This window comes from Nonomuraea sp. NPDC059194 (genome assembly GCF_042754765.1).
In the GTDB taxonomy this organism is placed as follows: domain Bacteria; phylum Actinomycetota; class Actinomycetes; order Streptosporangiales; family Streptosporangiaceae; genus Nonomuraea.
Window position 1 is genome coordinate 1 of the sequence record NZ_JBHZBH010000018.1, and the last position, 56,406, is coordinate 56,406.

General features: G+C 70.9%; 50 protein-coding genes (1 of these 50 only partly in view). 30 read left to right on the forward strand and 20 right to left on the reverse strand.

Going from position 1 to position 56,406, the window contains the following annotated elements; translation table 11 throughout:
• Positions 1–280 (reverse strand): excisionase family DNA-binding protein (locus ACFXJ8_RS21970; RefSeq protein WP_379645780.1); only part of this gene is annotated, 280 nt, incomplete at its 3' end.
• A gap of 600 nt (positions 281–880) precedes the next feature.
• Here ACFXJ8_RS21970 and ACFXJ8_RS21975 point away from each other — a divergent pair.
• Entirely contained in the window at positions 881–2,092 is a 1,212-nt protein-coding gene (locus ACFXJ8_RS21975) for a hypothetical protein (protein WP_379645781.1), read from the forward strand.
• Here the strand turns inward: ACFXJ8_RS21975 and ACFXJ8_RS21980 are convergent.
• From ACFXJ8_RS21980 to ACFXJ8_RS21990, 3 genes are read right to left on the reverse strand one after another with little or no spacing between them, the layout of a single operon-like run.
• The gene (locus tag ACFXJ8_RS21980; RefSeq protein WP_379645782.1) at positions 1,989–2,639 is read right to left on the reverse strand and encodes a hypothetical protein; all 651 of its coding nucleotides are present in this window, start codon (positions 2,637–2,639) and stop codon (positions 1,989–1,991) included. The two genes, ACFXJ8_RS21975 and ACFXJ8_RS21980, sit on opposite strands and share 104 nt — an antisense overlap.
• Positions 2,636–3,205, reverse strand: a complete 570-nt coding sequence (locus tag ACFXJ8_RS21985) for a hypothetical protein (protein WP_379645783.1) — start codon at positions 3,203–3,205, stop codon at positions 2,636–2,638. The genes ACFXJ8_RS21980 and ACFXJ8_RS21985 overlap by 4 nt, the downstream gene beginning before the upstream one ends.
• Positions 3,202–3,888 carry a hypothetical protein gene (locus ACFXJ8_RS21990; RefSeq protein WP_379645784.1) on the reverse strand — a complete coding sequence of 229 codons (687 nt, stop codon included), beginning with the start codon at positions 3,886–3,888 and terminating at the stop codon, positions 3,202–3,204. Before ACFXJ8_RS21990 ends, ACFXJ8_RS21985 begins: the two co-directional genes overlap by 4 nt.
• Positions 3,889–4,130: 242 nt before the next feature.
• On the opposite strand from ACFXJ8_RS21990, the gene ACFXJ8_RS21995 reads away from it, so the two are divergent.
• The gene (locus tag ACFXJ8_RS21995; protein WP_379645785.1) at positions 4,131–4,352 is read left to right on the forward strand and encodes a hypothetical protein; all 222 of its coding nucleotides are present in this window, start codon (positions 4,131–4,133) and stop codon (positions 4,350–4,352) included.
• Positions 4,353–4,382: 30 nt separating this feature from the next.
• Here ACFXJ8_RS21995 and ACFXJ8_RS22000 read toward each other — a convergent pair whose 3' ends face one another.
• Positions 4,383–4,613 (reverse strand): hypothetical protein, encoded by a 231-nt coding sequence (locus ACFXJ8_RS22000; protein ID WP_379645786.1) that lies wholly within the window; start codon positions 4,611–4,613, stop codon positions 4,383–4,385.
• Positions 4,600–4,839 carry a DUF6400 family protein gene (locus ACFXJ8_RS22005; RefSeq protein ID WP_379645787.1) on the reverse strand — a complete coding sequence of 80 codons (240 nt, stop codon included), beginning with the start codon at positions 4,837–4,839 and terminating at the stop codon, positions 4,600–4,602. The genes ACFXJ8_RS22000 and ACFXJ8_RS22005 overlap by 14 nt, the downstream gene beginning before the upstream one ends.
• Before the next feature lie 227 nt (positions 4,840–5,066).
• Here ACFXJ8_RS22005 and ACFXJ8_RS22010 point away from each other — a divergent pair, with 227 nt between their 5' ends.
• The gene (locus ACFXJ8_RS22010; protein WP_379645788.1) at positions 5,067–7,196 is read left to right on the forward strand and encodes a SpoIIE family protein phosphatase; all 2,130 of its coding nucleotides are present in this window, start codon (positions 5,067–5,069) and stop codon (positions 7,194–7,196) included.
• Between the two features lie 7 nt (positions 7,197–7,203).
• Here the strand turns inward: ACFXJ8_RS22010 and ACFXJ8_RS22015 are convergent, their stop codons facing one another.
• Positions 7,204–9,105, reverse strand: a complete 1,902-nt coding sequence (locus tag ACFXJ8_RS22015) for an N-6 DNA methylase (RefSeq protein ID WP_379645789.1) — start codon at positions 9,103–9,105, stop codon at positions 7,204–7,206.
• Between the two features lie 266 nt (positions 9,106–9,371).
• Between ACFXJ8_RS22015 and ACFXJ8_RS22020 the strand changes: the two genes are divergently transcribed.
• From ACFXJ8_RS22020 to ACFXJ8_RS22040, 5 genes are all read left to right on the forward strand, one after another.
• Complete coding sequence (locus ACFXJ8_RS22020) at positions 9,372–11,747, forward strand: AAA family ATPase (RefSeq protein WP_379645790.1); 2,376 nt, start codon at positions 9,372–9,374, stop codon at positions 11,745–11,747.
• A 1-nt stretch (position 11,748) separates the two neighbouring features.
• Positions 11,749–12,132, forward strand: coding sequence for a hypothetical protein (locus ACFXJ8_RS22025; protein WP_379645791.1), 384 nt, complete (start codon positions 11,749–11,751; stop codon positions 12,130–12,132).
• Positions 12,129–16,829: an AAA domain-containing protein gene (locus tag ACFXJ8_RS22030; protein ID WP_379645792.1), complete on the forward strand. Its 4,701-nt coding sequence runs from the start codon at positions 12,129–12,131 to the stop codon at positions 16,827–16,829. Before ACFXJ8_RS22025 ends, ACFXJ8_RS22030 begins: the two co-directional genes overlap by 4 nt.
• Complete coding sequence (locus ACFXJ8_RS22035; RefSeq protein WP_379645793.1) at positions 16,826–17,389, forward strand: hypothetical protein; 564 nt, start codon at positions 16,826–16,828, stop codon at positions 17,387–17,389. The genes ACFXJ8_RS22030 and ACFXJ8_RS22035 overlap by 4 nt, the downstream gene beginning before the upstream one ends.
• Positions 17,390–17,724: 335 nt before the next feature.
• A complete protein-coding gene (locus tag ACFXJ8_RS22040; protein ID WP_379645794.1) occupies positions 17,725–18,162 on the forward strand; it encodes a DUF6294 family protein in 438 nt (145 codons plus the stop codon).
• Between the two features lie 87 nt (positions 18,163–18,249).
• Here the strand turns inward: ACFXJ8_RS22040 and ACFXJ8_RS22045 are convergent, their stop codons facing one another.
• Complete coding sequence (locus ACFXJ8_RS22045) at positions 18,250–18,666, reverse strand: PPOX class F420-dependent oxidoreductase (protein ID WP_379645795.1); 417 nt, start codon at positions 18,664–18,666, stop codon at positions 18,250–18,252.
• 269 nt (positions 18,667–18,935) lie between these two features.
• Here ACFXJ8_RS22045 and ACFXJ8_RS22050 point away from each other — a divergent pair, with 269 nt between their 5' ends.
• Positions 18,936–19,691, forward strand: a complete 756-nt coding sequence (locus tag ACFXJ8_RS22050) for an ankyrin repeat domain-containing protein (RefSeq protein WP_379645796.1) — start codon at positions 18,936–18,938, stop codon at positions 19,689–19,691.
• Positions 19,692–19,901: 210 nt separating this feature from the next.
• On the opposite strand, the gene ACFXJ8_RS22055 is transcribed toward ACFXJ8_RS22050, so the two are convergent.
• Positions 19,902–20,312 (reverse strand): hypothetical protein, encoded by a 411-nt coding sequence (locus tag ACFXJ8_RS22055; RefSeq protein ID WP_379645797.1) that lies wholly within the window; start codon positions 20,310–20,312, stop codon positions 19,902–19,904.
• Positions 20,313–20,392: 80 nt separating this feature from the next.
• Positions 20,393–20,998, reverse strand: a complete 606-nt coding sequence (locus ACFXJ8_RS22060) for a TIGR03086 family metal-binding protein (RefSeq protein WP_379645798.1) — start codon at positions 20,996–20,998, stop codon at positions 20,393–20,395.
• A gap of 101 nt (positions 20,999–21,099) precedes the next feature.
• Between ACFXJ8_RS22060 and ACFXJ8_RS22065 the strand changes: the two genes are divergently transcribed.
• Positions 21,100–21,318: a hypothetical protein gene (locus ACFXJ8_RS22065; protein ID WP_379645799.1), complete on the forward strand. Its 219-nt coding sequence runs from the start codon at positions 21,100–21,102 to the stop codon at positions 21,316–21,318.
• Positions 21,319–21,390: 72 nt separating this feature from the next.
• On the opposite strand, the gene ACFXJ8_RS22070 is transcribed toward ACFXJ8_RS22065, so the two are convergent.
• Positions 21,391–22,569: an MFS transporter gene (locus ACFXJ8_RS22070; RefSeq protein ID WP_379645800.1), complete on the reverse strand. Its 1,179-nt coding sequence runs from the start codon at positions 22,567–22,569 to the stop codon at positions 21,391–21,393.
• A 73-nt stretch (positions 22,570–22,642) separates the two neighbouring features.
• On the opposite strand from ACFXJ8_RS22070, the gene ACFXJ8_RS22075 reads away from it, so the two are divergent.
• From ACFXJ8_RS22075 to ACFXJ8_RS22110, 8 genes are all read left to right on the forward strand, one after another.
• On the forward strand, positions 22,643–23,728 hold the full coding sequence (locus ACFXJ8_RS22075) for an ROK family transcriptional regulator (protein WP_379645801.1): 1,086 nt from the start codon (positions 22,643–22,645) through the stop codon (positions 23,726–23,728).
• Between the two features lie 634 nt (positions 23,729–24,362).
• Positions 24,363–25,511 carry a hypothetical protein gene (locus tag ACFXJ8_RS22080; RefSeq protein WP_379645802.1) on the forward strand — a complete coding sequence of 383 codons (1,149 nt, stop codon included), beginning with the start codon at positions 24,363–24,365 and terminating at the stop codon, positions 25,509–25,511.
• Between the two features lie 25 nt (positions 25,512–25,536).
• Positions 25,537–27,681 carry a hypothetical protein gene (locus ACFXJ8_RS22085; protein WP_379645803.1) on the forward strand — a complete coding sequence of 715 codons (2,145 nt, stop codon included), beginning with the start codon at positions 25,537–25,539 and terminating at the stop codon, positions 27,679–27,681.
• Positions 27,678–29,225 carry a hypothetical protein gene (locus tag ACFXJ8_RS22090; RefSeq protein ID WP_379645804.1) on the forward strand — a complete coding sequence of 516 codons (1,548 nt, stop codon included), beginning with the start codon at positions 27,678–27,680 and terminating at the stop codon, positions 29,223–29,225. The genes ACFXJ8_RS22085 and ACFXJ8_RS22090 overlap by 4 nt, the downstream gene beginning before the upstream one ends.
• Positions 29,226–29,246: 21 nt before the next feature.
• Positions 29,247–30,236, forward strand: coding sequence for an AAA family ATPase (locus ACFXJ8_RS22095; RefSeq protein ID WP_379645805.1), 990 nt, complete (start codon positions 29,247–29,249; stop codon positions 30,234–30,236).
• An 8-nt stretch (positions 30,237–30,244) separates the two neighbouring features.
• Positions 30,245–30,943 (forward strand): hypothetical protein, encoded by a 699-nt coding sequence (locus tag ACFXJ8_RS22100; RefSeq protein WP_379645806.1) that lies wholly within the window; start codon positions 30,245–30,247, stop codon positions 30,941–30,943.
• 47 nt (positions 30,944–30,990) lie between these two features.
• Positions 30,991–32,412, forward strand: coding sequence for a hypothetical protein (locus ACFXJ8_RS22105; protein ID WP_379645807.1), 1,422 nt, complete (start codon positions 30,991–30,993; stop codon positions 32,410–32,412).
• A gap of 8 nt (positions 32,413–32,420) precedes the next feature.
• Entirely contained in the window at positions 32,421–33,149 is a 729-nt protein-coding gene (locus ACFXJ8_RS22110; RefSeq protein WP_379645808.1) for a glycoside hydrolase family 16 protein, read from the forward strand.
• A gap of 63 nt (positions 33,150–33,212) precedes the next feature.
• Here the strand turns inward: ACFXJ8_RS22110 and ACFXJ8_RS22115 are convergent, their stop codons facing one another.
• Positions 33,213–35,603: an ATP-binding cassette domain-containing protein gene (locus ACFXJ8_RS22115; RefSeq protein WP_379645809.1), complete on the reverse strand. Its 2,391-nt coding sequence runs from the start codon at positions 35,601–35,603 to the stop codon at positions 33,213–33,215.
• Positions 35,604–35,932: 329 nt separating this feature from the next.
• On the opposite strand from ACFXJ8_RS22115, the gene ACFXJ8_RS22120 reads away from it, so the two are divergent.
• The 4 genes from ACFXJ8_RS22120 (at position 35,933) to ACFXJ8_RS22135 (ending at position 40,655) form a co-directional block, all read left to right on the forward strand.
• Positions 35,933–37,516, forward strand: coding sequence for a hypothetical protein (locus tag ACFXJ8_RS22120; RefSeq protein ID WP_379645810.1), 1,584 nt, complete (start codon positions 35,933–35,935; stop codon positions 37,514–37,516).
• Between the two features lie 11 nt (positions 37,517–37,527).
• Positions 37,528–39,336, forward strand: a complete 1,809-nt coding sequence (locus ACFXJ8_RS22125) for a PQQ-binding-like beta-propeller repeat protein (RefSeq protein WP_379645811.1) — start codon at positions 37,528–37,530, stop codon at positions 39,334–39,336.
• Between the two features lie 16 nt (positions 39,337–39,352).
• The gene (locus tag ACFXJ8_RS22130) at positions 39,353–39,835 is read left to right on the forward strand and encodes a metallophosphoesterase family protein (RefSeq protein WP_379645812.1); all 483 of its coding nucleotides are present in this window, start codon (positions 39,353–39,355) and stop codon (positions 39,833–39,835) included.
• 61 nt (positions 39,836–39,896) lie between these two features.
• Positions 39,897–40,655 (forward strand): IclR family transcriptional regulator, encoded by a 759-nt coding sequence (locus ACFXJ8_RS22135; RefSeq protein ID WP_379645813.1) that lies wholly within the window; start codon positions 39,897–39,899, stop codon positions 40,653–40,655.
• 33 nt (positions 40,656–40,688) lie between these two features.
• On the opposite strand, the gene ACFXJ8_RS22140 is transcribed toward ACFXJ8_RS22135, so the two are convergent.
• Genes ACFXJ8_RS22140 through ACFXJ8_RS22155 form a run of 4 tightly spaced genes read right to left on the reverse strand, consistent with a single transcriptional unit; the run spans position 40,689 to position 45,017 of the window.
• Positions 40,689–41,507, reverse strand: coding sequence for a carbohydrate ABC transporter permease (locus ACFXJ8_RS22140; RefSeq protein WP_379645814.1), 819 nt, complete (start codon positions 41,505–41,507; stop codon positions 40,689–40,691).
• The gene (locus ACFXJ8_RS22145; protein ID WP_379645815.1) at positions 41,504–42,430 is read right to left on the reverse strand and encodes a carbohydrate ABC transporter permease; all 927 of its coding nucleotides are present in this window, start codon (positions 42,428–42,430) and stop codon (positions 41,504–41,506) included. The genes ACFXJ8_RS22140 and ACFXJ8_RS22145 overlap by 4 nt, the downstream gene beginning before the upstream one ends.
• A complete protein-coding gene (locus ACFXJ8_RS22150; protein WP_379645816.1) occupies positions 42,427–43,731 on the reverse strand; it encodes an ABC transporter substrate-binding protein in 1,305 nt (434 codons plus the stop codon). The genes ACFXJ8_RS22145 and ACFXJ8_RS22150 overlap by 4 nt, the downstream gene beginning before the upstream one ends.
• Positions 43,728–45,017 (reverse strand): alpha-glucosidase/alpha-galactosidase, encoded by a 1,290-nt coding sequence (locus ACFXJ8_RS22155; RefSeq protein WP_379645817.1) that lies wholly within the window; start codon positions 45,015–45,017, stop codon positions 43,728–43,730. Before ACFXJ8_RS22155 ends, ACFXJ8_RS22150 begins: the two co-directional genes overlap by 4 nt.
• Positions 45,018–45,250: 233 nt before the next feature.
• Between ACFXJ8_RS22155 and ACFXJ8_RS22160 the strand changes: the two genes are divergently transcribed.
• Positions 45,251–46,255, forward strand: a complete 1,005-nt coding sequence (locus tag ACFXJ8_RS22160; RefSeq protein ID WP_379645818.1) for an endo alpha-1,4 polygalactosaminidase — start codon at positions 45,251–45,253, stop codon at positions 46,253–46,255.
• A 174-nt stretch (positions 46,256–46,429) separates the two neighbouring features.
• Here ACFXJ8_RS22160 and ACFXJ8_RS22165 read toward each other — a convergent pair whose 3' ends face one another.
• Together ACFXJ8_RS22165 and ACFXJ8_RS22170 are read right to left on the reverse strand one after the other, a co-directional pair.
• On the reverse strand, positions 46,430–47,365 hold the full coding sequence (locus ACFXJ8_RS22165; RefSeq protein ID WP_379645819.1) for an alcohol dehydrogenase catalytic domain-containing protein: 936 nt from the start codon (positions 47,363–47,365) through the stop codon (positions 46,430–46,432).
• On the reverse strand, positions 47,362–48,198 hold the full coding sequence (locus ACFXJ8_RS22170) for a fumarylacetoacetate hydrolase family protein (protein ID WP_379645820.1): 837 nt from the start codon (positions 48,196–48,198) through the stop codon (positions 47,362–47,364). Before ACFXJ8_RS22170 ends, ACFXJ8_RS22165 begins: the two co-directional genes overlap by 4 nt.
• 180 nt (positions 48,199–48,378) lie before the next feature.
• On the opposite strand from ACFXJ8_RS22170, the gene ACFXJ8_RS22175 reads away from it, so the two are divergent.
• Entirely contained in the window at positions 48,379–49,461 is a 1,083-nt protein-coding gene (locus tag ACFXJ8_RS22175; RefSeq protein WP_379645821.1) for an alanine racemase, read from the forward strand.
• A 13-nt stretch (positions 49,462–49,474) separates the two neighbouring features.
• Positions 49,475–50,239 (forward strand): SDR family NAD(P)-dependent oxidoreductase, encoded by a 765-nt coding sequence (locus ACFXJ8_RS22180; protein WP_379645822.1) that lies wholly within the window; start codon positions 49,475–49,477, stop codon positions 50,237–50,239.
• Here ACFXJ8_RS22180 and ACFXJ8_RS22185 read toward each other — a convergent pair whose 3' ends face one another.
• Positions 50,240–51,034, reverse strand: a complete 795-nt coding sequence (locus tag ACFXJ8_RS22185) for a phytanoyl-CoA dioxygenase family protein (protein ID WP_379645943.1) — start codon at positions 51,032–51,034, stop codon at positions 50,240–50,242.
• 61 nt (positions 51,035–51,095) lie between these two features.
• Between ACFXJ8_RS22185 and ACFXJ8_RS22190 the strand changes: the two genes are divergently transcribed.
• The 3 genes from ACFXJ8_RS22190 to ACFXJ8_RS22200 all read left to right on the forward strand — a co-directional run bounded on the left by ACFXJ8_RS22190 (position 51,096) and on the right by ACFXJ8_RS22200 (position 53,833).
• Positions 51,096–52,001, forward strand: coding sequence for a helix-turn-helix domain-containing protein (locus ACFXJ8_RS22190; RefSeq protein ID WP_379645823.1), 906 nt, complete (start codon positions 51,096–51,098; stop codon positions 51,999–52,001).
• 100 nt (positions 52,002–52,101) lie between these two features.
• A complete protein-coding gene (locus ACFXJ8_RS22195) occupies positions 52,102–53,004 on the forward strand; it encodes an SDR family oxidoreductase (protein ID WP_379645824.1) in 903 nt (300 codons plus the stop codon).
• Positions 53,005–53,035: 31 nt separating this feature from the next.
• The gene (locus ACFXJ8_RS22200; RefSeq protein ID WP_379645825.1) at positions 53,036–53,833 is read left to right on the forward strand and encodes an N-acetylmuramoyl-L-alanine amidase; all 798 of its coding nucleotides are present in this window, start codon (positions 53,036–53,038) and stop codon (positions 53,831–53,833) included.
• Between the two features lie 14 nt (positions 53,834–53,847).
• Here the strand turns inward: ACFXJ8_RS22200 and ACFXJ8_RS22205 are convergent, their stop codons facing one another.
• Positions 53,848–54,270: a MerR family transcriptional regulator gene (locus ACFXJ8_RS22205; RefSeq protein ID WP_379645826.1), complete on the reverse strand. Its 423-nt coding sequence runs from the start codon at positions 54,268–54,270 to the stop codon at positions 53,848–53,850.
• A 28-nt stretch (positions 54,271–54,298) separates the two neighbouring features.
• Between ACFXJ8_RS22205 and ACFXJ8_RS22210 the strand changes: the two genes are divergently transcribed.
• Complete coding sequence (locus tag ACFXJ8_RS22210; RefSeq protein WP_379645827.1) at positions 54,299–55,240, forward strand: NAD(P)/FAD-dependent oxidoreductase; 942 nt, start codon at positions 54,299–54,301, stop codon at positions 55,238–55,240.
• Positions 55,241–55,245: 5 nt separating this feature from the next.
• On the forward strand, positions 55,246–56,406 hold the 5' portion of the coding sequence (locus ACFXJ8_RS22215; RefSeq protein ID WP_379645828.1) for a DHA2 family efflux MFS transporter permease subunit. 285 nt of this gene lie beyond the right edge of the window; only the first 1,161 of its 1,446 coding nucleotides appear in the window; it begins with the start codon at positions 55,246–55,248; its stop codon lies off the right edge, out of view.

The window sequence follows — 56,406 nt, forward strand, 5'->3', positions numbered from 1 at the left end:
CGACCTCGCCCGTGGACGTGGCCAGCAATTCCTCCTCCTGCGCATCCAGCGACGATTCCTGCCCGGACGAGCCCGAGACGCGCACATACAGAACCTCCCGCCGGGGGCGGAAGGTCGCCGAGTCGCTGCCGCGCTTCATGTTCTCCACATCGACTGAGGAGAACCGGCGCTCACGGCCGACCCAGGAGAACGGAATCTTGCCGTCGATAGCCCACTGGCGAAGCGTCATCGGATGGATGCCCAGGCGCTTGGCGGCCTTGGAGATCCGCAGCAACTCCACACACCAACTATACATGCATAACACTAGGGATGACTAAGGAAGTCAATGAGCCTGGTGGTCACCGCGCCCTGATCCTCATGGGCGTGAGCCTGTGGCAGGGCGCTCGCGGTGATCGTGGCGGGCAACCTGTTCTGGGGGCCGGTCGGCCTGCTCGCCGTCTCGGGCCCGGCCTCGGGCACGCCGAGCGAGGTGAACCGGCGGCGTCAACTGGGCGGGCGCCCTGGCGCTCACGACGGGCACCGCCGCGGCCGCCCTCTGCGTGAACACGCTGTACACGGGCCCGATCGCGCAGGCCCTCGGCGGGATGGACCTCGCGCTGCCGGTCGGCATCGTCACCGCGTCGGCCGGCTACACGCTCCTGACCCGTCGCTCCCGCGACGGCCACTCCCTCGGTACGGCGGTGCCCGCATCTCGACGTCCCCGACGTACGATCGACGGCGCCTGCTCACGGCACGCATCCTCGGACGCCCGGCCCGGAACGGCCCCGGCGACCTCGCCGGCCTGCTCACCGCCCACCGCGACGACGGGCCAAAGTGTGTCGGCCGCTCCGCGCCGTGGCCGCCGTGCACAGCGACCGTCACCTCGGTACGATCCGTCGGGATGAAAGCGTTATTCTCCCCGTTCCTGCTGCCACGGGACGCTCTTGCCCTGGCTGCGCGTTTCTTCTTCCCGCTCGCGTTGTTCTACACGCTGGGCCGGATCGCGCACGACCTGATCCTGGTGGCCGCCGTCTATGTCGGCGATGTGGAAGCTCCGCGCAAGTTCTTGGGCTTCGCCGTCATGAGCATGGCGGTGCTCGCGACGCTGGCCGCCTATGTCGCGATGCTGCGCACGTTGCGGATCTCCCCTGCGCGGACTACCGCGCCCGACGGGCAGTCAGGCCGCCTGGCAACCCTCATCGGTCACACGCTGCTGCCGTTCCTGGCTCTCTACGGCGCCTGGGGCTTGTTCGCCGACGACGTCCGCCAGTACAGCATCTTGGCGCAGGAGCTGTTCGGCGTGCAGGAGATCGACAACCTGACCTTCGATCCGCTTCTGACGACCTCCCTGATGGCCGCCGGCGCGTTCGCGATCCGGGTAGTGATCGAGAAGGCATACCAACGGCACCTGAAGGCTTGGCTCGGCCTGCTCGCGATTGGCATGGAGTCGATGTGGATGTTCTTCGCGGTGATCAGCATCGAGCACTTCATCGGCGAACGGGTGGACTGGCTGACTTCCAGAGCCGCTTGGGCCGGCGCGAGCGACGCGGTCGGGACGGTGCTCGGTCCGGTCGGGGACGCTGTCGCCGTGGTCGTGCCGGACGTAGGCGACGCCCTGGTGCTCCCGCTGGTGTGGGTGACGATCGCGGCCGTGGTCTACGGGCGGGACATGGGCCAGGGGGAGGCGCTCATCCAGGGCACCCGCGTGCAGGCGAGGGCGGGCCGCATCCGCGCGGCCGCGCCGGACCCGGTGCGCAGAGCGGCGGAGTTCGTCTCGCGCGACGTCCGGGACAAGTACACGCCGATGCTGAACGGATTGCGCATGCTCCTGAGCGCCGGCCCGGTCTTCTTTCTGGTCTTCTGCCTGTGTTACCTGCTGCTGGGCGTCGGCAGAGACTGGGCTTTCATCGGCGTGACGAACCTGGTCGGCCCACACGAAAGCAACTGGTGGACGTTGTGGCACGGGCCGATCAGATTCGGGGTGACCGCGGTCTACGAGGTGCTGCGGATCAGTCTGCTCGCGGCGGCTCTGCAGATGGTGCTGCGGGGGGCGTCAGCCGTAGGAAGTCCACATCCCGCTGATCAAGGCGCACTTCGACGCGCAGCGAGCTGAGCGCGTCGGCGGGAACGGCGAAGGAGGCCTGCCACCTCACCTCGGTGCCGGGGCGCACCAGGATCGGCTTGTAGGTCTTGTCGTCGATCTCGGTGCAGAGGGTGGAGACGCCTTTCACGCCTTTCACCTTGGTGCTCGAGGTCCACAGCCGGTCTCTCGGATCGCGCACGGCCGCCGCGCAGCCCTTGGCCAGGGCCTTGCTGGCCTGCTCGTCGGGCGGTTCGACGCCGATGACGGCCGTGACGCCCTTGGTGCCTTTCGGCAGGTCCTGGTCGGCGGCGGGCGTCATGCTGATCAGGCGCCAGGTGGAGCCCGCGAAGGTGGCCGAGGCGCCGGCTGCCACCTCAATCGGCTCACCTCCCGCGCGCAGCGCGTATTGCTCCAGCTTCGGCAGCACCTGGATCGCCACCACTACGGCCACCGCGGCGGCGAGGGCGGGGCCGTACCACAGCTGCCGCGCGCGCCTGCGGGCACCCGCCGGTCTGGTCACGGGATCTGGCTGGGCGGGCTCGTTCGTCTCATGCTGTCCCTGGACGAGCTCACTCACGTGCCCTCCTTGGCGATCGTGATCGTCTGAGCGGTGATTCCAGTGAGCCCGAGCTCGATCTCCGCGGCCGGGCCCAGCGCGCCGTTGAGCCGGTGGAAACTGGCATATCTGGCGCCGGTGATCCACAGCACGGCGCCCTTGACGGCTTCCGGGGGCAGTTCGAAGGCGATCCAGCCGGCCGCGGGGATGCCCGCCTCCAGGTTGACCGAGTCGAATCCCTGGAAACGATCGGTGGCGGCATACAGGCTGCCATTGGCGGCACGCAGCGTGACATCGCCGAGCCTGACCTGTTGGTTCGTCGCTGTGGCGGTCAGTTCGACCACGACCCAGACGCCCTTGGTGCTCTTGCGCTCGACGATGTCGAGGAAGCCCTTCAGCCGCAGCTCACGAGCGGCGTCCACCTGGTCGACGCGGATGGAGTACGGCAGCGTGCGCACCTCCTGCCCTACCGTCCCGGTGGAGGCTATGGGCCGGTACATGCGGTCGCCGTTCGGTTGCAGCCGCTGGACGGCGCCGATGGCGACGAGCAGGAGGGCCGCGGCCGCGATCGTGAGCGCCCTTCTCATGCTCGCTCCAGCGGGGTCTCGAGGATCGCCATCGGGTTCTCGTCGTCGGTGTACCAGAGCGAGGTGCCCGAGTAGTAGCCCAGCAGAGACCAGCTCGGCTTGTAGTCCTCATCATGGATGGCGACGGTCAGCCGCTTGGGGACCGCGGCGCCCTCCGGCACCGTCCAGGCTAAGCGCACGTTCTCCGGCAGGCCGGGATTGAGCAGGGTGCCGCGGTTGTCGCCGTCCCGGAGGATCAGCCGCTCCTTGAGATCCATCACCATGTCGACGGCCTTGCCGTCGACCCGCACGCGCAGATCCTTGGCCATGAGTTCGGTGACATCGGCGGGCATCGCGCTGACATTGGTGACGACCAGATCGAGCACCACGTATCTCCCCTTCTGGGGAGCGCCGAAGGGCGACGGATTCGGATCCTCGGTGGTGTAGACGGCTTTGCGCGGGACCAACTGGAAGCGGTTGCCCTTCACCTTCTGGCCGACGGCGATCTGAGGGGGCGTGTTCTTCCTGGATTCCTCGAGCCCGCCGAGCGGCCAGGCAATGGCCACGGGCAGGAGGATCGCCGCCCCGATGGCGGCGAACCAGACCCGCGCGCGCCCGCGTGGAGCTGTTTCTTCGATGGAGGACGACACCCGGGCGATCGTAGCGGAGTAATAGCGGGTAAAGCCGACCAGTTTCGACGGCACCGAGCTTCGCGTAACTCGCGCAGGGACAGCCAGATCCTTCGGGCAGCACTCGCGTGGTCCTCGGCCAGGTCGACCTCCGGCGCGCCGGCCAGCCACCCGAGAATCGCTTTGGCTCACGCAGCGGAAAGGTTGAACGAGCCGGGGCACCCCCAGGCCCCTGTGACGCTGCGTCATGTGTTGTACTCAGATGACCCCCGCCTTCGGTGAGATCCGTTCCGCATGGGTTGGAGGCAGGTATGTCCATGAGTCGTGGACCGATGTGTCAGGTCGTCCCCCACTATGACGGGCTGATCATCACCGGGTGGGAGCCGGAGCGATACGTGCCCGCCGCCGCGGCCACGACGCTGACCCGGGGGCTCGTCCAGGCCTCGGTGATGGTGATCTGCGAGGTCCACGACTGGTGCGGCCGGGTGCCCGTCGACTCCGACTACCGGCCGCCCGGATACGAACCCTGGCCGCTGTAGCTTCGCGGCGTCCGGCCGGGCGGGCGCGGGTCAGGCAGGGGCGTTCCCGCCCGCGCCGAAGCGGGTCGCGTGATCCCAGATGTGGGTGCAACCGGGACACTGGAGGTGCAGCCGGTTTCCGGAGACGCCGAGCAGGTAGCGCCAGTGCGCCCCGCAGTTACGGCCGCCACCGCACTCTCCGCAGCCCTTGTCGTCGAAGCAGCCGGGGCACGACACCCAGGCTCTGCGGCCCAGATCGGCGTGGGGATCAATCGGCAGCACGGCTCGACTCCCTTCGCGGGAGGACCTGGGCGGCCACGAGCATGTCGTAGATCTCCTGCTGCCGCTCGTCGAGGCCGGAGTAGAGGAGGTCGTAGGCCTCCTGCTCCCCTCTCATCACCTCCAGGGGATCCCAGCCCGCTCCGAGGGCCGCCATGACCGCGGCCCGGCGGCGAGTCTCATCCAGGGTGAGGTCGATCTCGAAAACGCTGCTGCTGTCCTGGCTCATGGGGGCGTCTTTCCGGTGGGACGGCGACCGCGACATCGGTCGATGAAACCACCTCCCGGGGAAGGAGGCTTGGCGTCCTATATACCTTATGTCCGATTTTATGGCTAATTCATGGTGCTTAGTGGGGCAGGGGGAGAAACACTCATGGCAGCGGGTACGCGGGGCCAAAGCTCCAGGTCAGTCGGGGTAACGTCCCATATGTAGGAGCCTGAGATGAGGTGGTGGCTTTGGCGGGACGGTTCCCACACTCCGACGCTGCCGACGCCTCAGACGAGGGACGAGACGGCAGGGACGACTGGGACGCGCTGGCCAAGAGCCTGACCGAGCTGCTGGAGGAGATCGGCGCCCACACCGGCGCGGTCTACCGCCTGGACCCCGAGGGCCAGGTGCTGGAACTGGTCGTGATGGAGGGGCTGCCGAGAGAGTTCGCCCAGCCGTGGGAGCGGGTGAGCCTGACCGCCTCGGTCCCGGTCGCCGATGCGGTGCGGGACCGGCGGCTGGTGTGGGTGGGCGACGAAGAGGACATGGTGCGCCGCTACCCGGCGATCGCCCTCGCCCTGCCGTACGAGTTCTCGCTGGCCGCGCTCCCGCTGTCCGACCACGGCGCGATGTTCATCGTCTGGTCGGGCACCTATCCGCCGCCTCCGGTCGAGACCCGCGACCGCCTCGTGGCGGCCGCTGCCGTACTGGCGGACAAGCTGGAGGCGGTCGCTCCCACGGGATGGCAGGACGGGCGCGGACGCCCCGCGGCGCCGCGCGCCGATCCGGCGGCGGTGCTCGGGGAGATGGTGGCGCGCCTGCCCGAGGGGATGTGCACGCTGGACATCCGCGGCCGCCTCACCTACATCAGCCCGAGGGGAGCCGCGCTGCTCGGCGAGTCGCCGATGCGGCTGATCGGCGCCCAGCCCTGGACCGTGTTGCCGTGGCTGGACGACCCGTTGTACGAGGACCGCTACCGCAGAGCGATGATCAGCCAGCAGCCGACCTCGTTCGTGGCGCTGTGCCCGCCGGAGCGGTGGCTGGCCTTCGACCTGTATCCCTCGATCACCGGCATCACCGTGCGCATCAGCCCCGCTCCGGTGGAGTCGAAGGCGGCCGCGCCCTCGACGGTGCCGATCGACGTGGCGCTGCCCACCAGGGCGGGGGCCATCTACCACGTCCTCCATCTGGCGAGCACGCTGACGCAGGCCGCCAGCGTACAGGATGTGGTGGATCTGGTCGCCGACCAGATCATGCCCGCGTTCGGCGCCCAGGCCGTGGCGCTGATGACGGCCGAGGAGGGGCGCCTGCGCGTCGCCGGTCATCGGGGCTTCCCGCCCCACATCATCGAGCAGTACGGCCAGCTGTCGCTGACCGCGCCGACGCCGAGCATCCGCGCGATGGTCACCGGCGTGCCGAACTTCTTCGAGTCGCACGAGGAGCTGTACCAGATCTACCCGTCGGCCGTCGCGCCGGACGACGGCATGGCCGCCTGGGCGCTGCTGCCGCTGATCGCCTCCGGCCGTCCCGTCGGCACCTGCGTGCTCGCCTTCTGCGAACCCCACCGCTTCAGCGTCGAGGAGCGGGCCGTCCTCACCTCGTTGGGCGGCCTGATCGCGCAGGCGATGGAACGCGCGCGGCTGTACGACGCCAAGGCGGAACTCGCTCGCGGCCTGCAGCAGGGCCTGCTCCCCCACGCTCTTCCCCGCCTGCCGGGACTGGCCGCCGCGGCGCGCTACCTGCCCGGCACCGAAGGCATGGACATCGGGGGCGACTTCTACGACCTCATCCGCCTGCGTGACGACACCGCCGCGGCCATCATCGGCGACGTCCAAGGGCACAATGTCACCGCCGCCGCCCTCATGGGGCAGATCCGCACCGCCGTACGCGCCTATGCCGCGGCCGGCGCCGATCCCGGCGAGGTGCTGACGCGCACCAACCAGATGCTGACCGACCTCGATCCGGATCTGTTCGCCAGCTGTGTCTACGTCCATCTCGACCTCGGACGCCGGGTGGCGCGCCTTGCCAGGGCCGGTCACCCCGAGCCGCTCCTGCGGCATCCCGACGGCCGCGTCGAGATCGTCCATGTCCCAGGGGGGATCCTGCTGGGCATCGATCCCGAGGCGGACTTCCCGTGCACGCAGATCCCGCTGGAGGTCGGCGGCCTCCTGGCGCTCTACACCGACGGTCTGATCGAGGTGCCGGGGACCGACCTCGACGACGGCCTGACCGCTCTTGGCGCCAGGCTGGCGCACGCCGCCGACGAGCACCTGGACGAGCTGGCCGAACGCCTGATCAGGAACGCCCAGGGCGCCAACCGCCGCAGCGACGACGTCGCCCTGCTCCTGCTGCGCCTGACAGCCGAGCCGCCCGCGTAGGGGGCGCTCACGCCTCGGGGGTCAGGCTGCCGTTGCCGATCCCGGCGAACCCTTCCCTGACCAGGGCCGAACCCAGCACGGCCACCTGGCCGACCGCCGTCTCCAGCGCCTCGAGCTGCTGGAACGTCGCACCCAGCCTGCGCTGCTCCGCCATGGGCAGCCTGGGGATCTCCACCCGCCTGATGTCGGAACGCGAGGTCCCCGTGCCCGCCTGCAGTCCGGCCACCCTGAGGAAGCCGGCCAGGCAGCGCGGGTCGAGCCGCGAAGGGTCGGCGCGGAACACGTGCAGGCCACTGCCCAGTACGGCACCGCCCTCCTTGACGACTTGGGCGACGAACGCACGTCCACCGGCGGGAACCACCACGTCGTCAGGTTCGAGAAGGACCATCTCCATGCCCATGGACGTGCGCCCGCTGGGACCCCTGCCCGCGAGCACGTCCTCGACGGTGAGCATGGGCAGCCTGCCTTCGGCCGCCTGGTGCCGGGGGGCCTGGTAGAGAGTGACGGCGCCCGCCCTGATCTGCTCGGCGATCGTGGCCATGGGCAGCTCGCCGGTGGGTGCGGCGACGATTCGCAGCGCCTCCAGGGCCGCGCGGGCCGCGGACACGGCGGCCGCGAGGGCGTCGAGGCCGGCGGAGAAGCCCTCGGCGTCGGCGCGGCCGCTCGCGAGATGGCGAGCGGGAGTGAGGTCGACCTCTTCGTCCAGCAGGTCGATCAGCGGGACCGCTCCCTCTGACTCCGGCGAGAAGCCCCGCCACAGGGCCAGGACGGTCTCCTTGATCCGCTCCGCTGCCTCGGCCATGAGGACGTGGGTGGGGATCGGGTCGTCGGGCATCGGCTTGCGCAGGATCCACAGGTGTGGTGTGCCGAGCGCCTGGGGGGCGGTGCCGGTGGGAAGAGCCACGACGGCGCGCAGTGTGCCCGTGCGCAGGAGCTGCGCACGGATGCGGCGGCCCGAGCGGCGGTCGGCCGCGGCCGACGGCATCAGGACGACCATGTGGCCGCCGGGTTTGAGATGGAACAGGCCATGCTGTACCCATGGCAGCTCCGGCTCGCCGCGCGGCGGCAGGCCGTACTGCCAGCGCATGTCCCCGGCCAGCTCCTCGTATCCCCATGAGCGCTCGCCGAAGGGCGGGTTGCACAGGACGGCGTCGGCCTGCAGGGAGCCGAAGGCGTCGGCGCGCAGGGAGTCGCCGACTCTGATCACGGCCTCGTGACCGTGCAGCAGCAGCCTGGCGGCCGCGATTCTGGCCGCGTTCTCGTCGCGGTCCTGGCCGTAGAGCATGGCCGCCCCCGGGGCGGCCGCCAGCAGCAACGCGCCGAGACCGCAGGTCGGGTCGAAGACGGTCTCGCTCTCGGGGCCGGCCAGCGCGGCCAGCAGCTCTGCGGCCTCCGCGGACATCGCGGCCACGCGCCGTGTGTGCGCGTCGAGGTAACGGTCGCAGAGGAAGTCGAAGATGGCCGCGGCCCCCCGTTCGGCGGCCAGTTCGGCGATCCCCGCCAGCAGCGTGGTCGGGAACGTCATGGTCTCGCCTTCGGGCATCCCCTCGGGGGTGAAGTCGGCGGAGGAGACCTCCGCCGATCGGGCGAGCTTCTTCCACGCGGCCGGATTCCTGTCCAGGAGCAGCAGGAACGCCCCCACATGTCCGACGACCGCCGACAGGTGGAGGTCCTCCACCCCGGCCCGCAACTGCTGCCAGATCCGCTCGTCGAGCGGTACCTCGGCCAGCTTTCCCTGACGGCGTAGCCAGTCCTCCACCTCGGCCAGCGAGAACAGGGGACTGCTCGACGTGCCGCCGACGGGAGCGGGGAAGTCCTCGAATCTGCGGCGCCAGTTGCTGACGGCGGCCCGCCCCACCCCCGCGAGTCGGGCGATGTCGGCCGCTGCGACGGTGGCGCTGTCGTTCATGAGTACCCCAAGTTACCGAGGACCGCCGCGTAGTCGGAGCGATCCAGCGGATCCATGGCCACCTGCCTGTGATCGACGTCAGAGACGGACAGTATATGTGTGAATGGAGTTTACGGAAGAGCTCTTCGGTGATCTTCCTAAAGTGGCTCAAATGGGGTCAATATGGCGGCAAACGGAAGTGTTCTTGTGTATCCGATACACGTATGCTCTACTGTCACACCCAGAGCAAGCGCTTCGATGACTTCCCCCACCATCAGGAGACCGCTGTGTCCACTTCCCCGACGCATGCAACGCTCCACGACCAGATTCGCGCCAGGCTCGCGGCCTCCGACCTCAACGCCGAGGCCGGACAGCTGATCCTGGCCGCCCTCGGCGAGCCACCCCGCCCACTCTCATCCGCGCCGAGCGGCATCTACCTGGGGGCGATAGGTGTCAGCGGGTTCCGTGGCATCGGCCGCTCGGCCCGTCTGCCGCTCACCCCGGCCAACGGGCTGACCATCGTCACCGGCCGCAACGGCTCGGGAAAGTCGAGTTTCGCCGAGGCCGTCGAGATGGCCCTGACCGGTGAGAACTCCCGTTGGAAGGACAAGTCCCAGATCTGGACGAGCAGCTTCGCCAACCTTCACACCGGCACCCCACCGGAGATCGAGGTCGAGCTGGCGATCTCCGGTGACGGCGGGCCGAGCCTGGTCCACCGCTGCTGGACGGGGCCGAAGGTGACCGACTCCGCCGCCACCGTCACCCGCCCCGGTCATGGGCCCGCCCCGCTGTCCGAGTTGGGCCTCGACCAAGCCCTAGCCGACTACCGCCCCTTTCTGCCCTACGCCGAGCTGGGCGACGCGCTGGACAAGCCGTCCGAGATCTACGACAAGATCTCCACCGTCCTGGGCCTCGGCCTACTCGCAGACGCCTGCAAGCGGCTGCGAGAACAGGTCCTGGCCTGGGAGAAGACCGCCAAGACCGCCAGGCAGGCGCTACCCGTGCTGCTCGTCCAGGTGAGGGCAAGTGGCGATCCGCGGGCCAGGGCCGTGCTCGACGAACTCGGCAAGCGCGACCCAGACCTGAGTGTCATCGAAGCACTCGTCTCGGGTGACCGGCGCGGTGAGGACGAGTCGCTGCGCTCCTCGCGTCGCCTCGCGGAGCTGACGGGCCCCGACATCGAGGCCGTACGGCAGGCAGCCGAGCGGTTGCAGGCGGCGAGAGGTGATGCCGAGCGGGTGGCCGGGACCGCGGCCGAGGACGCCAGAGGCCGGGCGGACCTGCTGGAGCTGGCGCTCGCCCAGCACCGGCGGCATCCCGACGATCCGGCCTGCCCCGTGTGCGAGGCGCCAGAGCGGCTGGACGACGCGTGGGCGGCACGGGCCGCGCGGGAGATCGCCCGGCTGCGCGCGGAGGCCACGGCGGCCGAGTCCGCACGCCGGGAGTTGCACCTGGCCACGGAGAGCGCCGCTCGGCTGGTCACCGACCCTCCTGCCTGGGTCCCCGCTCCGCTGGCCGAGGTGTGGCGAGCATGGGCGGCCTGCCGATCACTGGAGGATCCGAGCCGGTTCGTCGTGTCCGCGACTCGCCTGGCGGAAGCCTGCCGCCGGGCGAAGGAGGATGCCGTCAAGCGCCTGGCCGACCAGGACAGTCAGTGGTACGACGTCGTCTCCGCCGTGGCCGTCTGGTGCAGGGACGCCCGTGAGTCCATGGCGGCGACGGCTCGGCTGGTCCCGGCGAAGAAGGCCGACGAGTGGCTGCGCGCCGTCCACGACGGCCTGCGTGCCGAGCGCATGGAGGCTCAAGGGCAGGACGCCAGGGGTTACTGGCAGATCATGCGCCAGCAGAGCAACGTCATGCTCGGCCGGATCCGGCTGACCGGCCGAGGCGGAGCGCGCAAGGCCGAACTGGACGTCACCGTGGACGACGTCCCCGGTGCGGCGCTGGGCGTGATGAGCCAGGGCGAGCTCCACGCGCTGGCGCTGTCACTGTTCCTGCCGAGGGCGATGATGCCGGACAGCCCCTTCCGCTTCCTGGTCATCGACGATCCGGTCCAGTCGATGGACCCTGCCAAGGTCGACGGCCTGGCCGAACTGCTGGACGTGGTCGCCCAGCACCGGCAGGTGGTGGTGTTCACGCACGACAGCCGGCTCCCTGAGGCCGTCCGGCGGATGCGCCTGCCTGCCACCATCCTGGAGATCGTCCGCAAGGAGCGCTCCGAGCTCGATGTCGTGGCCTCCGACGACCCGATCGACCGCGCCCTGAAGGACGCCCGAGCCATTGCCGCGCACCCGCGCCTGCCCGCCGAGGTGGGCCAGGCCGTGCTGCCGGGTCTGTGCAGGATCGCGCTGGACGCCGCGTTCGCCGAGGTGGCCAGGCGGCGACTGCTGACCGAAGGGCTCGGCCACGACGAGGTCGAGAAGCGTATCGCCGAGGCTCGCCCTACCGGCCAGATCGCCGCGCTCGCCCTCGGCGTGACCGCCCAGCGGGAGGTGACGGGCTGGCTGAACCAGCACATCGGCGCCTGGGCCGGGGACGTGTTCATCGCCTGCAACAAGGGCAGCCACGATCCCGAGCAGTTCCACGTCCGCTTCCGTGGCGACGGCAAGGACCCGATCGAGTACGTCACCAAGCTGACCCGGCGACTGCGGCAGGTGCACTGACATGGGCTCCTGCACTCGCCTCCTGGACGACGCCGACCGGCTGCTGCGGACCATGGGACAGGGCCTGTGGCCCCGGGCCACGGCCTTCCTCCTCCGGATGGCGTTGGAGGCGGCTCTGGCGGACTTCTGGGAGCGGACACAGCCCGGCGTACGCGATTGCGACATGAACGCGCAGTTGTTGTGCCTGACGGTCTACCGCGACCAGAACACGGTACGGCTTGCCGTCCGCGCCTGGTCGGCTCTCAGCGCGGCCTGCCGCTACCACGGTTACGAACTCAGTCCCACCGCGGGTGAGCTCCGCGCTCTGCACAGCGAGGTCGGCATGCTCGCCACCCGTCTCACCTGTCCGACCCACCGTGCGAGCAAGAAGGAGCACTCCACGTGAGCGCGCGAACGTCACGAGCCCGCGACCCCCTGCTGGTCGACTCCACCACCCGGCTGGTGGAGTTCCTTCGCGACCTGGCCACCGCCCGCCGCGTCCCCGTGCGGGACCTGCGCAACCATGGTCAGGTCCTGTGGTTGGCAGACCTGCCGGAGGCGGTCGAGCCGCACCGCGGCGCGAACCTCGGCGAGGTCCTGCTGTCGGTGGAGCATGTCCGGAGCGCGCCGCCCCCGGTGCCGCCGGCCGTACTGGACGGCTGGCTGCGGCCGCACGAGCTGACAGACCCCGAACTGGACGCGCCGAAGCTCTCCGAGACCGGTCCTGGCATCGTCGAGGAGCTCGACCAGGACGACCGGCCTTCGTCCCGTTCCGAAACCCAGGACGACCGACCGGACGTCGTCGAGGCCTACGGCACGTGGCTGCCGCGCTGGCAGGGCTGGGCGGGCCAGGAGCGGGATCGGGTACGGCAGCAGCGCTGGCACCGAGATCTCTACTCGATCGCCAACAGGCTCGGCCAGATCGACGACGAGTGGGAGCTCTGCCTGGCGACCGGTCTGCTCTCCTGGACCGCTCCAGACGGCACCCGCGTGCGCAACCATCTGCTCGCGACCCGTCTCCATCTCCAGGTCGACAAGGACACCGAGCGAGTAGACGTCCTGCTGGGCGAGACGGCGCCCTCGCTCGAGGACCGCGAACTGCTGGCCGACCTGTCCGGCTTCACTCCGCAGCGCACCGACCGCCTGCGCCAGCGGGTCAGGGAAGGCGACGGCGCCGGACTCCAGAGCTCCGTGAGCGACGTGCTGGAGTCGTGGTGCGACCGAGGGCTGGAACCCGAGGCCAGGTTTCGACCGAGCTGGGACCCCGGCGACAATCCAGCCAAGGTCGCCGAGGTACGGCTGGCGCCCGCGTTGGTCCTGCGCAGGCGGGACCGCGGCTCCCTGATCGCCTACTACGACCGGATGATCGCCACGCTGACCGGCCCGGATGCCGAGACCCCGCTCGGCCTGGCGCAGCTGGTCGCTCCGCTCGAGCCGGCCGAGCGCATGGCCTTCCTGCGGGAACGCGGTGTGACATCGGGAGCCGACCTCGGGCGTGACCCGTTGTTCCCGTTGCCCGCCAACCCCGAGCAGCGGACCATCATGACACGTCTGCGTTCGGACAACGGCGTCGTCGTGCAGGGTCCACCGGGGACGGGCAAGACGCACAGCATCGCCAACCTGCTGTCGGCTCTGCTCGCCCAGGGCCAGCGGGTGCTCGTCACCAGCCAGAAGGCGCAGGCCCTGCGGGTGCTGCGGGACAAGCTTCCCTCCGAGATCGCCGGATTGTGCGTCTCGATGACCGACCTGGGCCGGGGCGGTTCCGCGGAACTGGAGGGCGGGGTGAAGGCGCTGTCGACCCGGTTCTCGTCCTTCGACCCGGCCAGGCAGGCCAAGGGCATCGCCGAGAAGCGGCACCAGCTCGACGCGGCCCGCCGTAGGACGGCGGAGCTGACCGAGCGCGTCCGCGCGCTGCGCGAGTCGGAGACCTACAGCCACCCCCCGATAGCGCACGGATACGCGGGCACTCTGCCGGAGATCGTCCGGCGGCTGACGCACGAGGGCGTCGAGTGCTCGTGGATGCCCACGCCGCTGCCGTCCTCGGCTTCCCAGGAGCCGCCCATCTCGGTCGGCGAGGCCGCGGAGCTCATCACCCTGCTCGCGCAGGAGACGCCGCAGCGCAAGGCCAGGCCGGGCCAGCGCATCCCCGACGTGTCCGCACTACCGGGCGCACAGCCGCTCAAGGGGTTGATCGCCGCCGAGGTGGCCGCTCAGGGCCTCGCCCAGCAGGCCAAGACGGAGGTCTCCGCTCGACTCGAGCATCTTTCGCCGCCGCTGCTCGCCCAACTGGAGACCACAGCTGCCGATGTGATGCTCCGTCTCCAGCAACTCGGGATGCCGGAGCAGGCCGAGGCGTGGGATACGACCGACTGGACCTGCCGCGCGCTCACCGACGGGCTGAACGGCCGGGAGTCCTTCCTGTGGGACCAGGTGGCCGCCCTGACCGGCCAGTTCACGGCCGTCCGCGACGCGGTCCGGCACGTGGGCTTCAGAAAGATCGACCACCCGGCCTTGGACGCGCCGGGAGCGCTCGGCACCTATCTCCACGCCATGCGCGCGCTGCGTGACCATCTGCTCGCCGGAAACCAGCTCAAGCGGGGGCTGTTTCGTTCCGCGGTGCAGAAGCAGGCCCAATCATGGCTCGACGACACCCTGGTGGACGGGATCACGCCCACCAGCGCCGAGCTCGTTTCCCTGGTCGTGGCCGAGCTCGAAGGGCGCGTCGCGGCCGAGCAGCTGCTGCGCGGGTGGGAGCAGGTCGGCGTGCGGTTCCCACGAGACCTTTCGCTCCAGCTCACGGTGGCCAAGCTGGACGACGCCTTCGGTCGGCTCGACCAGGTGCGGCAGATCCTGCGCTCCGTCGCCGAGACGGCCCGGTCGCTCACCGGGGTGGGCGTACACGTCGGGTTGCGCACACCCGTCGAGTGGTCGGCCTACGTGACGGCACTGCGTGCCGTACGGCTCCAGTTCGAGGCCGAGCAGGCCGCCGCGCAGCTCAACGAACTCCACACAGCCCTCCAGCACGAGGCGCGGCGCGGCACTCCGGCGCCGGAACTGCTCGAGGCGGCCCAGGCCGTGGCCGTTCGGGACGGCGTCACCTACCAGCTGTGCCTCACCGCGCTGGTCACCGCGCAACGGGAGCAGGAGCAGCAGCGTCGCTGCGACGAACTCGCGGAGATGGTCCGCACGGCCCACCCCGCGCTGCTCGACCTGCTGGCCGAGGCCGGATCGTGGTCGCCCCACTTCGCCACCTGGGACCGGGCTTGGGCGTGGGCCAAGGCCCGGACCTTCTTTCTCGAGCAGCGCCGGCCGGGTCTGGAGCAGAAGCTGGAGGGCGAGCTGGAAGCCGCGACAGCGCGGGAGGCGCGGCTGACCGCCGAGCTCGCCGCCGAGCAGGCCTGGGAGGCCGCGCTGAGCCGGATGACCACTCAGCAGACCACGGCGTTGCGGGCCTACCAGGATCACATCGGCAAGCTCGGCAAGGGTCAGGGGCGCTACGCCGCCAAGTACCAGTCGCTGGCCCGCGAGGCGATGACACACGCCCGCGACGCCGTCCCCGCCTGGATCATGCCGCTCCAGCAGGTGCTGGAGACGATCCCGCCGAGCCGCGACTCCTTCGACGTGGTCATCGTCGACGAGGCGAGCCAGGCCGGCATCGAGGCGCTCTTCCTGCTCTGGCTCGCCCCCAGGGTCATCGTGGTCGGGGACGACAAGCAGTGTGCCCCGTCCACGGTCAGCCACGGCGAGTTGCAGCCCATCTTCGACAAGCTGTCGACCTACCTGCCGGACATGCCCGCCTATCTCCGCGACGCGTTCACCCCCAAATCCAGCCTGTTCGACCTGCTGGCGACGAGGTTCGGCTCCGTCCTCCGGCTCAAGGAGCACTTCAGGTGCATGCCGGAGATCATCGATTTCTCGTCACGGCAGTTCTACGCCGACGAACCGCTGATACCGCTGCGGCAGTTCGGCGCCGAGCGGTTGCCGCCGCTGCGCGTCACCCGGATGACCGGTGCGCGGAGCGAGGGCTCGGCGACGCGGCTGCGCAACATGGAGGAGGCCGAGGCGATCGTCGAGCAGATACTCACCTGCGCGGGCGACCCTGCTTACGACGACAGGACCTTCGGCGTGGTGGTGCTGCAGGGCAACGGCCAGGTGCAGCTCATCCACAGCCTGCTGCTCGACCGCCTGGACCCCAAGGACTGGGAGAAGCGGCAACTGCGCGTCGGCACGCCGCCGGACTTCCAGGGCGACGAGCGCGACGTGGTGTTCCTGTCCATGGTGGTCGCCGAGAGGCGCTCGGCGGTGACCAGCACCGAGTGGCAGCGCCGGTTCAATGTGGCCGCCTCCAGAGCCAAGGACCAGATGTGGCTGTTCCACTCGGTCAGCCCCGACCTGCTCTCCCCGGTGTGCTTGCGCCGGTCGCTGCTCACCTACCTGCTCAACCCGCCGGCTCCCCTGCTCTCCGGCCCGCTGAGTGACGTGACCGCCGACCACCCGCACCCGGAGTTCGACTCGCTCTTCGAGCAGCGGGTCTTTCTCAAGATCCGTGAGCGCGGCTATCACGTGGTCCCGCAGGTGGAGGTCAACGGCCGCCGCATCGACCTCGTCGTCAGCGGCGCCAAGGGGCGGCTCGCCGTGGAGTGCGACGGCGACTTCTGGCACGGCACCCCCGAGCAGCGAGAGGCGGACTTGGATCGGGAGCGCGAGCTCAAGCGGGCAGGGTGGCGGTTCTGGCGTGTCAGAGAGAGTGAGTTCTTCTTCGACTCCTCGGCCGCGCTGGAATCGTTGTGGGCCGAGCTCGACAGCCGGGGAATCCAGCCTGGCGAGACGGACGCCAGCGCAGAAACCAGCGTGGCCTCCTCGTGGAACGCGACAGTGCTGTCCGACGACGAGGGCTGGGACGGGCTCGACGACGACTCTGAAACCGTCGTCATCCCCTTCGACAGCGGTGCGACCACGGCGCTGATTCGGGCCTGGGCCCGGGACAACGGCTATGCCGTCGGTGAGCGGGGCCGTCTCCCCGAAGGGGTGGAGCACGCGTACCACCAGTCTTTGTCCCGGACTACCGTGAACGACCACAGTGGAGAAAGGAGCCAGGGGTGAAGTCAGCCGACGAGTACACGACCCGGAGGCCGCTCCTGTCCGGGGCCAATCCGTTCGTCACCCTGTACGAAGATGGCCGGCCCTCTGGCTACGCATCGGTGTGGCGGGTCGACTGGTCGACACGTGGCACCGGCACCGCGCTTGTGGTGTGGGTACCCGGCGTCCTGCGGGTCGTGGGTGACGATCCCGGTCTGGCGACCTGGATCGAGGAGTACTTCGTCCGCGAGTTCGACGAGGTGAGGGCGCTGCCGTCCTGGCCCGCCGCCACCGTTGAGCGAGCCCCCGTCGAGGTGCGTGTCCACCCGGCCGACGGCGCTGTCGCCACGGCGGGCGAACTGGCGGTCACGATCGGCGAGCCGCTCGACGCCAGACCGTTCGCCACTGCCGACTTCTCGATCAGAGGAGTCAGCCACGGCCTGTCCATGCAGGTCATCCCATGTGCCAAGGCCTCGATCACGATCGGCGGGCATCGTGTGCCTGGGGCGCCTGAGGTCACCTGGACAGGCGGCCGTCCGGTCTCGTCGGCCGTCACCGCCGTCCATGAGTCCTGGAGCGTGTGACCGCATCCGGTTGATCTCGCCGCTTGTTCCGGAGGTCACCGCTGTCCGGTCGGTACGGCCCGGCACGACGCGCGTTCGGTCGCCGGCGTCACCCTGCGGCCCGAGGGCTGCCGCCGCCCGCGCCACCTTCGACATCGGCCGAGCTCGCGCACACGGCCCCGTCTCGATCACGCCGCGCCACGACGGCAGGTCGGGCGGGGCCGTCGCCATTCGTGCCTATGCGGCGGCCGACCGGCTCATGAGTAGGGGGTTACTCATGCGCCCCGTTCCGATTCGGGCGGATCCTCAGAGCTAGTCACAACGGTCTCGACCGCAATTCTCCCGAAAGGAAGCTCATGCGCGGAATCCGCAAGGTGACGAGGGCGACCGCCACTACGGCAGCTGTGATCATGGGGGTGTCGTTCGCCACCATCGGCACCGCCCAGGCACAAGCGCCCAAGGTCTTCACCTGGAACTACACGATGCGGGCAGGTGACTGCACGATGTTCCCCGGCGCGAAATGGACGCTGTATCCCGACGGCACGGCGGAATTCGACGGCACGGTCACCAGCGGCGACAACAACGACGCCTGGCTGATGTGGGCGCACCTCAAGGACGCCAACGGCGCCGTTCTCACCTCGCTGACCAACAAGCACTTTCTGCCGAGCGACCGGACCAAGTTCGTCAAGAACCTGCCCGACCGGACGAAGCGCTACCGGTGGTTCGCCGAGGGCAAGTTCAACTCTGGCTGGTTCAACCTCATCAAGGGCATGTCGCTGAGCAAACACTGCTGAGGCGCGGGCACGCCTGGACGCCCCCGCCGGGGGGCCTCAGGCGACGTCGCTCCCAGGCCGAAGTCCATCCGCATGGGCTTTCGGGCGTCAACCACGGTGGATGGTGCGCCGCGACGGGTACCAGGCGGCGCCGATGGGCTCACCGGCCATGTTCCAGCTCCAGGAGAGCGTCGGGGTGACGCGCAGGAAGATGCCGGGGCCGATCATGCCGACCCGCTCGACCGGCCCTTCGGCGCGGCCGTAGATCCGGATGCCGCGCGCGATGAACGGCTCGACGGAGACCAGGTCGTCGACCACCAGCGCGACCCGGTGTGCGCCCGCGCCGACATTGCGGAACTTACGGGTCCCGGTGACGGTCTCGCCGGAGCCGCCGATCCAGAAGTGGGTTCCGTCGAACTCGAACGCGACGGGAACCACGTCAGGCTGCCCGTCGGCGGAGACGGTCGCGAGGCGCGCGAGCGGCTGCGAACGCAGGTAGGCGAGCTCTTCCTCGGTGAACGACATGGATGCCCACTCCTTCAGTTGACCGCCCCTCCCGCCTCTCAGTCTTCCCCCGTCGCGCCACGAGCGGAACGATCTCGCGGGCCGCCGTACCGACGGCCCGCGAGCAGCCTGACCGGCACATCTGCGCTTTGCAGAGCGGACGGCCCGCGAAGCGCCGCGAACAGCCTCATCGGCCCATCTTCCCTTTCGCGGACCAGACCGCCCACGAAGGGACAGCGGGCGGCGAAAACCGGTGGAGGCCGGGGGCGGCGCCGTCCACACTGGGTCAGGTGGCGGAAAGCGAACTGGTGACGGCAGCGGCGACCGGAGCCGCGGACGAGGTCAGGCGGCTGCTGGACGGCGGCGCTTCTCCCGACGTTCCCGACGAGGACGGCGGCACCGCCCTCTACCGCGCGGCCGTGCAGGGGAACGCCGCCATTGTGCGGATGTTGCTGGTGGCGGGGGCCGACCCCGATCGGGAGAGCGGGGACGACAGCGACGGGCTGCCGCTGTGCGGCGCCGCGTGCTGGGGGCACCTCGACGCCGTGGTCGCGCTGCTCGACGGCGGCGCCGATCCCGATCGGCTGGAGGACCCCGACAGGCACGCGATGGCGGCGCTGCACTGGGCCGCCGCGCATGACCATCTGGCCGTCGTGTCGGCGTTGCTCGACCGGGGCGCCGACCCCGACATCCGCGACAGCGTCGGCGGCACCGCCCTCGCGCACGCCGCCAGGTACGGCACGGCGGCCGTGGTCAGGGCGCTGCTCGACCACGGAGCCGATCCCACGATCGCCGACGACCAGGGACGGCTCCCGGTCGAGTTCGCCCGCGAGTACGCCGGCCGGGACATCGAGGCGGTCGTGCTCGACATGGCCAGGGAGTACGCCCCGGACGAAGCGCGGATCACCGTGCGCCGCGAGGAGTCCGGAGGCGGCGGCGAACGCGTCGTGGCCGAGGTGCGCGAGGCCACGGGCCAACTGCGTTCGGAGTCGTTTCTCGGCACCGGCCACACCGAGACAGTCCGCCTCCTGGAGGCCCGTCCGTAGCGGGCCCAACCACACCCCCCACAGGGGAACAGCGGGAGTTGGCGACTCACCGCGGGCGAACGGTCCCACGCGGGAATACCACGCTCCCGGCGGGCGGACGGTCCTGGCTAGCCGGGTCCCTGCTTCGACGGATCGGCCCGTCACCGGGATACGCGCCGCAAGGGGCACCCCGCGGTCACGGGACGCCCCTTCAGATGCTTCCTCGGAGGATCAGCCGCAGTGCTCGAAGGGGCTCTCGTACCACTGACTGCCGTAGGAGCCGCCCCACATGATGCACTTGCCCGGCGCCTTGACCTTGACCGGGCCGGCGTAGTAGCGGAAGTAGTCCGCGTCCACCACGCCCGGCGAGCCGTACGCCTGCACCACCGCGCGCACCCAGACGCTGTTGCCCACGGCGGAGCCCTTCTTCCAGGTGACCACGCAGTTGGTCGACCCGTTGTAGAGCAGATAAATGGTGGCGGACGAGCCCAGCGCCTTGGTGTCGATGACGTGGTAGCTCCCGCCGCCACAGGCCTCGATCGGCGACGACGCCGCCATGGCCGGACTACTCAGCACGACCGAGGCCGCCAGCGCGGCCGCCGTGCCGAGCGCGAGGGTCGCACTTCGCCTGATAACGCCCATGGGGGGATTCCTCCTGAATATCTTGACTGAGGGTGATCAAGAGTAGTTGATACGGCTTGCGGAGACGAGCGGTCGCCTCTCTAGTGGGCGTTGACCGTGCCCTGCGCGGGTGAACGGCCGAGCATGGCGAGGATCCGGTCGAAGCGGGTGGCGTCCTGCGGCACGGCCAGTCCGGGCCGGAACGCCGATCCCGGCGTCAGCCGGCGTTCGTCGTCGGGGACCGCTTGGGCGATCGGCCAGGCGGCCTCGACCAGGTCGTCCTCCACCGCGTAGCCGATCCCCAGGGCGGTGGCGACGTCCCATCCGTGCACCACGTAGTCGATGAAGTGGAAGCCGATCGCCCGCGCCCCCGGAAAGACCGTCCCCGGGCCGAACTCGGGGAGGGTGAACCCGCGTTCGAGCACGCCGTCCTGGGCGAAGGCGTCGATCACGTGCCGCGCGGCCTGCCCGTACGACATCAGGAGGTCGTCGTCCGCCGGAGGGAGGCGCCAGGCCGCGAGGTCGGCCCCCTCTCCCCTGGCCGCCGCGGCGAACCCGCGGTGCTGGGCGGTCATGTGGGCCAGCAGGTCGGCCAGCGTCCAGCCGGCGCACGGGGTCGGCCGCCCGAGGTCCTCGCTCGTCGCCCTGGCCACCACCTCGACGCCGGCAAGTACGGCACGCCGGTCCAGCTCCCTAACGTCGCCCATATTGGTAAGCATAGGCATATCGTCTATATATGCTTATCATCTGTCAATAAGCAACCGCTTTGATGTGGAGTCTCCCGGGTAGGGGCACCGCCACGACGCCCGTGACCAGAGGGAACGTCCTGGCCGAGGTCTACCGGCACGGCAAGCCGATCGGCGGCTGGGACGGCGCCATGGAGGCGCTCGCTCTGGCGGCCACCCCCGCGGGGGCTCCCGGCGTTCTGCTGGGTGATCGTGGCGACGAGGTGCTGGGCGGGATCGTCGAGTTGCTCGGACGGCACCGCGTGTGGGAACGGTTCCCCGCGGCGGCACCACCGGACTGACCCCCGCGCGGGCGGCGCTCACACAGCGGGCGGCGCTCACACAGCGGGCGGCGCTCACACTCCGGGCGGCGCTCATACTCCGGCCGGGGTGAGCTCGACGGCCGGGGCCTGGCGTACGCGCGGGCGCATGGCCGTCGCCAGCAGCACCATCAGGACGGCCACGCCGGTGATCATCCCGAAGGCGGCGGGGTAGGAGATGCCGCCCGCGACCCAGCCGGTGACCGCGGGAGCCGTCAGGCCGGACAGGTAGGTGATGGTCGCGACTCCCGCCACGCCCTCGCCGGGTGTCGGCCCCACGTGACCCGCCTGGGCGAACACCAGCGGCACGATGGTCGCCACGCCCAGCCCGATCAGCGCGAAACCGGCGACGCACAGCAGCGGCGTGCGGGCGGCGACCACGATGATCCCACCCACGACCGCCAGCGCCCCGCCCGCCCTGACGACCGTCACCGGCCCGAACCGGTGGACCAGGCGGTCACCGGCCAGCCGCGCGCCCGCCATGCACAGCATGAAGACCGTGTAACCGGCGGCGGCCATGCCGGGGCCGGCGGCGGCGACCTCGGTCAGGTAGACGGCCGCCCAGTTGGAGCTGGCGCCCTCGACGAAGGTGCCGCAGAAGCCGACCACGCCGATGGCCAGGACCGCCCTCGGCGGGAGGGCGAAGCGGCGTGGCGCGGGCGCTTCGGCGCTCGAGCCGTTGGCGGTCATGTCGTCGTGGAGCAGCCCGCGCCCTGCGACGACGCCCATGACGAGCAGCAGCAGCGCCATCGCGCCGAGGTGCGCCCTGGCGTCCGTCCCGGTGTGGGCGGCCAGGATGCCGAGGCCGCCGCCGGCCAGGCTGCCCAGGCACCACCTGCCGTGCAGCCCCGAGATGATCGGGCGGCGCAGGTGGCGTTCCAGGACGACGCCGTGGGCGTTCATGACCACGTCGCACATGCCGGCGGCCGCGCCGTACAGGAGGAAGACGGCGACCAGCGCCGCGGGGACGGGGGCGAGCGCGGGCAGCGCGAGCACGAGACACCACAGCGCGAGCAGGATCCTGGTCGCGGTGGCGCTGCCGAGCCGGTAGCTCAGGCGGCTGGCCATGGGCATGGCGACGAACGCGCCGATCGACGGGCAGAGCAGGATCAGGCCGAGGGTGGTGGCGCCGAGGCCGAGGTGGTCCTGGATCCAGGGGAGGCGGGTGGCCAGGCTGCCGGCGACGGCGCCGTGGATGGCGAACGCGGCGCCGATGGCGCGATGTGGGGTCATGCCGGAGAAATTATCAGGAAGCCTTCCTGATGAAAAGAGGTAATAGGCAGGCTCCCTGATTATTATTGGGAGGGTGAAGACTGCGACCCCGGCCATGGCCCGCGCGATCAACGACCGCCTCGCCCTCGACCTGCTCTTGGAACGCGGCCCGCTGACCGCCCCTCAACTGCGCACGCTGACCGGCCTGTCCAGGCCCACCGTCTCCGACCTGATCGAGCGGCTCGTGGACGGCGGGCTGATCGAGGTGACCGGCGAGTGCGGCGAGGACCGGCGCGGGCCGAAGGCGAGGCTGTACGGGATCGTGGCGGGCCGCGCCCACGTGGCGGGTGTGGACGTGCGCCGGGTGGCGGTCAACGTGACCGTCGCCGACATCACGGGCGCGACGGTCGGCACCGCCGTACGCGACCTCCCTGGCGGGACGGGCGGCCACGTTCACCCCGACGCCCCTGGCGGCCTGGCCGACCGCGACGTCTCAGGGGAGCCCGATCTGGTCGCGCTCGTGGAGAGCGCGGTCGCCGCGGCCGCCGGCGGCCGCGCGCTCGACACGGTGGTGATCGGCGCGCCGGGTCTGGTCGATCCGCGGACCGGAGACCTGGTATCCGGCAACGACGTGCCCGGCTGGGGGCGGGGCTTCCTGGAGTCGGTACGGCGCCGCCTGGGTGTTCCGGTGGTCCTCGAGAACGAGGTGAACCTGGCCGCCGTCGCCGAGCACCGCTCGGGGGCGGCGGCGGGCAGCGACGACTTCGTGCTGATGTGGCTCGACGACGGCGTCGGGGCGGCGGTCGTGCTCGACGGCCGCCTGCGGCGCGGGATGTCCGGCGGCGCGGGCGAGATCGGGCTGCTCGACGTGAACGGGGCGACGCTCTGCCACGTCGTGGACGCGCAGGTGGCACGGGGGCTCGACGTGGGCGAACTGGCGAGGCGGATCGCGGTCGGCGCGTTCGCGCTGGTCACGGTGCTCGACCCGGGGCTGGTCGTCCTCGGCGGCAAGACGGGGCGGGCCGGTGGCGACAAGCTGGCCGGACTGGTGGCCGAACGGCTGCGCGAGCTGTCACCGGCGCCGACCAGGGTGCTGGGCAGCACGGTGGCGGGCAACGCGATCCTGCAGGGAGCCGTGCTGACGGCCCTCGACACGGCCCGCGACAAGATCTTCGGCTAGCGCCCGCAAGTCAGACAAAAGGGATCTGCAACCAGATTCGTCTAGAAACCTCCGCATAACCGGATCCGGTTTCCAGACACCAGGAGGCGACGGTGGCCGACGCCCAAGAACTACCGGCCCCACTTCCGCGACCGTTCCCGCCGCTCAGCACGGTCACGGATCTGATCGCCAGGATGGCGGTCTCCGGGCTGTGCGCACTGGCCGCACTGGGCCGCCTTTTGACAGGACCACCGAAGGGCTCGGCACGCCGCCCACCTCGGACCTGGCGCCCCTCTCCGTCCTGCACGTTCGCCTCGTCGCGATCTTCGCGACGATCGCGATGAGGCAGAGCCTGGCTGTCAGGGTTTTTGGTCAGGTCCTTATTACCAGCTGATCTCACCTGTGCGGACTGCACGCGCGCGCGGGTCCATAGCCCCATGTCAGAGTTCAGTCAAGGCCCGGAATTATACTTTTTCGGCACTTCTATAGAGATATCGCGAAATGTCGTTCTAATGTCATGTGGAAAGTTCGATTACTTCATTTATCACCCTTGAAAGGATGAGCTGTAAGTCTAATATCGGGGTTTGTGTCCCATGATCCATCGGACTTACCCGATAAGCAGGTCTGGCCACCCGGCCACTCCGATGACACAGCCATGACCGCTCCCATCCCCCCGCGGGCCAGGCACAGGTCGCAGCCTCGGCCGCCGGAGGACTGGGAGCCCGAACGGCTGTCCGCCGGTCCATGGCGGTTGATCATTCGTGCGGGGACCGTGTTCGTCGTGCTGGCCGCGGTGGGGATCGGGCTCGGCGCGATTCGATCGTCGTGGGCGCCCACGCCATCCGCGGACACCGCGTCGGCGCCGCCGCAGTCGCCACAGGCGGCCGTCCCTTCAACCCCAACGGTGTCCGCCGCTCCGTCGCGAGGGGACGGGGCGAAGCCGGCGGTCACCGCCGCGGAGGCCAAGCGGGTGCACGACCGCTTCCAGCGCGAACTGTCGGCGGCCCAGCTCGATCTGGACGACAAGGCCGTCGGCAAGCTCGAACAGGGGCTCGCGCTGGAGATGACCCTGGCGGGTTTCGAGACCGCCAGGATGCGGGACTCCGAGGTGGCGGCGGGGATCTGGCCGGGCACGAAGGTGTGGGTGCCACGCCGTACGGCTGACACGGGCGACTGGTTCGTGGCCGCCATGCACCAGCCGGGCGTGGCCCGCGTGACCGACGTGCTGGTCAGGACCGGCAAGGGGTGGCGGCTCGCGGCCTCGACCGCCGACACCCGAAACCCCGTGCCCGAACTGCCGGCCATCGCCGTCGACGCCGACGGGTACGCCATGAGCCTGGACGAGTTCGCCTCCGGCCTGCGTGGCACGCCGAAACAGGTCGCGCTCGCGCACCTGCGGAGCCTGGAGCGCGCCACCAAGGACGAGCGGTTCGCCGAAGGCCCGTGGACCTCGACCGCGGTACGGCGGTGGCAGCGCGAACGCGCCCAGCTCCGCAAGGCCGGCTGGGACCTGGACCTGTCGTACCGCCTGACCGGAAAGGTGCGCGCGCTCAGGACCGCCGACGGCGGCGCGCTGGTCTGGTACTCCGCCCGCTCCACCGAGGTCCGTACGGCCAAGCGGCCCGGCACCACGGTGACGCTCAAGGGCTCGGCCGCCGTCCGCACCGCCAACCGCCCGTTCGCCCAGAAGGCGAGCGCGACCTACGGGCGCATGTACGTGGCGCACGTCCCGCCGATCGGCTCCACCGAACCCATCAGGGTCATGGGCGACTGGACAGACGTACTGGAGAGCCACGGCACCTGACGACCCACCGGATAAGAGGAGCACCATGGCGACATCCCCACGCAGACCTTCCAGGTCAACGGTCGTCACGACAGCACTCACGATCGGCGTGTTCGGCGCCGGGGCGGGACTCGGCACCTTCCTTCATCATCGCAACGCCCAGCCGCAGGCCGAGATCCTCCGCCTGGCCGCCGGGACCTACCAGTTGGACGAGCAGGTCGCCGCGTCGTCGGCCTCCTCCTCCTCCTCCTCCTCCTCCTCCTCCTCCTCCTCCTCCTCCTCCTCCTCGGCCGCGCTCACCGCCCGTTCGCTGACCGGCGCGGACGAGGGCAGCACGCTGTCTGGCGGCTCAGGGGGCCCGCCGCTGTGCCTGGCGGCGACCGTCGACTGGATGGCGGTCTCGGGAGGCGGCGAGATGTGCGCGTCGATCCCGCTGCTGGGCAAGGCGACGACCGCGCCTCCGCTGCTCCGTCCCGGCAATCCGGCGGAGCGGTCCACCCCGTCGGAGAAGGCGCCGGAGCCCAGGAAGTCGGACCGGCCGGATCCGGCTCCCGGGAGGAGCGATCCGCCGGCGCCCACGCGGATGAACGAGCCGCGGCCGACGGCTGACCAGCCCGCGCCACGGCCTCCGGCGCGGGACCGGGACGACTCTCCCGCGCCCAGGAGAAGCGACCCTCCTTCGACGAAGAAGAGCGAACCCGAGGGCGACAGGAAGTCCGAGAACGACACGAAGGCCGAGGACGGCAAGAGGAAGGCCGACACTCCGGCTACCGCCCTGCCCAGGGCCACGCTGCGGGCCATCGAGCCGAACGCGCAGCCGCTGCCCAGCGGCCCGCCGCTCCAGCCGGTCCGCCCCCGCCCCGCCGACCAGAACCGACCCGACCAGAACCCGCCCGGCCGGAACCCTCAGGGTCAGACCCCGCCCGATCAGAACCCGCCCGGCCAGAATCCGCGTGGTCAGAACCCGCCGGGGCAGGATCCGCGCGGCCGTACCTCGCCGAGCCCGAACCGGTCGGGCCAGCCACGCCAGAACCCGACGGCCAAGCCACCGGACCAGGCCCCCACGGCCCGCCAACCCGTGCCCAGGGTCCCCAGCACCACTCCCACAGCCCGCCAGCCCGTGCCGCGGGTCCCGACCACCGGCCCCACGACCGGCCAGCCGGTGCCACGGGTCCCCACCACCGGCCCCACGGTTGGTCAGCCCGTGCCCCGGACCTCGCCGAACCATCCCACGGTCCAGCCTCCCGGCAGGGCCCCCGCCGACGACCGGCAGTGCCTGGTGACCGGTCCCGGCGGAACCACGCTGCGACCGGCCGTACCGGCCGGGATCGCCCCCGGCTGCGAGGACCCCGCGCAGACCGCGTTGCCGACGGGCAGATCAGCGCCACCTACCGTCAAGGCCCCCGCGACCCCGAGGTCCACCCCGCGGTCCACGGCGAAGGCCACGTCCAAGCCGTCGCAGCCGTCGATGCCCACCTCGCTGCGGCCCGCCGTCACCCCGAACCGGCAGGCCACCGGCACGAGCGGCCCGCGCGGCTCCGACGCCACCACGTTGCGTCCCGCCACCCCCGAGGGCGCCAGCCTGCCGATCTTCCAGGACCCCGAGCTCATGCGCCGCGCCGAGAAGGCCCTCGGCCTCGACGGCAGCAGGACCTACACCGACGCCAACGGCGAGTGGGACCTCACGATCGCTCCGCCCGGCACCCCCGAATGCCGCGACTACAGCAAGCAGCAACTCAAGGCGATGGGCGTCTCCGCGGCCTCGCCCGCCAACCTGCCGCGTGACTCGTGTCTGTGGCCGGCCTTCATCCGCTGGCTGTACGCCGAGCCCGCTCCTGGCGAGGTGAGCAACTGGACCACGTTCACCGGCCTGCCGGACCGGAACCTGCGACTCGTCGTCGTCGACCCGAACAGCGGCGGTCTCACACCGGAGGCGCATCCCGGCGCGGTCGACCCGAACGGCGGCAGCGCCCCCACATCCGGCGCGGTGGACCCGAACACGGGCAGCGTCCCCACATCCGGCGCGGTGGACCCGAACCGAGGGAGCGCCCCGGCACCCGGTGCGGTCGACCCGAACAGGGGCGGCGTCCCGGCGACCGAAGCCGCGCCCGGCGCGGTCGATCCGAACAGCGGCGGCACCCCGCCGAGGGACGCGGCGCCCGGCGCGGTCGACCCGGATCCGGGGCCATGAGTTCTCTTCACGACACGGAGCGCGCCATCCTCGGACCTGACATGGCCGCCGCGTGGATGCGCGAGCACGGCGACCACCTCATGGACTACGCCGTCCACCGGCTGGGCGAGGCCGCCGCGCCCGCCGCCGTCGCCGCGGCGCTGGGCTCGGCGCACTGGCGAACCGTGCCGAAGAGCGCCATCCCGGAGCGCGCCCTACCCGAGCACGCCGTGCCGAAAAGCGGCATACCCGAGCAGGCCGTACCGCTGAGCGCCCTGCCAAAAAGCGCCGCACCGCAACGCACCGCACCCGAGCGGGCCGTCCAGGGAGGCGTCTCCGAGCGCGGCCTGCTGTTCGCGGCGCTGCGCGGCGTCTACCTGGCCGACCCCGGCCACCGGGACGGCTACCACCCGGGCACGGGCCCCGGCCTGCCGGACGCGGAGCTGATGGACCGGGCGTGGGCGCTGGTCGACCCGCTGGGAGTGGAAGCGCTGCTGCTGATGTTCCGGCACGAGCTGACGCTGGCCGACCTGGCCCACGTCCTCGGCCTGCCCGAGGCGGAGGCGCACCGGCTGGTGACCAGGACGCAGGATCTCATCGAGACGCTGGTGAGCGGGCTGGACGCGCTCTCTCGCGGCCGGGCGACCTGCGAGAGGCTGGTCCCGCTGGTGGCGGCGGCTTTCCCCGCCGGGTCGGACGCGGCGCGCGCCGAGCTGCTGCATCACATGATCGAGTGCTCGACGTGCAATCGGCCGTTCAACATCCATTACACCGTGCCGCAGATGATCGATCAGGTGCCGGTGGTCCCGCTCGGGGCGGCGCGGCGGGAGGAGTTGCTGGCGCTGCTGCCGGCCGTACCCGATCCTGCTCCTCCCGCCGTCCCGCGCCAGGCTTCCGCACCGGCCGGGCAGGGCGCGGACCTCGACGTACGGCCGCCCGCCATTCCGACGCCCGGCAAGGACACGCCGCTGTTCAACGCGCTGGCGTCCGTGGTGTGGGCCCGTGAGGTCCTGTCCCCCACCGACCAGGTGAACGGCCCGGCGGCGCAGGTGATCCAGGGCGAGGCGGTGGAGGACGGCCCGCCGCCCGCCAGGCCCCGTTCCCGCCTGCCCGAGGCGCTGGCCGCCGCGGGGGCGCGCACCCGCGGCACCGCGGTCAAGGTCGCCATCATGCTCGCCGCCGGTACGGCAGGCATGATCACCGGCTTGCAGGTCCTCGGCCCGCCGCAGAGCCCGCCGCCCGAGACGACGTTCACTCCCTCGTCCGGCCGCGACGTCCTGATGGGGCGGCTGACGCTGCCCCCGTCGGTGTCGCTGGACGAGTTCGGCAGGGGCACGATCACGCTGAACGTTCCCGGCGAGCCGGTGAGCTGGCGGATCAGCGCGCCGGGCCTGGCCGTCACGCCGTCGACCGGCACGTCGGGCGACGGCGACCCGGCCGTGGTCCAGGTGCGGGCGCTGCGCTTTCGCCACTGGTGCGGTGACCCGTCCCCGGTGGAGGCGGTCCTGACCGTTCACGGACCCGCCGACTCGCTCACCACCCGCGTTCGCTGGAACACCTGCTGACCCCTTGCGAAAGGACGTGCCATGACGGAGACCCCTTCGAGGCTGCAGAAGCCGGCGTCGCAGCCGGAACAGTTCGACCAGTCCATCCCGCTGACCGCCGAACGCCTGCTGACCAACCGGCGGCCCGAGCCGTCCTCCGGCTGGCGGCGGCTGGTCTGGCTGCTGTCGGGGCGCAGGTACATACCCGCCGAGTCTTCGGCCGAGATCGAGCGGCGCAAACTGATCGCGCAGGCGCAGACCCCGGTGGCCAGCGGGCATCACCGGATCGCGGTCATGAGCCTGAAGGGCGGCGTGGGCAAGACCACGACCACGGCCGCGCTGGGCAACACGCTGGCCTCGCTGAGGGGTGACAGGGTCATCGCCATCGACGCCAACCCCGACAGGGGGACGCTGGGGCTGAAAGTCAAGTCGGAGACCGCCGCGACCATCCGCACGCTGCTGGCCGAGGCCGAGCACATCGTCAGGTACGCCGACGCGCGGGCCTTCACCTCGCAGTCACCGGCCCGGCTGGAGGTGCTCGCCTCCGACACCGATCCGGCCGTGAGCGAGGCGTTCGACGCCGACGACTACCGTACGGTCGCCGGGCTGATCGAGCGCTACTACTCCATCTGCATCACCGACTGCGGCACCGGGCTGCTGCACGGCGCGATGGGCGCGACGCTTGACCTGGCCGACCAGATCGTGCTGGTCAGTCTGGTCGCGGTGGACGGCGCGAACTCGGCGGCGGCCACGCTCGACTGGCTCACCGCCCACGGGCACGCCGACCTGGTGAAGAACGCCATCGTGGTGCTGAACGCCGTCGAGGAGCGCTGCGACGTCGATGTGGACCTGCTGGAGCAGCACTTCAGCGCCCGGTGCAAGACCGTGATCCGCGTGCCGTACGACCCGCACCTGAAGGAGGGCGCGGAGGTCGACCTGCTGCGGCTGCGGCCCACCACCGCCGGCGCCTACCTGCGCCTGGCCGCGGCGGCGGGGCAGGCTTTCAGCCTGCGCCCTGATCGGGGTCACTAGTGCCGCCCGTGATGGAGGACCCGGCCCTGCGGTGGGATCTGGGTCCGGTACGGCGCCGCCACCGGGTCCGCCGGGTGGCGATCGCGGTGGCGGCGGTGCTCGCGGTGGCCGTCGCCGCCTGGATGCTGCGTCCCGGTTCGGACGCCGAGCCTGTCACTCTCGCCGAACCCGCCGGGTACCACGGCGCGGCGGGTTTCCCCATCGGCTTCCCGCGCACCGAGCTGGGCGCCGCCTCGGCCGCCGCCGCGACCCTGGAGGCCGCCTGGACGCTCGACGAGGTCCAGGCGACGGCGGCGGCGCAGCTGTACGCGGCGCCCGAGCAGCAGGAGGCGGCACGTGCGGGCGCGGTGAACGCAACCAAGGGCTGGCGGCGCACGCTCGGCCTGCCCGAGGAGGGCTCGCTGCCCGCAGGCGCGGCCATGCGGTCGAGCACGATCGGCGTCCGCTGGCAGGAACGCGCGCAGGATCAGATCCTCGTCTCGGTCCTGGTCCAGGTGACGGCGACCAAGGGCGACCAAGGCCCGCTGTACTCCAGCCCGTACGCCATGAACCTGCTCATGACCTGGCATCCCACGCTGCGTGGCGGGGACTGGGTCAACACCCCCGACGCCCGGCCCGTCGCCGCGCCGCCCGCGGCCGCGCCGGGCACCCCCCAGTTCACCGCGGCGGGCTGGCGGCCCATCACCCGCACCGACCCCGCCCAGTGAGTCCAGCGCAGTGAGTCCAGCCCAGTGAGTCCAGGAGAAAGCCGCTCATGACCCCAAGCCGCCCCTCCCGGCGCCTTTCCTTCGCCTCCGGCCTGCTGCTGGCCTGCGTGTCCCTGGTGGGTGGCGGAGCGCTCGCCCAGCCGTGGGCCTCGCACGCCGACATCGAGCCCTCCGCTCCCGACGGTGGTCCCGTTTCGACGTTCGCGCCGAGCTCGGAGCCCGCGCCTGAGCCCCTTCCCGAGCCGACGCGGGAGCCGACCACCGAACCCACCGCGGAGCCGACGGGGGAACCCACCACCGAACCCACCACAGAGCCGACTGCCGAGCCGACGGACGAGCCCACGGCGGCTCCGACGGATGAGGATCCGGCGCCCACCGAACCCGCGCCGACGAAGACCGCGACCCCGTCACAGCCGCCCGCGACGTCCAAGAGCCCCAAGAAGCCACCTGCCACCGCCAAGCCCGCGCCGAAACGGGTGCCTGCGGAACCGCCGGCGCCGAGCGAGAAGCCGACCGACAAGCCTGCGGACAAGCCTGCCGAGAAACCGGCCGACTCCGATGCCGCGAAACTGGAGCTCCCCCTCCCGGTTCCGCTCAAGATCCCCGTGTTGAAGCCGCGAACCAGCACAGCACCCAAGGCCACCGCCGCGCCCAAGCCCTCGGCATCGAGCAGCGCCGTACCCAAACCCTCCGCGTCCAGCAGTGCCGCGCCCAAACCCTCGACGTCCAGCACCGCTGTACCCAAACCCTCGACATCGAGCGCCGCCGTACCCCAACCCTCCACGTCCAGCAGTGCCGTACCCAGGCCTTCGACGTCGAGCGACGCCGCGCCCAGGAGCACGCCGAACAGTCCCGCGCTTCCCAGGACCTCCGCCGAGCCCGGTGTCCGTGACAGCACCCCCGCCAAACCGCCGTCGGTCAAGCAGGAGCCCGACACGGCGTCGTCCCCCGCGCAGCGGCAGACGCCCCAGCCGACCGTAGATGCGAACCCCCTTCCCTCCACTGCCTATGTGCGGCCCCGGGACAGCGGCGTCGGGCCGCGCGCGCTGGCGCTCAACCCGCTCAACGCCCTCACCACCCGGACCGTCCTCCCGCTGCCCGCGCTGGCGCCGCCGCTCGCCGCCTCCACCGGGCAGAGCTGCCAGACCATGGACAGCGCCGCGTGCTGGAGCCTGTCACCGTGGTTCAGCAACACCACGGGCATCGGGGCGGCTCGGCCGCTGACACCCGAGTGGGCCTTCGTCCCGCCCGCCGCCCAGCCGTACCAGGGAAGCGCGCCCGCGCAGCCGTACCAGGGAAACGTGCCCGCTGCGCAGCCGTACCCGGCAGGCGTACCCGCGGCCCAGCCGCAGCCCGGCACCGGCGAGTCTGCCGGAACGACCGTCCCGCAGGCGGTCGCCGGTCCTACGATGTGCTGGGTGTTCGGGCCCGCGGCCGGGTGCGCCAGGGCAGAAGGGAGTGCCCCGTGATCTCCGGGATGCGTTCTCGCCTCACCGTCGTCGGGCTGGTGACCGTGCTGTGCTGGAGCACGTCCGGGTTCGTCGGCGTCGCCACGGCCGCCCCGTGCGCGCAGCTCGCCGACCAGCGCGGGTGGGGGCAGCCCGTGTGGTGCGCCGAGTTCGACGACTACCTCGACCCGAACGAGTGGGCGGTCTACGACTCGCCGGGTCACGCGGGCAACGGCCGCCGCTCGCCCGCCCAGCTGTTCCTCGGCGACGGCTCACTCTTCCTGTACGGCGCGCCCGACGGCACCACCGCGGGGCTCGCGGCCAGGTACACCCAGCAGTACGGCCGCTGGGAGGCGCGCATCCGCCTGTATCCGGGCGCCGGGTCCTACCATCCTGTCGCGCTGCTGTGGCCGGCGGGCGGAGGCGGCGGCGTGGCGCCCAACGGCGGCGAGGAGATCGACTTCCTGGAGGTCATCGACGACCCGGAGCGCCAGCGCCCGAACTTCTTCATGCACACGCCCTCGGGTCGCGAGGAGGCGCACGCGAACCTCGACATGACCACCTGGCACACCTACGCGGTCGAGAGCTCCCCCGAGGGCGTGGTCGGCTACATCGACGGCCAGGAGTGGTTCAGGTCGTCGATCGCGGTCACCAGGCCGATGTCGCCGTGCCTGCAGCTCGACTGGTTCCCCGGCGAGGGCAGCGCGGGCGACGCGTGGATGGAGGTCGACTTCCTGCGCATCTATCCGCTGACCTGAAGACCACGACATGGCCGGTCGGCGGCGGTCGCTCCGGGACGTCCGGGAGCGACCCCGCCCCCGTCAGCCGATGTAGCGGCGCAGGTGTTCGGCCGTCAACGAGGTGCCCGTCTCCACCAGGTCGGTGGGCGGGCCGGAGAAGACGACCTGGCCGCCGTCGTGCCCGGCGCCAGGACCCAGGTCGATGATCCAGTCGGCGTGGGCCATCACCGCCTGGTGGTGCTCGATGACGATGACCGTGTTGCCGTCGTCCACGAGCCGGTCGAGCAGCTCCAGCAGCTGGTCGACGTCGGCCAGGTGCAGCCCGGTCGTCGGCTCGTCCAGCACGTACGTCGTGCCGTTCTTCGCCATGTGGATGGCGAGCTTGAGCCGCTGCCGTTCACCGCCGGACAGCGTGGTGAGCGGCTGCCCGAGGCCGAGGTAGCCGAGACCGACCGCCGAAAGGCGGTCGAGGATGGTCCTGGCCTGGCCGGTGGTGAAGTACTCGCCTGCCTCGGCCACCGACATGCCGAGGACCTCGCTGATGTTCTTGCCGCGCAGCCGGTAGGTGAGCACCTCGGGCGTGAACCGCCTGCCCTCGCACTCCTCGCACACCGACGCCACCTCGGCCATCATCCCCAGGTCGGTGTAGATCAGGCCGATGCCCTTGCAGGCCGGGCACGCCCCCTCGGAGTTGGCGCTGAACAGGCCGGGCTTGACGCCGTTGGCCTTGGCGAAGGCGGCCCTGATCGGGTCGAGCACGCCCGTGTAGGTGGCCGGGTTGCTGCGGCGGGACCCGCGGATGGCCGACTGGTCGGCGACGATCACGCCGTCGCGCCCGGCGACGTAGCCGTGGATGAGGGAGCTCTTGCCCGACCCCGCGACGCCGGTGACGACGGTGAGCACGCCGAGCGGGATGTCGATGCTGACGTCGCGGAGGTTGTGCCGCGTGGCGCCCTTGATCGGCAGCCATCCGTCCGGCTCGCGCACCTTCTCGCGCAGGCCGACCCGGTGGTCGAGGTAGCGGCCGGTCAGGGTGTCCGACGCGCGCAGGCCGTCCAGATCACCGGCGTAGCAGATGCGGCCGCCCGCGGCGCCGGCGCCGGGGCCGAGGTCGACCACGTGGTCGGCGATGGCGATCGTCTCCGGCTTGTGCTCGACGACCAGGACGGTGTTGCCCTTGTCGCGCAGCCTGAGCAGCAGGCCGTTCATGCGCTGGATGTCGTGCGGGTGCAGCCCCGCGGTGGGCTCGTCGAAGACGTAGGTGACGTCGCTCAGGCTGGAGGTGAGGTGGCGGACCATCCGCACCCGCTGCGCCTCGCCGCCGGACAGCGTGCCGGACTCGCGGTCGAGGCTGAGGTAGCCGAGGCCGATCTCGACCAGGGAGTCGAGCGTTTCGAGGAGGGTGGTGAGCAGCGGCCCGACCGCGGGGTTGTCGATGCCGCGGACGAACGCGGCCAGGTCGTTGATCTGCATGGCCGAGCACTGCGTGATGCTGTGGCCGTTGATCAACGCCGATCTGGCGGCCTCGTTCAGCCGGGTGCCGCCGCAGGCGGGGCAGCTGGTGAGCGTGACCGCCCGATCGGCGAACGCCCGCGCCTGCGCCTGCATCGAGTCGCGGTCCTTGGTCAGGTAGAGCCGTCTGACCTTGGTGACCAGCCCCTCGTAGGTGAGGTTGGTGGTGCCGATCTTGACCTTCGTGGCGGGCTTGTGGAGGAGGTCCGCCCACTGCTCGGGGGTGTAGTCCTGGAGCTTGAGGTCGGGGTCGAAGAAGCCGGAGTGGGCCACCAGCTGCCAGTACCAGGTGTCGACCGCGAAGCCGGGGACCTTGATCGCCCCGTCGTTCAGCGACCGCTCCCTGTCGACCAGTTCGTCGACGTCGATGTCGGAGACCTTGCCGAGCCCCTCGCACTCGGGGCACATGCCCTCGGCCCTGTTGAAGCTGAAGGCGAAGGGCGGGCCGGCGTGGGGGACGCCGATCCGGCTGAACATGATCCGCAGCATCGTGTGGGCGTCGGTGGCGGTGCCCACGGTCGAGCGCGCGTTGGCGCCCATCCGCTCCTGGTCGACGATGATCGCCGCGCTGAGGTTGTGCAGCGCGTCGACGTCGGGCCGGTTGAGGTTCGGCATGAAGTTCTGGACGAACGCGGTGTAGGTCTCGTTGATCAGCCGCCGCGACTCGGCGGCGATCGTGTCGAAGACGAGTGACGACTTGCCGGAGCCCGACACGCCGGTGAAGACGCTGAGCCGCCTTTTGGGGAGGTCGAGGGAGACGCCCGTCAGGTTGTTCTCCCTGGCGCCACGGACCTGGATGAGGTCGTGGCCGTCCGCGGTGGTGTGATCGGATCCGCGGAGGTCGTAGTGGGGGATGTCGCTTGCCTGCTGGCTGGAAACCACGGAGACCTTTCCATGCTGGGGGGACAGTTCATCCGGCCGGGGCGGCACGACGAGCGCGCCCGCGGTCGCCGGCATCATGCCTTCAAGTTTCTCATTGACGTATCCGTACAAACTTTCGCGCGCGCTCCGCAGGCCGACGTGGGCAGCGGGGCCGCGAACCTTCAACGGCATGTGTAACCCGGGGGGCAGAGGCAGGCAGTATGGATCGGGAGAGGGCGGCACTGCGCCCCGTCGATCTGGCGCGGCCGGCGGGCGGGTCCACCCCCGCGCGCCTTCCGGCTATCGCCGCTTCCACGCGGGGCACCGCATGGCGCTGGACTGATCCGCTCACCCGTGCACGTCCCGAATTCGCGGCCGCTGATACGATTTTCGCCTTTTCGTGACCTACCAGTGCTAACGGGGCGAATGTGACGACGGGGCCCGGTTTTCAGCAGCAGTATCCGACGCCGCCACCACCGTGGCAGCAAGGACAACAGGGGCAGCAGTACCAGGGGCAGCAGCAGTACCAGACGCAGTGGCAACAGGGACAGCAGGGGCAGTGGCAGCAGTCTCCCCCTCCTCCCCCGCCGCCGCCCAGGCGCAGGACCGGGCTGTGGGTGACGCTCGGCGTCCTGTCCCTGGTTCTGGTGATCGCCGCGGGCGCGGGAGTCGGGCTGGTCCTGAAGGACCGAGGGGACTCCACGACCGCGCTCGAGACGGCCCCGACCAGGGCCCCCGGCAACGGGCAGGCCAGCGCGGAGGCCAGCGGCCAGGGGGACCCCAACACGGTCGTGGTCACCGACGAGGAGATCGCGGCGCTGCTCAAGTCGCACGGTGAGGCGCTGACCTCCGGCGACGCCAAGGCGTTCACCTCGATCTTCGACCAGAAGAACGGTGCCCTGGTCCGCGGCCAGGCCAGGGTCTTCGCCAACCTGCGCAAGATGCCGCTGAGCGAGATCTCCTATCAGACGCTGAGGCGTACCGGCCGGGCCGAGGACAACTTCGGGCGCGGCGTGACCTTCACCCAGGACATCGCGTTCGTGCACCGGTTCACCGGCATCGACCTGAAGCCGGTGTCGGAGTGGTACCGCTGGACGATCAAGAAGGCGTCCGCCGACGCTCCCCTGGTCGTCACCAAGGTGGGCGGCGCCCCGCCGCCGATCACGAGCGGTGAGGGCTCCAAGTCCGTCTACTACCCCGGCCCGTGGGACATCTGGCCCGACGTCGCCGTGGTGAAGGCGGGCCGCAGCATCGTGCTGGCCAGGCCGGAGGACGCCGCGCTGGCCAGGCGCATCGCGCCGACCGTCGCCCAGGCCACCGCCACCGACCTGGACTACTGGCGGCGCAACGGGCCGCCGGACGCCGCGGTGCCGGTCGGGTTCGTGGTCGCGCTGGCCAAGGGCCAGACGCAGCTGGGCAACCTGTTCCGCAAGGCGAAGGCGCACGAGGCGGGCGTGTCGATCCCGATGCCGAGCTGGGGCGGCGCCGGTAGCGAGATCAAGATCGGCGGCAGCCGCATCGTGCTCGACACCACCTCGGGCTTCTTCGATGACACGGCGGGAATCAAGGAGATCAGCCAGCACGAGATCGCCCACTCGCTGGTCGCGACCCTCGACCGTGCCGAGTTCTCCCTGTTCGGCAAGGCCAACTGGATCGTCGAGGGCTTCGCCGACTACGTCGCCACGCGGCACCTGCGCGTCGACCAGATCCGCCGTTACCAGAACGGCCGGGCCTACCTGGCCGGACGCCTGGCCAGGCCGTTCGACGGCAGGCTGCCCGACAACGTGTTCTGGGAGTACAAGGACCTCGTCAGCGCCCACTACTTCATGGGCAACCTCGCCATGCGCCACATCGCCGAGAAGTACGGCGAGCGCAAGGTGGCCGAGGGGGTGGCCGCGGCGTACAAGGCGAAGGGCGACCAGAGCGAGGAGGCGCTGTTCGAGGTGCTGGGCGTGAGCAAGGCGGAGTTCGAGCGGCAGTGGGCGGCCTACGTCCGCCGCCACCTGGCGTAGGGGGAACGCGGATGAGCGACCAGCACAACGACCACCAGTACGGCGGGCAGCCCGGATACGGACCGCCCCCGAACGGCGGGCAACCCGCCTACGGCCCCCCGAACCAGGGCCACCCCGCCTACGGCCCACCGAACCAGGCACAACCCGGCCACCAGCCGCAACCCGGATACGGACCGCCACCCAACCAGGCACAGCCTGGCTACCAGCCGCAACCCGGCTACGGACCACCCCATCCGACCCAGCCCGGCCAGCAGCCGCAGCCCGGCTACGGACCGCCCAACCAGGGGCAACCGGGCTACGGGCCACCGCACCAGGGACAGCCCGCCTACGGGCACAGCCAGGCGCAAACCGGCTACCAAGCGCCTGAGCAGGCGCAATCCGGCTACGGTCCGGCGACCGGGCCTTCCTATGGGCCGCCCCCTGCTCCTCAGCCCGGGCAGTGGAACCAGCAGCCGCCGTACCCGACCGGCCAGCCGTACCCCCAGCAGCAGCAGCCCGGCCGGCCGCGCCAGAAGGGCCGCACCGCGCTGTTCGTCGCGCTCGGCCTCGTGGTGCTGCTGGCCGTGGGCGCGGGCACCGCGTGGTTCGTCGCCGGCGGAGGGTCAGGCTCCCGGCAGGCCACGGCCCAGGGCGACGCGCAGGGCGGCGACGCGCTCGGCCAGTGGGCGGTGCCGCTGACGAACGCCGGCAGCTCCGACTTCACCACGGGCCTGGCCTTCGCCGCCTGGCTGACCGACACCACGATCATCCGCGCGCAGAAGGACGGCCTGCTCGCCTACGACCTCAAGAACGGCAAGCGCGCGTGGGGCGTGCCCTCCCCCGGCGAGCAGCTCTGCGGGGCCACCGGGGAACTGGTGTCGGGCAAGGGCGCCGTCGCGTACGGCGACGCCAGCATGTGCGACCACCTGGCGGGCGTGGACGCGGCCAAGGGCAAGCTCACCTGGAAGATCAAGATTCCTGCGGAGAAGTCCAGGTTGGCCAACATGATCACCGCACCTCAGGTGTTGAGCGCCGGCGACATGGTGGTGCTGTCGGTTCAGGAGACGGTCTACGGCCACCGCCTGTCCGACGGCGCCAAGCGGTGGACCGTCGCGCCGCCCGAGGGCTGCCATCTCGAGGACGTCCGTGCGGTCGCGGCGCGCGTGGTCACGCTCTACGACTGCGGGTTCGGCGAGGGCGCCACGAACCGGGTCGAGGTGCTGGACCCGCGCAGCGGCAAGCCGGTCAAGCGCTATCCGATCGGCGAGCTCGGCCTCGGCCCGTCGGTCCTGTCGGCCGACCCCGTCATCGTCCAGGTGGAGCGCGGGGGCGACGACACGTTCATCGCGTTCGACGACAAGGGCGGCACGGTCGAGGTCAAGGCGGGCCATGTGGACCTGCTGGCCATGAACAAGGTCGCCTTCTTCGATGGCATGGCCGAGGAGCGCCGCTACGCCGTACACAAGGACCGGCTGTATCTGGCGTCGTTCCCTGAGAACGTGCCGGACGCGCTGCGCTCCCGTAACACGGCGTTGGCCTTCGACCTGAAGACGGGCAGGCGGCTGTGGGAGTCGTCGGGCACCAACGCCACCAAGCTCACCTACGTCCGCGCCGACGACAAGGGGCTGCTGGCGCTGGAGGTGGGCGACCGGCGGGACCTGCCTCCCCGCCTGGTACGGCTCGACGCGGCCACGGGCAAGGCGACGCCGGTGGCGACGCTGCCGCAGGAGTTCGGCACCGAGGGCGACAACGCCAGGGTGTTCGAGCGGGGCGGCGCCGTCCTCATCGTGCCGTGGACGTCGGTGGCCACCAAGAACGCGGTCACGTACTTCGGCGGCTGACGGGTAGGGGCAGCCCGTGAACGTCGTGGTGCTGTCGGACACGCACGCGCCGCGCCGCTGGAAGTCGTGCCCGCCGCTGGTGGCCGACCGGCTGCGCGGCGCGGACGCGATCCTGCACGCGGGCGACGTGTGCGTGCCGTCGGTGCTGGAGGAGCTGGCCGTCTTCGCACCGGTGCACGTCGTCAAGGGCAACAACGACGGCCCTGACGTGGTGGCGCCCGAGACGCTGGAGGTGACTCTCGACGGGCTCAGGGTGGGCATGATCCACGACAGCGGCCCGGCCCAGGGCAGGCTCGGGCGGATGCGCCGGTTGTTCCCCGACGCCGGGCTCGTCGTGTTCGGGCACTCGCACATCCCGCTGGACGAGTCGGGCGAGGGCCTGCGCATCTTCAACCCGGGCTCACCCACCGACCGGCGCCGCCAGCCGTACGGCACGATCGGGATGTTGACGATTGAGCGGGGTGTGCTCACGGAGGCCCGGATCGTTCGGGTGACGTGAATGCGCCAAGTTCCGCATGACGCGCTAGCATTCCACAAAGCGGAACTTGGAGGAGAGTGTCGTGGCTGAGGCCCAGTCCCCCGTCGGCAGCGTCGATCGCGCCCTGCTCATCCTGCAGGAGATCGGAAAACACAGCAGGGGCGTTACGCTCGACGAGCTCGCCACCCGGCTCGGCCTGCCCAAGAGTTCGCTGCACCGACTGCTCGGAGCGCTGCGGCACCGCGGGTTCGCCGCGCAGCCCGAGCCCGGCGGCCCCTACTTCCTCGGCACCGAGTTGCTGGCGACCGCTTTCCGGTTCTACGAGACCATGGACCTGCGCACGCTCGTGCGGCCGCTGCTGCTGCGGCTGAGCGAGGAGTTCACCGAGACCGTGCACATGGCCATGCTCGATGGGAGCGAGGTCGTCTACCTCGACAAGGTCGAGGCGGTGCGGTCGATCACGATGACCTCGGTCGTGGGCGGCCGCAACGCCGCCCACTGCACGGGCGTCGGCAAGGCGCTGCTGGCCTGGACGTATCCGACCGACGAGGCGATCAGGGCGTGGGCCGACAGGTACGGCCCGCTGTCGGCCAGGACCCGCAACACGATCACGAACCCCGCGAAGCTGGCCACCCACCTCGACCAGGTGCGCCAGCGCGGCTACGCGCTCGACCTGGAGGAGAACGAGCCGGGCGTACGGTGCGTGGCCGCCCCCGTCTTCATGGGCAGGACCGCGCCCGTCGCCGCGGTGAGCGTGACCGCGATCAAGGACCGGATGTCGACCGCCAGGCTGGAAGAGGTGGGCAACGTCCTGAAGCGGGCGGTGGCCGAGACGATCTGACCGTCCGGTGGGAGCCCCACCGGACGATCGGAGTCAGCCCTTGACCGCGCCGGTCAGCGCCTGGACGAAGCGGCGCTGGCCGAACAGGAACACCGCCAGCACCGGCAGCGTGGTCAGCACCGTGCCCGCCATGATCGCCGGCCAGTCGGCGCGGTGCTGGCCCTGGAAGGTCGTCAGCCCCACCTGGACCGTGTAGTTGTCCTCCGAGTTGATCGCCACCAGCGGCCAGAACAGATCGTTCCACGCGGTGATGAAGGTGATGACGGCCAGCGCCGCCAGCGCGGGCCTGGCCACCGGCAGCACCACCCGGTAGAACACCGCCACGCGCGAGCAGCCGTCGATGCGCGCGGCCTCCTCCAGCTCCTTGGGGAAGGACTGGAAGAAGGAGGTCATCAGGTAGATGCCCACCGCCGAGCTGAGCTGCGGCACGATCAGCGCGCCGAGCGTGTCGGTGAGCCCGACCTTGTTGAAGATCAGGAAGGTGGGGATGACCGTCAGCTGGAACGGGATCAGCGCCGTGGCGATGACCAGGACCAGCACCAGCTTGGAGCCGACGAACCTGATCCTGGCGAAGGCGTAGCCCGCCATGCTGCACAGCACGACCTGGGCCAGCACGATCGCCCCCGACACGATGACGCTGTTGAGGAACCAACGCAGGAAGTTCGAGCGCTCGACGACCGTGCGGTAGCCGCCCAGGTCGATGCCCTCGGGCCAGATGGCCGGCGGGAACCTGTTGAGCTCGGCCTGGGTCATCACCGAGCTCAGCACCAGCCAGACGAACGGCAGCATGACCACGGCCGACATCGGCACCAGCACCAGATGCCACTTGCTGGGCAGGCGCAGCCCTCTCATGCCGTGGCTCCCCTCCGCCGCGCGACCAGCAGGCCCGCGACGATCAGCAGCAGGGTCCCGGCGAACAGCACGTACGCCACGGCCGCGCCGTACCCGGCGGTGGAGTAGGTGAAGGCCAGCTGCCAGACGTAGTAGACGATGGTCACGGTCGCGTTGGCGGGGCCGCCCTTCGTGGTGGTCATGACCAGGTCGAAGAACTGCAGCGCGTCGATCACGCCCCACACCGCCAGGAAGATCGTCATCGGCCGTACCGACGGCACGATGATGCGCCTGAACGTGGTCCACCGTCCCGCGCCGTCGATCGCGGCGGCCTCCATCACCTCCTTGCTGATCTCCTGGATGGCGGCCAGGTAGATCACCACCGAGAAGCCGAAGCGCGTCCAGAAGAAGATCAGCGTGAGGACGAACATCGCCTGCGAGGGGCTGCTGAGCAGCCCCTGGATGGGCAGCCCCAGCTTGGCGAGCAGCCCGTTGGCCAGGCCGAAGTCGCGGTCGAAGATGAAGCCCATGAGCAGGCCCGTCGCGGTGGCCGAGACGATGTAGGGCACCAGGAAGCAGGTCCGGTAGAACCCGATTCCGCGCACCTTCCTGTTCAGCAGCACCGCGACCAGCAGTCCGGCCACCAGCGAGGCGGGGATGTAGAGCACCAGCAGCAGCCCGGTGTTGCGCAACGCCTGGAAGAAGACCGGGTCCTCCAGCAGCGCCCGGTAGTTGTCGAGCCCGACGTTGCGTCCCGGCGTCATCAGGTCGGAGTCGGTGAACGACAGCAGCAGCGCCCACGCCATGGGCACCAGCGAGAACCCCAGGATGACCAGCGTCGCGGGCCCGGCGAAGGACCAGCCGGCGAGGTTGTCACCGAGCCTCCTGCGGTCCTTCGGGCGCCTGCGCGCGGCGGCGGAGGCCTCGATCACGGTGCTGCTCATGATCCTGGTACGGCCAGCGCCGCGTCGGACTTGGCGGCCGCCTGATCGAGGGCGCTCTTCGCGTCGCTCTTGCCCAGGAGGGCCTGGGCGATGGCCTCGGCCACGAAGGCGGACACCCTCGGGTACCGGGTGGTCGCCGGTCTGACCCGCTTGGCGTTGGCCAGGTTGGCCGAGATCACGTCGATGCCCGGGTACTTGCGGAGGTAGTCCTGGTAGCCGGGCAGCTTGGTGATCGACTCCCTGATCGGCAGCGAGCCCGTGTCACTCATCCACACCAGCTGCTGCTGGGCGGCCGTCAGCCAGGCCAGGAACGTGGCGGCCGCCTTGACCCTGCGCTCGTCGTGCTCGAAGACCACCCAGTTGTCGGGCCCCGAGATCGTCTCGTGGTTGCCGTTGGTGCCGGGCAGCGGCGAGACGCCGTAGTCGACCTTCGCCGCCTGCAGGTCGGGCAGCACCCACGGCCCCGACAGGAACAGCCCGAGCCTGCCGGACTCGAACAGCTTCTGCCCCTTCTCCGCGGGGCTGGAGTCGAGGTAGACGGACTTGTCGTCGACCGCCATGGCGCGCAGCCTGCCGAGCGCCTGCTGTCCCGCCGCGGAGTTGAAGGCCGCCTTCTTGTGGTCGGCCGACAGGATGTCGCCACCGGCCTGCCAGACCATCGGCCACAGGCCCCAGACCGCCTCCTCGCCGCCGCTGATCGGCCAGGTGGTGCCGAAGACGCCGTCCTTGGCGCTGGTGGCCTGCTTGGCCATGGCCCTGAAGTCGTCCCAGGTCCAGCCCGCCTTGGGCGGCTGGAGGCCGGCCTTGGCGAGCACCTTCTTGTTGTAGAGGACGACCATGTTGTCGACCACGGCGGGGAAGCCGATCACGTTGCCGCCGATGGTGACGGCCTGGCGCTCGCTGGCCCAGAAGTCGTTCCAGCCGACGGCCGGGTCCTTGACGAACGCGGTGAGGTCGGCCGTCTTGGGGTTCCTGGCGATGTTGGGCGCCCAGGAGCCGTAGAGGTAGGCGATGTCGGGGTAGGCGTCGGAGGTGAGCGCCGCGGTGATCTTGGGCAGCATGCCGTCCGCCGTCGCCCCGCCGGACTCGGTGTTGACCCTGATATCGGGGTGGCTCCGGTTGAACTGGTCGACCAGCTTCTCGATCGACTTGGCGGAGGCGTCCTCCTGGCCGTGCCAGATGGTGATCTCGACGGGCCCGCTCGCCTGCTCGCCCTGCGTGCCCCCGCCACCGCCGCAGCCGGCGGCGGCCCCGCCGACGACCAGGGTGACGACCGCGGCGGCGGCCAGCGCGCGCCTCATCGGACACCCTCGGGCAGCAGGTCGCCGTGGGCCGCGATCATCTCGTCGACGAGATCGTGGATCTGCTGGAGCGTGAGCGTCGCCGACGCGTTGGGATCGAGCATGGCGGCATGGTAGACGTGGTCGCGGCGGCCTTCGAGGGCCGCCCTCACGGTCAGCTCGCCCACGTTCAGGAACGTCCTGTTCAGCGCGGCCAGCTGGGGCGGCAGCTCGCCGATCCTGGTCGGGCGCATGCCGGACCGGTCGACCAGGCACGGCACCTCGACGCACGCGTCGCCGGGCAGGTTGGCGATCAGGCCGTCGTTGCGCACGTTGCCGTGGACGACCCTCGGGGTGCCGGTCTCGATGGAGTGGATCACCTCGGAGGCCAGCTCCATGGCGGGCTCGATCTCGACGCCCTCACCTGCGGCCAGCCTGCGCCTGGTCTCCTCGTAGGTGTCGAGGTTCTCCTCCGACCAGCGCAGGTAGATCTCGACCGGGATGCGGAAGTGCTCGACCTGGTCGTCGTGGTGCAGGAACCAGGGCAGGTACTCCGAGCCATGCTCGCTGGACTCGGTGGGGAAGTAGCCGAAGCGGCGGTACATCTCCACGCGGACGGTCCTGCGCAGCTCGGGGTCGCTGGCGATGACCTCGTCGAGCGCCGGGTACAGGTTCTGGCCGTTGCGCTCGAACTTCAGCACGAACGCCTGGTGGTTGGCGCCCGCCGTGACGAAGGAGACCTCCTCCTCCGGCATGCCCACCAGCGAGGCCAGCCTGGCCTGGGTGTCGCGCACGGAGTGGCACAGGCCGACGACGTTCTTGAACGGGGTCCCCTGGTAGACGGCGCAGGGGATCATCGCCATCGGGTTGGTGTAGTTGAGCAGCAGCGCGTCCGGCGCCAGCTCGGCCAGGTCGTTGCCCAGGCCCACCATCACCGGAATCGTGCGCAGCGCCCGGAAGATGCCGCCGATGCCGAGGGTGTCGGCGATCGTCTGGCGCAGGCCGTAGCGGCGGGGGATCTCGAAGTCGACGCGGGTGGCGGCGTGTCCGCCGACGGCGATCTCGTTGATCACGTAGTCGGCGCCGTCCACGGCGGCCCGGCGGTCGAGGTGCGCCTCCACCTTGGCGCCCAGGCCGAGCTCGGTGACCATCCAGTTGGCCATGGCCTCGGCAGTGGCCAACCGCTCGGGGTCGATATCGTGTAGGACCAGGGTGGATTCCCCGAGCTCCGGAAATGTCAGGATGTCGGAGAGGACGTTCTTGGTGAACTCGACGCTGCCGGCGCCGATGAAGACGATGCGTGCCATGGGGTTCCCTCCACAGAGCACGGCGGGCGAGAGGGCCCACTGCGTGCGGTGAGTATAGCCAGCCATCCGCGATACAGACTAGGGTTCCGCTATACGGAAAGATCGGATAGCCGCGGCATTCATCCGATTTGCGGAACTCTTGACATCAACAGGAAGCTTGACAACCTCCGATCTTGCCCGATTTCCTTGGTGGCGGAATATCATTCCGCTATGTGGAATAGAAGGTGAGCGCGTTGGTTCTTCTCCGATCGATCTACACCCGGTTGGCCACGGTCACGGCCTTACTGCCGGTCGCCGCACTCGGCCTCACGGCGTCCGCCGAGGCCACCACGACAGCCGCCCCGAGCATCACGTCGGGCACCAGGTCGGGCTCCGAGGCGTCGGCGAGCGCGGCGATCTGGCGCCCGCCGGTGCAGAGCCGCTGGCAGTACCAGCTCCAGGGCAACAAGGCCTTCGCCGCGACCGGCGGCATCAACGTCGACATCTGCGAGGTCCCGCAGACCGGCGGCGCCTGCGTGCGGCCGACCGTCTTCGACATCGACCTCTACGTCGACGCCGAGATCGCGGGCAACAACACCACCATCAACACGGCGGCGGTCAACGCCATCCACGCCAGGGGCGCCAAGGCGATCTGCTACATCGACGCCGGGTCGATCGAGGAGTTCAGGCCCGACTACCAGCGGTTCGTCGACTGGCACAAGAGCCACGGCAACTCCCTGCTCGGCAAGCCGTTCAGCGAGGAGTTCCCGAACGAGCGCTGGGCCAACATCAACAACGACAAGGGTCAGCGTGACTTCCTCCTGAAGATGATGGAGCCGCGCGTGGACAAGTGCGTCCAGGCTGGCTTCGACGGGGTCGAGTTCGACGTCGTGCACGCCCACGAGGAGGGCGAGGAGGTCACCGGCTGGGACATCAGCCCGCAGACCCAGCTGGTCTACAACAAGGCCCTGGCCGCGCTGGCCCACCGCAAGGGCCTGTCCGTCGCGCTGAAGAACGACCTCAGCCAGATCGAGGACCTGGTGTCGGTCTTCGACTACGCGGTCAACGAGGAGTGCTTCCAGTACAAGGAGTGCGGCGAGCTGTCGGCCTTCGTCAGGGCGGGCAAGCCGGTCTTCCAGGTGGAGTACAAGACCTCGCCGGGCAGCTTCTGCGCCAAGGCGCGGCAGCTGAAGTTCAACTCCGTCAAGAAGGCGAGCGACTACTCGCTGTACGACAAGCCGTACAAGCCGTGTAAGTGAGCGCGGGCCGCGGCCCCGCCGTACAGAGAGCCGTACAAGGGGCCGCGCGAGCCCGCTCACGCCAGCCTTGCCGGCGCGCGGGCCCGCTCGACGGTGGTGACGGGCACGGTGAGCTGGGAGATCGGGCGGTACTGGGAGAGCGGGATGTCCACGGCTGCCTCGGCTTAAGGGGGTTCAGGGGGTGAGCAGGGCCTTGACGGGAACGGTGTGGCCGTTCATCAGCGTGGTGAAGATCCCCGCCCCCTCGTCGAGCGGGAAGGTGTCGACCCAGCTGAGGTCCCAGCCGCCGACCAGGTCGGCGGCGGCGGCGAAGTCGGCGTCGGTGTAGGCGAACGAGCCGAGCACCCGCTTCTCGCCGCGCACGAGCCCCGCGGCGTCGAAGCCCGCGACGGTGTCGGCCAGGCCCAGCCACACCGCGACCCCGCCGGGACGCAGCAGCGCGAGCGACCGTTCGTGGGTGACGGCGGCGCCCACCGCGTCGAAGATCACGTCGTACTCGCCGGTCGGCTCGGCCACGGCCGCGGCCGCGCCGAGGCGGGCGGCGATCGCCCGGCGGCTTTCGGCGTGGTCGGCCACCTCGACACTCGCGGCCTTGCCCGACAGGGCGACCTGCAGGCACGCCAGACCGATCGCGCCCGCGCCGATGACGCCGACCCTGGCTCCGGCGGGAGTCCCGGCCAGCGCCCACGCGTGCACGGCGTTGGCCGCCGGTTCCACGATGCCCGCCGCCGTCCAGTCCAGCTCCCGCGGCGGCGTGATGACGGCCGCGGCGGGCACGGCCACGCGCTCGGCGAAGCCGCCCGGCCGGTGCACGCCGACGATCCGCCGATTCCTGCACACGTTGCGCAGACCCATGGCGCACACGTCGCACGCGCCGCACGACAGGATCGGGTTGACGATCACCTGCCTGCCGTCGTCCGTACGGCCGGCGAACTCGTGCCCCATCACCAGCGGCGGCACTCTGAAACCGGGGGTCCTGACCCCGTGCAGCTCGCTGCCGCAGATGCCCGAGGTGACCACGTGGACCAGGATCTCGCCCTCGCCGACCTCCGGTTCGGCCACCTCGCGCAGCTCGACCACGCCGGGGCCGGTGAACACCAGTGCCTTCATCGCCTGACTCCTGTCACGGGGTTGCGTACCACGCCGATGCCTTCGACGCCCACCTCGACGGTGTCGCCCGGCCGCAGGGAGCGGCGCGGGTCCATGAACTCGCCGCAGCCCCACGGCGTGCCGGTCAGCACGACGTCGCCGGGTTCGAGGGTGAAGGCGCGCGAGCAGAAGGCGAGGAGCTCGGCGACGCCGAAGAGCATCTCGGCCGTGCTGGAGTCCTGCACGCTCTGGCCGTTGACCGTCGTCCACAGCCGCAGCGCCTGGGGGTCGCCCAGCTCGTCGGGGGTCACGATGGCGGGGCCGAGGGGGCAGAAGGTGTCCAGGCTCTTGCCGCGCGTCCACTGGCCGTCGGCGAACTGCAGGTCGCGGGCCGAGACGTCGTTGGCCACGGTGTAGCCGGCCACCCCGGCCAGCGCCTGCGAGGGGCCGGCGTGGCGCAGTGGCGTCCCGATGACCGCCGCCAGCTCCACCTCCCAGTCCACCCGCTCGGTGAGGCCGTCGTCGATGACGATGGGCTCATCGGGGCCGATCACGCTGGAGGGGAACTTGGCGAACATCAGCGGCCGCTCGGGCCGGTCCATCCCGGCCTCACGGATGTGGTCGAGGTAGTTGAGCCCGATCGCCACGATCTTTCCGGGTCTCAGCGGCGCCACGGGTGTCGCTCCCGCCAGGGGCCTGGCCGCCGAGACCGCCAGCCGCCTGACCTCCTCGGGCCCTTCGGCCAGGACCGCTCGCAGCGGGAAGCCAGGGGGCACGTCCAGCGCGTACCACAGCCCCTCCCGCTCCGTCGCGGCGAAGCGGGCCTCGCCGACCCGCACGGTGCCAAGTCTCACGACATCACTCCTGATTCCGCTATACAGAATGCTATTCCGAATCAGCGCAAGAACACCAGCATGTGGAGCGCCTGTCAAGAGGCATCCACAGCCATGACTAGATTCCGAATGACGGAATGCTGGTACGCTATGCGGAATTGATGCTACTTTCGGGGCACCTTCGAGAGGGGCGGTCCACTCATGTACCCCGAGATCGACACTCCCGCGCTCGTCCTCGACCTCGACGTGGTCAGCGCCAACGTGACGGAGATGGCCAAGGTCGCGGCGCGCAACGGCGTCAGGCTGCGGCCGCACATCAAGACGCACAAGATGCCCGAGCTGGCCAGGATGCAGCTCGCGGCGGGCGCGACCGGCATCACCTGCGCGAAGCTGGGCGAGGCGGAGATCATGGCGGACGCCGGGATCGACGACATCCTGCTGGCCTTCCCGATCTGGGGCGAGGCCAAGCTGCGCCGCCTGGCCGCGCTGCGCGAGCGGGCCAGGGTGCGGGTCAGCCTCGACTCCCCCGAGGTCGCCGCCGGGCTCGGCCGGCTGGGCGGAGCGCCCGTCGAGGTGCTGGTGGAGGTCGACACCGGCCAGCACCGCCTGGGCCGCCCGCCCGGCCGGCCCACCGCCGACCTGGTCGCCGAGATCGCCGCCGTCCCCGGCGTCGAGGTCGTGGGGCTGCTCACGCTGGCCGGCCACGCCTACCACTGCCGCACCCCCGAGGAGCTGGCCGAGACCTCCCGCCGCGAGGGCGCCGACCTGGTGGCCACCGCCGAGCTGTGCGCCCGCGACGGCATCGAGCTGCGCGAGATCAGCGTCGGCTCCACCCCCACCGCCAGGCACGTGGCGGGGGTGGCGGGCGTGACCGAGATCAGGCCGGGCACCTACATCTTCAACGACGCCTCGATGATGCGCCTGGGCGTGGCCACCGAGACGAGCACCGCCGCCCGCGTGCTGTCCACCGTCATCGCCCGGCCCACGCCCGAGCGGGTGGTGTTCGACGCGGGCACCAAGTGCCTGACCTCCGACGGCAGCGGCTCGCCCGACTGGATCAGGGTCGTGGGCGCGCCGTACGCGCACATGGACTTCCTCAACGAGGAGCACGCGGTCGCCCGCCTGGAGCCAGGCCGCCACGGCGAGCTGCCCGTGGGCACGCGGGCGTCGCTCATCCCGAGCCACGCCTGCTCCGTCGTCAACCTCTTCGACCACGCCTACGGCGTCGAAGATGGACAGGTCATCACCGAACTACGCGTCGCGGCCCGCGGCGCGGTGCGTTGAAAGCAGGCACACCATGCGCGGACTCGCCGGCAAGCGAGTGCTGATCAGCGGCGGCAGCAGCGGCATCGGCGCCGCCACGACCCGCCGGTTCCTGGAGGAAGGCGCCCGCGTCGTGCTCGGCGGCCTCGACGCCGCCGAGGTCGAGGCGACCGTGGCCGAGCTGTCGGCGCTGGGCGAGGTGGGCGGGCTGGCGGGCGACGTCCGCTCGGAGGCCGACGTCGCCCGGCTGGTGGAGGGCGCGATCGCGGCGATGGGCGGCATCGACGTCCTGGTCAACAACGCCGGTACGGCATGGCGCGAGCCGTTCCTGGAGATCACCCCCGGCCACTGGGACACGATCATGGCGGTGAACCTGCGCGGCATGTTCCTCGTCGCCCAGGCCGTGGCCCGCCACCTGGTGGAGCGCGGCGAGGGCGGCGTCATCCTCAACATGTCCTCCACCAACGGGCTCGGCGGCGAGGCGGACTACGCGCACTACAACGCCTCCAAGGGCGGGGTGCTGCTACTGACCAGGACGATGGCCGTCGAGCTCGGCAGGCACGGCATCAGGGTGAACGCGCTGTGCCCCGGCTACATCAGAACACCGCTCAACTCGGCCATCTCCGCCGGGCTCGCCGACGGCTTCGTCTCGGCCTACGAGCGCGACCACATCCCCCTCGGCCGCGCGGGGCTGGCGGAGGAGGTCGCGGCGGCGTACGCCTTCCTGGCCTCCGACGACGCGGCCTTCATCCACGGCACCGAGCTGGTCATCGACGGCGGCCAGCTGGCGATCATGTGATCAGTGCGGGCCGGCGGGCTCCGTGCCGCACGGCCCGCCGCCTGCCGCCTCCGCGAAGAAGACCCGCTCTCCCCCGAGGGTGAGCGTCGGGTAGTAGGAGGCGATCCGCTCGGTGGAGGCGCCGACGTAGTGGCAGATGAAGCTACGGCGGAAGCGGTCGGCGGTCGTGTTGGGCCCGGAGCCGTGCACGAGGTTGCCGTTGAAGAACAGGACGTCGCCCGGCTCCATGTCGACCGGCACCCGGGCCAGCCCCGGAGGCGGCGGCACGTACTCCCTGGTGAAGGAGAGCCCCGGGTCGGCCTCCTCGGGGCAGAACAGGTCCATGAGGTGGGTGCCGGGCACCACCTCCAGGCCGCCGTTGGCCCTGTCGATGGTGTCGAGGGCGATCCACGCGGCCACGCACGTGCCCGGCTCGACCCTCAGGTAGAAGTTGTCCTGGTGCAGCGCCTGCCCGCGCGCGCCGGGCGGCTTGAAGTAGAACATGCTCTGGGCTGCTACCGGCTCCTCGCCGAGGATCCGGCCGACGACGGCGGCGATCCTGGGGTCGAGCAGGTAGCGCAGGGCCAGCGCGTTGACCTGGTGGGGGTGCATGACCCGGGGGTAGTCGCGCAGGATGTCGTAAGGGGCGCCCGGATCCTGCGGCCCGGGGGTGAAGTGGCCGGGGATCGGCCCCGCCGCGTGCAGGGCCATGAACTCCTGCCGCAGCTCGGCGGCCTCGTCGGCGGTGAGCAGCCCGCGCAGGACGGCGAAGCCCTCGTCGTGGAAGGCCTTGACCTGCGGCTCCGCAAAATTCATCACGATAGGTTCTCCCTCGTCCGGCTGTTTCCCACGCTAGGAGGCCGATCAGGTGGACGGTATGCCTGCGACGGCTGAAGACCTGTCCGTTCCTGCTGCCGACCTGGTGATCGTCGGGCACTTCGACCAGCCGCCCGGCTACGCCGTGCGCCGCCGTACGGGCGCGCCGAGCTGGCTGCTCATGTGGACCCAGGAGGGGGCGGGGCACGTCGAGCAGGGCGGGGCGGCCTTCACGGTCGGCCCGGGAGATCTGATCGTGCTGGGCTCCATGACCGGCCATCACTACCGGGTCGGGACCGGGGCGAGCCACTGGGCGTTCTGGTGGGTGCACTTCCAGCCGCGTCCGTCCTGGCTGAGCTGGCTGGGCCCGTACGCCAAGGGCTCGCGCTGCCACCTGGTCCGCGCGGTCCCCGAGGCGGTGCACGAGCGCCTCGACCACACCTTCCGCAGGGCGAGCGCCGACGCCCGCCGGCCAGGGCACGGCACGTCGCACGCGCTCGCCCGCCCGCTCCGGCCCGCCGTGGCGGCCCTGCCGCAGGCGCGTGAGCTGGTGCTCAACGCCGTCGAGGAGGCGCTGCTGCTGGCGACCGCCGCGCGCGTCGGCGAGGCGCAACCGGCGACCACGGGCCTCGGCGAGGGGCGTGATCCGCGCATCCGGCAGGTCGAGGCGCTCATCGCGGCCGAGCCCGACGCCCCGCACACGGTCGCGTCGCTGGCCGCGTCCGTGTCGATGTCGCCGTCGCGGTTCGCCCACCTGTTCACGGCGCAGACCGGCAGCGCGCCCATGCGAGCCGTCAGGCAGGCGCGGGTACGGCACGCCGCCCGGCTGCTGGAGGTGACCGACATGGACGTCGGGCAGGTCGCCACGGCCTCGGGCTTCGCCAGCCCGTTCCACTTCAGCAGAACCTTCCGCAAGGAGTACGGGCTCTCCCCTCGCCAGTACCGCTCCCACCTGCGCGACGCCTGAAGCCGCGAGGTCCTCGACCGCTGTTTCACCCTGGTCCCGCCCGCGTGAGCGATCGGGACCGGAACCGTTAGAGCGGGCCCGAGCTGGGCAAGCGCAGGTCATGCCAGAAGAACCCAACGCCACACCGCCCGCGCAGAGCCAGCCGTACCCGGGACGCAGCGATCGGATGTCGCCGCAGCCGCGCGACGAGATGCGCGACTACGAGGGCCGCGGCCTGCTGCGCGACAAGCGCACGCTGATCACCGGAGGAGACTCGGGGATCGGGCGGGCCGTCGCCGTCGCCTTCGCCAAGGAGGGCGCCGACGTCGCGATCGCCTACCTCAGCGAGCACGAGGACGCCAACCACACCAGGAAGCTGGTGGAGGCCGCCGGCCGCAGGTGCGTGCTGCTGCCCGGCGACCTCGGCGACGCCGACCACTGCCTGTCCGTGGTCGAGCAGGCCGTGGCCGAGCTCGGCGGGCTGGACGTCGTGGTGAACAACGTGGCCTACCAGGCGCCGGTCAAGTCGCTGGAGGAGCTGACCGACGAGCAGTGGGAGCACACGTTCGCCGTCAACATCCACAGCTACTTCCGCGTCACCAAGGCGGCACTGCCGCACCTGCGCGAGGGTGGCGCGATCGTCAACACCTCCTCCGTCAACGGCCTGCGCGGCAACAAGTCGCTCATCGACTACGCCGCCACCAAGGGCGCGATCAACGCCTTCACCCAGTCGATGGCGCAGAACCTCCTCGAGCGGGGCATCAGGGTCAACGCGGTCGCGCCGGGACCGGTCTGGACGCCGCTGATCCCGGCGACGATGCCGGAGGGGCGGGTGGACGAGTTCGGCAAGCAGGCGCCGATGAAGCGGGCGGCCGACCCGGACGAGATCGCGCCGTCGTACGTGTTCTTCGCCGCCGGGCGGCTCTCGTCCTACTACAGCGGCGAGATCCTGGCCCCGATCGGCCCAGCCGATGCCGGGGTGACGATCCGGGATCTACGCAATCGGGGGCCAGGTCAGACCTGAACGCGCAGGTCAAGCCGGTACGGTACGAACCATGCGTGCCCGGAGAGCGGCCATGCCGACGCTCGCCGCGCTGGTGGTGCTGGCCACCGCGTGCGGCGGCGCGACCTCGGCCGCGCAACAGCAGCAGCCGCCCGCGACGACGCCGCTGTCGCCCTCGCCCCGGCCGATGCTGGCGGGCAAGGTGGTGGCCATCGACCCGGGACACAACGGAGGCAACGCCGACCATCCCGAGGTGATCAACCGGCCGGTCGATATCATCACCGGGCGCAAGCCGTGCAACACGACCGGGACCGAGACCGCCGCCGGATACACCGAACACGCCTTCACCTGGGACGTGGCGCGCAGGCTCGCCCCGATCCTGCGGAAGATGGGCGTCGAGGTCGTGCTGACCAGGCCGAACGACACCGGCGTCGGGCCATGCATCACCAAGCGGGCGGCCATCGGCAACAAGGCCGAGGCCGACGCGGTGGTGTCGATCCACGCCGACGGCGCCGCCGCGAGCGGGCACGGCTTCCACGTGATCATGCCGGGCCTGGTGCCCGGACACAACGACGCGATCATCGAGCCGTCCAAGCGGCTGGGGCTCGCCGTCCGCGACGCCTACACGCGGGGCACCGGCATGCCGTTCTCCACCTATGTCGGCAAGCAGGCCCTCAGCACCCGCACCGACCTGGGTGGGCTCAACCTGTCGACCCGTCCCGCGGTGTTCGTCGAGTGCGGCAACATGGGCAACCGCGGCGACGCCGCCAAGATGTCGGATCCGGCCTTCCGCCAGCGCATCGCCGCCTCGCTGGCCGCCGGGCTGAGGAAGTATCTCGACGGGCAGTGACCCGTGTGAGCGTCTTACGCCGGATCCTTCTCCGGTCCCGTCAGGCCCGTTGTGCTCTCGACGACGTGCAGGTAGCCGGGGCAGCGGGTGAAGTCATCGGCCGTGCACTCCATGATGTGCTCGACCAGCGCTTTGGAGGCGGCGAGCTCGCGCAGCCTCCGCTCCAGCTCGGCGTGGTGCCGTTCGAGGACGGCCCGGCGCTCGGCGCCGCCGGTGACGTTGAGGATCTCCCCCACCTGCTCCAGGCTCATTCCCGCCGCCTTGGCGCGGATGATCGTCAGCACCCTGACGATGTGGTCGCGGGTGTAGACGCGCCTGCCGTTCACCCTGGTCGCGGGGGTCAGCAGGCCCATGGCCTCCCAGTGGCGCAGCACGTGCGGCGCCAGATCGAACCGCTCGGCCAGCTCGCCGATGCGCATCGAACCGCTTGACTTCATGTTGACATTAACTTGCAGACTTTGGCGCATGTCAAACACCTTCGATGTCGCCGTCATCGGCGGCGGGCCGGCCGGCATGGCCGCGGCGCTGACGCTGGGCCGTACCCACCGCTCGGTGCTGCTCCTCGACGCCGGCCAGGGCCGCAACGCCCCCGCCGAGAACGTCCACAACTTCCTGACCAGGGACGGCACTCCCCCCTCGCTCCTCCGCGAGCTGGGCCGCCGGGAACTGGCTGCCTACGACACCATCCAGGTGCGGCAGGAGAGCGTCGTCGACGTGCGGGCGGGATTCGAGCTCCGGCTGTCGGGCGGCGGTACGGCGCGGGCACGGCGGCTGCTGCTGGCCACCGGGCTGGCCGACGACCTGCCGGGCCCCCGCGGCGTCGAGGCGCTCTGGGGCCGCTCCGCCTTCCACTGTCCCTACTGCCACGGCTACGAGTGCACCGGCAAGCAGGTCGCCGTGCTCGGCACCGGCCTTCCCCGGGTACGGCTGGCGCTGCAGCTGAGCCGCTTCGCCGCCGACGTCGCGCTCTGCACCGACGGCAGCCCGCTCGACACCGCGCTGCGTGACCGGCTTCAGGCAAACGGCGTCATCGTGCGGTGCGAGGCCGTCGCCAGGCTGGAGGCGACGGGCGACCGGCTCGACCAGATCGTGTTCGAGAGCGGGCCGCCGCTCGCGCGCCAGGCGGTGTTCGTCGCCAATGTGCCGCGCCAGCGCTCCGACCTGGCCGCCCGGCTCGGCTGCGCGATCTTCTCCGACGGGTGCGTCGAGGTGAACGAGTTCGGACAGACCAGCGTGCCCGGGGTGTACGCGGCGGGCGACATGGCGCGCCGGGCCACCGTACCCGTGCCGCTGGCCGCCGTCATCGCCGCCGCCGCCAGCGGCACGGTCGCCGCGGCGGTCATCGACCAGGACCTGCTCGGCGAGGACTTCGATCTGCCGCGCCCGTTCGCGCGAGCGGAGGGCTGAGCGCCGTGACCGCCGACCTCGCGCGCGGCGCCCCCTCGCGGGTGCCGCTGGCCACCGCCGGACTACTCCTCGGCATGCTGCTGTCCGTCCTGGACCAGACGGTGGTGGCCATCGCGCTGCCCGACATCGCCGCCGACCTCGGCGGCATGGACGCGATCGGCTGGGTCGTCACCTCTTATGTGCTCGCCTCGACCACGACCGGCGCTCTCTACGGTCGCCTCAGCGACAGGTTCGGCCGCCGCGCGGTCTTCGTGACCGCGGTCGCCGTGTTCGTGGCCGGTTCGATGCTGTGCGGTGTGGCCCAGACGATGTCCCAGCTCGTGGCCGCCAGGACCGTGCAGGGCATCGGGGCGGGCGCGCTGTTCGTGCTGCCGACGATCGCGCTGTCCGAGTTGTACCCGCAGCGGCTGCGCGGCCGGGTCCAAGGCCTGACCGGCGGCGTCTTCGCGCTGGCCAGCGTGGGCGGCCCGCTGGTGGGAGGCGCGATCACCGACGCCGCGGGCTGGCGCTGGATCTTCTACGTCAACCTGCCGCTCGGCCTGCTCGGCATCGCGCTCGTGGCGTTCGCCCTGCGCCTGCCCAGGGCGGGCGGGGACGGCAGGGTCGACGTGCCCGGCTCCGCGCTGCTGGCAGGCGCGATGGTGAGCCTCCTGCTGGTGGCCGAATGGGGTGGCCGCGTCCACGCGTGGACCTCCGGCGTGATCACCGCGCTGGCCGTGGCCTTCGCCGTCCTGCTGGCGCTGCTCGTGTGGTGGGAACGGCGGGCGGCTGACCCGCTGCTGCCGCCGCGGCTGTTCGCCGTCCCCGCGCTGCGTCTCGTGCTGCCGGCCACGGCGCTGCTCGGGGCGTTGCTCGGCGGCTCGATCGTGTACCTGCCGACCTACCTGCAGTCGGCGTACGGCATGACCGCCACGCAGGCGGGTCTCGCGCTCAACCCGTACGTCATCACGTTCATGGCGGTCTCCTTTCTGGCGGGGGCCCGGCTCTCCGGCCGGGTCAAGCCCGTTCTGCTGGCCGGGTCGGTGATCGTGGTGGCGGGGTTCGCGCTGCTGAGCGGGCTCGACGCGGGCACGCCGTACGCGCTGCTGGCCGTGCACCTGGCTGTGCTCGGCGCCGGATTCGGGCTGCTGATGCAGAACCTGGTCGTCGTCGCGCAGAACGCCGCC

What these genes read in the sequence shown, in the direction of transcription:
- ACFXJ8_RS21985 (WP_379645783.1), bottom strand. Translation starts at nt 3,205, where the DNA reads ATGAGAAGGGCGCTCACGATCGCGGCCGCGGCCCTCCTGCTCGTCGCC.
- ACFXJ8_RS21995 (WP_379645785.1), top strand. Translation starts at nt 4,131, where the DNA reads ATGAGTCGTGGACCGATGTGTCAGGTCGTCCCCCACTATGACGGGCTG.
- ACFXJ8_RS22095 (WP_379645805.1), top strand. Translation starts at nt 29,247, where the DNA reads ATGACGGAGACCCCTTCGAGGCTGCAGAAGCCGGCGTCGCAGCCGGAA.
- ACFXJ8_RS22090 (WP_379645804.1), top strand. Translation starts at nt 27,678, where the DNA reads ATGAGTTCTCTTCACGACACGGAGCGCGCCATCCTCGGACCTGACATG.
- ACFXJ8_RS22025 (WP_379645791.1), top strand. Translation starts at nt 11,749, where the DNA reads ATGGGCTCCTGCACTCGCCTCCTGGACGACGCCGACCGGCTGCTGCGG.
- ACFXJ8_RS22055 (WP_379645797.1), bottom strand. Translation starts at nt 20,312, where the DNA reads ATGGGCGTTATCAGGCGAAGTGCGACCCTCGCGCTCGGCACGGCGGCC.
- ACFXJ8_RS22150 (WP_379645816.1), bottom strand. Translation starts at nt 43,731, where the DNA reads ATGAGGCGCGCGCTGGCCGCCGCCGCGGTCGTCACCCTGGTCGTCGGC.
- ACFXJ8_RS22180 (WP_379645822.1), top strand. Translation starts at nt 49,475, where the DNA reads ATGCGCGGACTCGCCGGCAAGCGAGTGCTGATCAGCGGCGGCAGCAGC.
- ACFXJ8_RS22195 (WP_379645824.1), top strand. Translation starts at nt 52,102, where the DNA reads ATGCCAGAAGAACCCAACGCCACACCGCCCGCGCAGAGCCAGCCGTAC.
- ACFXJ8_RS22140 (WP_379645814.1), bottom strand. Translation starts at nt 41,507, where the DNA reads ATGAGAGGGCTGCGCCTGCCCAGCAAGTGGCATCTGGTGCTGGTGCCG.
- ACFXJ8_RS22070 (WP_379645800.1), bottom strand. Translation starts at nt 22,569, where the DNA reads ATGACCCCACATCGCGCCATCGGCGCCGCGTTCGCCATCCACGGCGCC.
- ACFXJ8_RS22105 (WP_379645807.1), top strand. Translation starts at nt 30,991, where the DNA reads ATGACCCCAAGCCGCCCCTCCCGGCGCCTTTCCTTCGCCTCCGGCCTG.
- ACFXJ8_RS22185 (WP_379645943.1), bottom strand. Translation starts at nt 51,034, where the DNA reads ATGAATTTTGCGGAGCCGCAGGTCAAGGCCTTCCACGACGAGGGCTTC.
- ACFXJ8_RS22210 (WP_379645827.1), top strand. Translation starts at nt 54,299, where the DNA reads ATGTCAAACACCTTCGATGTCGCCGTCATCGGCGGCGGGCCGGCCGGC.
- ACFXJ8_RS22175 (WP_379645821.1), top strand. Translation starts at nt 48,379, where the DNA reads ATGTACCCCGAGATCGACACTCCCGCGCTCGTCCTCGACCTCGACGTG.
- ACFXJ8_RS22115 (WP_379645809.1), bottom strand. Translation starts at nt 35,603, where the DNA reads ATGATGCCGGCGACCGCGGGCGCGCTCGTCGTGCCGCCCCGGCCGGAT.
- ACFXJ8_RS22080 (WP_379645802.1), top strand. Translation starts at nt 24,363, where the DNA reads ATGACCGCTCCCATCCCCCCGCGGGCCAGGCACAGGTCGCAGCCTCGG.
- ACFXJ8_RS22125 (WP_379645811.1), top strand. Translation starts at nt 37,528, where the DNA reads ATGAGCGACCAGCACAACGACCACCAGTACGGCGGGCAGCCCGGATAC.
- ACFXJ8_RS22045 (WP_379645795.1), bottom strand. Translation starts at nt 18,666, where the DNA reads ATGTCGTTCACCGAGGAAGAGCTCGCCTACCTGCGTTCGCAGCCGCTC.
- ACFXJ8_RS22190 (WP_379645823.1), top strand. Translation starts at nt 51,096, where the DNA reads ATGCCTGCGACGGCTGAAGACCTGTCCGTTCCTGCTGCCGACCTGGTG.
- ACFXJ8_RS21975 (WP_379645781.1), top strand. Translation starts at nt 881, where the DNA reads ATGAAAGCGTTATTCTCCCCGTTCCTGCTGCCACGGGACGCTCTTGCC.
- ACFXJ8_RS22205 (WP_379645826.1), bottom strand. Translation starts at nt 54,270, where the DNA reads ATGAAGTCAAGCGGTTCGATGCGCATCGGCGAGCTGGCCGAGCGGTTC.
- ACFXJ8_RS22200 (WP_379645825.1), top strand. Translation starts at nt 53,036, where the DNA reads ATGCGTGCCCGGAGAGCGGCCATGCCGACGCTCGCCGCGCTGGTGGTG.
- ACFXJ8_RS22015 (WP_379645789.1), bottom strand. Translation starts at nt 9,105, where the DNA reads ATGAACGACAGCGCCACCGTCGCAGCGGCCGACATCGCCCGACTCGCG.
- ACFXJ8_RS22110 (WP_379645808.1), top strand. Translation starts at nt 32,421, where the DNA reads ATGCGTTCTCGCCTCACCGTCGTCGGGCTGGTGACCGTGCTGTGCTGG.
- ACFXJ8_RS22005 (WP_379645787.1), bottom strand. Translation starts at nt 4,839, where the DNA reads ATGAGCCAGGACAGCAGCAGCGTTTTCGAGATCGACCTCACCCTGGAT.
- ACFXJ8_RS22085 (WP_379645803.1), top strand. Translation starts at nt 25,537, where the DNA reads ATGGCGACATCCCCACGCAGACCTTCCAGGTCAACGGTCGTCACGACA.
- ACFXJ8_RS22060 (WP_379645798.1), bottom strand. Translation starts at nt 20,998, where the DNA reads ATGGGCGACGTTAGGGAGCTGGACCGGCGTGCCGTACTTGCCGGCGTC.
- ACFXJ8_RS22165 (WP_379645819.1), bottom strand. Translation starts at nt 47,365, where the DNA reads ATGAAGGCACTGGTGTTCACCGGCCCCGGCGTGGTCGAGCTGCGCGAG.
- ACFXJ8_RS22145 (WP_379645815.1), bottom strand. Translation starts at nt 42,430, where the DNA reads ATGAGCAGCACCGTGATCGAGGCCTCCGCCGCCGCGCGCAGGCGCCCG.
- ACFXJ8_RS22155 (WP_379645817.1), bottom strand. Translation starts at nt 45,017, where the DNA reads ATGGCACGCATCGTCTTCATCGGCGCCGGCAGCGTCGAGTTCACCAAG.
- ACFXJ8_RS22040 (WP_379645794.1), top strand. Translation starts at nt 17,725, where the DNA reads ATGCGCGGAATCCGCAAGGTGACGAGGGCGACCGCCACTACGGCAGCT.